Below are 55,555 nucleotides of genomic sequence, written 5' to 3'. Positions count from 1 at the left end.
GGCCAAGATGTGGCGCAAGCCGACGGCCCGCGCCGGCTTTCAGGCGACCAAGGTCAAGGTCCGGACCTACCTCGGCCCAGTTCGCTCGCCCTGCGGCAACAGCAACGCGCCCGCCTTCTACTGCTCCGCGAACCAGCAGATCTACGTGGCGCGCGGGCTGGGTCACGGCCGTCGCGGGTACGGACTCCAGTGGTCGCACTACTTCGACATGATGGGTCACGAGTACGGACACCACCTCCAGGCCCGGACCGGCATCCTCCTCGCGGCCAGCTGGCACGAGTCGTCCACGTCCGGGTCCGAGTCGCTGCAGATCAGGCGGCGGATCGAGCTCCAGGCGACCTGCTTCAGCGGCATGGCCATGAAGCAGACCGGCAAGGTGAGCCGCTCCTACCATCGAGAGGTGATCAGTCGCTACTACGGCGACGAGACGCACGGCTCCACGGAACACGTCGTCGCCTGGGCGATGCAGGGCTACCGCTATCGCGAGATCTTCCAGTGCAACACGTTCCGCGCCTCGGCGAAGGACGTCCGCTAGACCTCTTCCGGCTGTCCCGTCTCGATGGACCGGTGTACGGCCTCGAGCAGCGCGATCACGTCGCGGGAGGACTGTGGGTCGACCAGCGGCCGGCGATCTTCGAGGATGCAGTCGATCATGTGCAACTGGGCCGCGGTCACCGCACCGCCGCGCCGGCCGTGCAGATCGACGCCGACCGACAGCCGCGGATACTCGTGCCCGTCATCGGTGGTCAGCTGAAGTTGATCATCGACCCGGGGCAACTGGATCACACCGTGCTCGCCGACCACTTCGATGAAGGAGTCGGTCATGGTCGGGAACGTGTCCGGATAGATCCAGCAGGACTCGAAGGTGGCCACCGCGCCGCCCTCGTACGTCACTTGGGCCTGGATCGCATCCGGCGTGTCGATCCCGCGCTCCCGCAGCACACCCGTGACGGCGCTCGCGTACACCCGGACCGGGCGTGCGCCGAGGAACCAGCCGACCAGGTCCATGTCGTGACTGGACAGGAACCAGGCGCAGGTGGTCCGCTCGGACCAGGACAGCATCGTGGTCGGCACGTGGAGGCGATCGTTCTTCCGGGCGTACGCCAGCCGCGGCCGACCGATCCGGCCGGCCGCGATCTCCGCGTGCGCCTGCGCATAGGCCGGGATCCAGCGGTGGTTGAACGACACCATCAGCGACCCCGCGGACTCCCGCTCCGCGGCCAGGATCCGGTCCGCCTCGGCGAGCGACGTGGTGAGCGGCTTCTCCACCAGCACGTGTTTCCCGGCGGTCAGCGCGGCCAGGCAGATCTCGGCGTGCAGGTGGTCCGGCGTCGCGACGATCACCAGGTCGATCGACGGATCGGCCAGCAGGTCGGTGTAGTCGTCGGTCACCGTCGCGATGCCGTACGTCTCCGCCAACTCGACCGCCGTCTGCCGCGGCAGCCCGGCCACCGCCAGCAGCCGCACCCGCGGGTCGCCGGCGGCCGACGCCGCGTGACTCCGGCCCATGATCCCGGCCCCGATGATGCCGACGCCGACGGTTCCCTGTCTTGAGTTCAAGATCAACTTCCTGACGTGCGCCGCCACCTTCGTGGCAACCGATTGCGTCGAGAGTACGGATCGGCGATGATCAAGGTCAAGCGCAGAACGGGGTGCCTGCATGAAGATCGCCGTCGTCGGCCTCGGCATGATGGGGCGCCTGCACGCCCAGGTGCTGCTCAGCGAACCGGCGGTGGAATCGGTGGTCGGTGTCGAGACCGATCCGGCCCGGGCCGCCGAGATCTCCGCGGAGCTCGGGCTCGAGGTCCACGAAACGCTGGACGCGGTGCTGCCGGAGGTCGACGCCGTTTCGATCACCCTCCCCGATGATCTTCACCTGGCCGCGGCGACGCTCGCGCTGACCGCCGGAAAGTACGTCCTGGTGGAGAAACCGCTGGCCGCCACCGCCGTCGACTGCGAGGCGATCCTGGCCGCCCAGCCGCTGCCGGGCCGGCTGATGGTCGGCCACCTGCTGCGGTTCGACGAGCGACTCCGCGAGCTCAAACGCCGGATCGACGCGGGCGAACTCGGCCGGCTCCGCTACCTCCGGATCCACCGGGTGAACACCCGTACGACCGCCGATCGGATCGCCGCCCGGGCCTCGGTGACGGCGTTCCTCGGCGTGCACGACCTCGACCTGCTGCTGTGGCTCACCGGCCAGGACATCGCCTCGGCGTCCGCGGCCGGCCGGCGCGTGTTCGGCAGCTATTCGGACGTCACCGTCGCAACCCTCGACCTCGCGGACGGGACACTGGCCCTGCTGGAGAACCACTGGCTGCTGCACCCGGCCTCGGCCCGCAGCTGCCTGGCCGGCGTCCAGGTGTTCGGCGACGAGGGCTCGGCGCTGGTCGACCTGTCGACCGACGAGCTGGAGTTGATCACCGAGGCGGGGGGCCGTTCGGTGCGGGTCGACACCCGCAACTGGACCCACGATCCGCAGATCTCGGGCGGATCCCTGCGCCGCGAACTCGCTTCGTTCGTCAACGCGATCGCCACCCAGACGCCGGTCGAGATCAGCGGGGAGGACGGGCTGCGCGCGGTCCGTGCGGTCGAACTGGTCGAGGCCGCGGCCACCGACCCCGAGGGCGACTGAGTCCGTCAGGGCCGGACGGGGCGCCCCTCGGCTTCCCGCCGGGCCCGCCATGCCTCGACGATCGGATCGACCTCGAGGGTCGCGATGGTGATCTTGAGTCCGTCGGTACGGCGCCGCCGGGCGTCGACGATCCGGGCGTTGAGATCGGTGACGATCTCCCGGACCACCTTCTCCGAGCGCTCATCCGCGAGCGTGTCGGAGATCTGCTCGATCTCCTTGCGCAAGGCCAGGGTCTCCGGTAGCGGCATGTCCAGCTTCTCCCGCTTGAGATAGCTCTTGAGCCACCAGTTCGGGTCGTGACGCCGCCCGAGACCGGGAATCGGCTTGCCGCTGCCAGGAAGATCGTCGAAATCTCCGCGCTCCTCGGCCTTGCGGATCTGCGCGTCGATCCAGGATTCACTCATCTTGATCACCTCCGCCGGGGATCGCCTCATTCTAGCCAGCGGGCTAAAAGGATTGACGGGTGGGTCAGGATGACAGCATGACCATCCGCGCCCTGACCTTCGGTACTGACGCAGCCGGCTACGAGCGACACCGGCCGGGCTACCCCGACTCGCTGATCGCGATGATCATCGGCTACGCCGCACTGCCGATCCGGACCGCGCTCGAGGTGGGCGCCGGGACCGGGAAGGCGACCCGGGCCGTGGCGGCGCACAAGATCACCGTCATCGCCAGCGAGCCGGACCCGCGGATGCTCGACGTGCTTCGGGAACAGACCGCCGGGCTACCCGTACGCACCATGGTCGGGACCTTCGAGCAGCTGCCCCTGGACGAGTTCGCGGGCCAGGTCCAGCTGGTCTACGCGGCCGCCGCCTGGCACTGGACCGACCCGGCGACCCGCTGGGACCGCTTGGCCGCCATCTTGCCGGCCGGCGGTACGGCCGCCTTCTTCGGCGGCGAACTCGAACTGGCCGATCCCGAGGTCCGGGCCCGGTTCCAACAGGCGATCGGCGGCGACGCCGACCCGCACGCCGGTCCGCAGCTGAACCCGGTGAACCGGGTCGGCTGGGCCTGGCCGGCGAACGAGATCGCCGAGGATGACCGGTTCGAAGCAATCGAGGAACACACCATCCCGCGCCGGCTCCAGTTCAGCCGGGATGACTTCATCGGCCACATCGGGACCCAGTCCCGCTTCCTGGTGATCGAACCGGAGCAGCGGAAGTCGATCTTCGAACGGGTCCGGTCGGCGATGCCGGACACGATCGAGTTCGTCAGCGACCTGGTGCTGCACCTGGCCCGCCGCGTCTAGGCCGCGAGGAGCAGAACCTTGCCGGAGACCTCCCGCGCCTCGATCGCCCGGTGCGCCTCGGCTACCTGGTTCAAGGGGTACGACGCGCCGATGACCGGCCGGATCGTGCCGGCGGCGGCCAACCGCTGCACGTCGGCGAAGCGGCGCGATCGCTCGGCCTGGAAAGACTCCAATTGCTCCATCCCGCGCAGCCGGACATCTCGATCAGCTGCCTCGTCGGGAGTGACGAACGACTCGGCAGCGCTGGCGTTGCCGTAGTTCGCGTACCGGCCGCCGGGCCGGATCGTGCCGAACGCCGCTCGACCAAGATCACCGCTGACGCCGTCGAAGACGACATCGACCGGTCCGATCTGATCCAGCCGGCCGGGGTCGCCGTAGTCCACGACCTCGTCGGCACCGAGTTCCTTGATCAAGGCGAGCTTCGCCGGACCGCGAGCAGCGCCGATCACCCGAGCTCCGGCGACCACCGCGAGCTGCACCAGGACGGAACCCAGCCCACCGGCGGCGGGCAGCACCAGCACGGTCTCGCCCGGCTCGACCGGCGTCTCCTCGAGCAGCGCGGCGGCCGTGCTGCCGTCGTGCAGCAGTGCCATCGCCTGGGGCAGATCGAGGTCATCGCGGACCGGGAGTATCTCGTCGACGGCGGCGACCACCCGGCTCGCGTACCCACCGCCGGTCAGGCTGGCCACGACCCGCCGCCCAAGCCATCCGGGATCCGCTCCGTCGCCGACCTCGGCGACGACACCGGCCGCCTCCAGCCCCGGAGCATAGGGCGGCGGGCCGGGCAGGAAGTCCGGCCAGGCCCCGCGGCGCAGATAGCCGTCCAGCGACTGGACGCCGGAAACGGCGACATCGATCACCAGCTGCCCCGGACCGGGCCGGGGATCAGGACCCTCCCGAACCTTCAGGACCTCGGGGCCGCCGAATTCGATCACTTCCACCTGTCTCATGCATCGAGTCTGCAACCTCAACCTTGGTTGAACTCAAGCAGCGAGCATGATCATTTCTCGGGCGTCCGGATCACCAGGCCGGCGTATGCGAAGCCGCCGCCGAAGCCGAACAGCAGGGTCGGGGTGTCGGCCGGCAGCTCGTCGGCCCGGTAGAGCTTGGAGAACGCCAGCGGGATGCTCGCCGCGGACGTGTTGCCGGAGGCGGTGATGTCGGTCGCAACGATCACGTCGGTCAGGCCGAGTTGACGGGCCAGCGGCTCGATGATCCGCAGATTGGCCTGGTGGCTGACGAAGACGCCGATCTCGGACAGCTCATAGCCGGCTCGCCGGACGCTCTCCCGGGCCAGTCCCTCGGCCGCCGAGATGCCCCACTTGAAGACCGATTTCCCTTCCTGGGCGAACTTCTCGGTGGGCGGCTCGATCCGTACCGCATCGGTGAGCTCGGGCACCGAACCCCAGGTTACGTCGCTGACGGTCGGCCGGTCGGTGCGCTGCAAGATCATCGCGCCGGCGGCGTCGGCGACCAGGACGCAGGTGGTCCGGTCGGTCCAGTCGGTGTACGCCGACAGCTTCTCGGCGCCGATCACCAGCGCCGTCGTCGCCGAACCGGCCCGGATCGCCTGATCGGCGACGGCCAGGGCATGAACGTAACCGGAGCAGGCCACGTTGACGTCGATGATCGCCGGCCCGTTCAGGCCGAGCCGCTGCGCCACCCGGCCGGCCGTGTTGGGCGAGCGCTGATCGGACGTGCAGGAGGCGACGATCACCAGGTCGATCTCGTCGGCCGTGATGTCGCCCGAAGCGAGAGCGTCGCGACCGGCGGCCTCGGCCAGGTCGACCACGGTCTCGTCGTCGCGCGCGATGCGCCGGGTGGCGATGCCGGTGCGCAGCCTGATCCATTCGTCCGAGGTCTCGACGATGGTCGCCATCTCGTCGTTGGTCAGCACCCGTTCCGGCTGGTAGTGCCCCGTGGCCACGAGCCTGGAACCGATGCGTGCCGTCTCGCTCATGATCAGACTGTAATCGAGCCGCCCCGTGGCAGGCTGAAGGGCATGGATTCCTGGATCCTCGGGCTGATCGTGGTCGCGGTGATCGGCGTCGCCGTGATCGTCTACGGCGCCGTCTCCGACCGCCGACGGCGGCAGCATGCCCTGGATCAGCTTGCGTCGCCGCCGAAACGGGACATTCCGAGGTTCTCGCCGGACTCGCCCGCGCCGCACTACCTGACCGATCTGGAGGCACACCGCCCGCCGGAGCACGCGCCGAGCACCGACCTGTCGGACGAGGAGCGGACCGAGATCGCCGCGTTGATCAAGGACCCGGCCACGGTCACGCTCCCAGTACGGCGAGCCTCGGACCACTTCGTCACCGACCAGGCGAGCGGCTGGAGTGTGCTGGACGCGCCGCGGGTCCTGCTCTGCGCCGACCCGATCCATTCGGTACGGGAACTGCTCGGCGTCCTGGAACGGACGATCGCCGCCCGCGGCTCCCTGGTGATCATGGCGCCCGAGTTCGCCGACGACGTACGCAAGACGCTGGAGGTGAACCGGATCCGCCGGATGCTCGGCGTACTCGCCGTGATCGGGGACACCGCCGCGCTGACGGCCGCTGCCGAGGCCACCGGCGCCACCGTGGTTCCGGTGGGCGATCTGCGGGCGGGGTATCTCCCGGACGACACGCTCGGCCGCTGCGCCCGCTGGGTCGCCGAGGCACGGGCGAGCCACGTCGTCGGCGCGACCGCGGACTGAGGTCCGTCGCCCCACCACTAGGATCGCCACCGTGACCGAACCGCCGTCCGGAGAGCCGGACCGCCGTTGGCCGCGCCACGTCTACGGTGCCGGCACGGAGCCCGATCCGCGGTTCACGCTGGCCAACGAGCGCACCTTCCTGGCCTGGATCCGTACCGCACTGGGGTTCCTGGCCGGCGGCGTCGGCGTGATGGCGATCGCCGGTATCGGCGGCCCGGTCCATCTCGAGGTGCGGATCGCCGCGATCGCCCTGATCGCCTGCGGACTGGCCTGCGGCGTCGGCGGGCTGACCCGGTGGATCCGCAACGAGCGCGCCCTCCGGTTGAAGCGGCCGCTGCCGTCGTCGCCGTTGCTCACCCTGATCGCCGTCGGGATCGCCGTGGTCGCCGTCGTGGCGGTCGTCGTCGTGCTCCAATAGTCGATCATGCCGACGGATCCCGGGCTGCAGAACGAACGGACCACGCTGGCCTGGCAGCGTACGACCCTGTCCGGCCTCGCCTGCGCCTTGATCATCGCCCGGCTGGTCTTCGGTGAGTCGCCGGCCGTGGCGATCTTGGTCGCCGGCGTGGCGATCATCGTCGCCGGCGCACTGGGCTGGCTGTCCGGTCTGCGCTACAAGATCAACAACGCCACCTGGCACACGAACCGGCTGGCCACCGACGGCCGTACCGTCGTCGCACTGACCCTGCTGGTCGTGATCATCGCGCTGGGTGCGACGAGCTACATCCTGCTCGGCTAGCGTCCCGGATCGATCAGACGAACAGTCAGCCAAGAGTTTGCGCAGGTCTTCCAGATGAGGTAAGGATCTGCCAGGATCGTGAGGGTGATTCCATCGAAGCTTCTGCGGGGCTCGATCGTCGCCGCCGCCACCACCGTCCTGGCCGCCCTGCTCAGCTCGCTGGGCGTCACGCCCGCGCAGGCGGTCGCTCCCCAGTTCGTCGCCCTCGGCGACTCCTACTCGGCCGGCGTCGGCACCCGGGACAAGCAGGACGGCTGCTATCGATCCCCGTACGGCTATCCGGCCCTGCTGGCCGACGCGTACGGCCTCGCGCTGAGCTACCAGGCCTGCAGCGGCGCGGTGACGGCCGACGTCGCCGGCAACCAGCTGCAGGCCCTCAGCAGCGGTACCGCGTACGTCGCGATGACGATCGGCGGCAACGACGCGGGCTTCGCCGACGTCCTCACCGAGTGCGCCCAGCCTGGCTGGCTGAGCGACTGTGAGGAGGCCATCGCGGAGGGCAACGCGATCATCGCCAACCAGCTGCCGGGCCGCTACGAATCGTTGTTCGGCGCCATCGCGGCCGCGGCGCCCAACGCGAAGGTGGCGGTCGGCGGCTACCCGTGGATCTTCAACGGCGAGGACTGCAACCTCGCCACCTTCTTCAGCCCCTCGGAGCAGTCCGCCCTGAACGACGGCTCGGACAACCTCGACGCGCTGATCGCCGCCAAGGCCGCCGGCCACGGCTTCACCTTCGTCGACCCGCGCTCCTCGTTCGACGGCCACGCGGTCTGCGACGACCCGGAATGGATCAACGGGCTGAGCAACCCGATCGAGGAGTCCTACCACCCGAACCGGGACGGCAACGTCGGCTACGCGGCCCTCTTCGGCCCGGCCCTCACCGGCTCCCCCTTCGACCCGACCAGCCTGAGCCGCCAGACCTCGGCCGCCAAGCCGCGGGAGAGCCGGGCCCTGACCCTGCGGCGCGAGGCCGACGCCGTCCTGGAGCTCGACCTCGACTCGGCAGCCCACCTGCGCGCCGCCCGCCGACACGGCATCGACCCGGCCGAGATCAAGCGGCTGGTCCGGCTGCTCGGCTCCGACGACACCGCCACCGTCGAGCGGGCCCTCGGCGACCTGCGCCGGCTGGACCGCACGACGAGCTGACGTTCCCGCGGGAACGCTCCAGCCGTACGGACCGGGAGACAACCGGTCCGTACGTGGTTGCTCGGCCTGCGATCCCGAACGGCTACGACGCGGTTGCCGATCCGGTCCAGCGCCGGATCGCCGCTCGGCGCCGCCGACCCGCCCGGATCGAGTGCCGAGAAGTCGAAGTCAGCTGACCGGCGGCGATCACGCCGGCCAAGGCTGCTGACGCCACCGAGTGGACAGTCAGGCACATCTGCCGCAACCAAAGCTGCCATGTGCGTCCGCTCGGTGGTCATCCGCTGGGAACGCTTCGGGAAGGGGCTACCGACCCGCTCTCTACTGGCCGACTCCGACCGGACCAACTCCTGACCGGCCCACCCCCGACCGGCCGAGCCCCCGACCGACCCGACTCCCGGCCGGGCCGACTCCCAACCGGAGCCATCCCCAACCCCGATTCCCGACCGGTCAGATTCCGACCAGCCCGATTCCCGACCGGGCCAAACCCCGACCGACCCGGCTCCCGACCGGGGCCGACTCCCGACCGGGCCCACTCCGACCCGACCACTCCCACCTGCCCAACTCCCGACCCTGCCCGCTCCGACCGGGCCGACGCCCAACCGGGCCGACTCCCAACCGGAGCCAACGCCGACCGGCCGACTCCCAACCGGAGCCAACGCCGACCGGCCGACTCCCAACCGGAGCCAACCCCCGACCGGGCAACCCCCGACCGAAGCCAACCCGACCGGGCAACCCCCGACCGAAGCCAACCCGACCGGGCAACCCCCGACCGAAGCCAACCCGACCGGGCAACCCCCGACCGACCCGACTCCCGACCGGGCAACCCCCACCGACCCGACTCCTGGCCGGGCCAACTCTCGACCGGGCGGAGGCCCCCGCCTTCTGTTCCGCCCGGACCCCGACCCCGACCGCCACGCCGACCAGTCACTTCCGCAGCGACACGCCGCCAAAACCGCTGCTCTTGTGACCGGTCGGCGGGTTTTTGGGGGTGGTCAGGCGTAGCCGAGGGCGTGGAGGCGGGCGTCGTCGATGCCGAAGTGGTGGGCGATCTCGTGGACGACGGTGATGTGGACCTCCTCGACGACGTCGTCGAGGGTGTCGCAGATGGCCAGGGTGGGGCGGCGGTAGATGAAGATCCGGTCCGGGAGCACGCCGGCGTAGTCGGTGCCGCGCTCGGTCAGCGGGATGCCGTCGTAGAGGCCCAGGAGGTCGGGCTCGTCGGGCGGCGGGTCGTCCTCGACCAGGATCACGCAGTTGTCGATCAGAACGGACAGCTCGGGCGGGATCTCGTCGAGGGCGAGAGCGACCAGTTCCTCGAACCGCTCGGTCGACAGGTCGATCGCCACGCCCCAACCTTTCGGGTCCCCGTACGTCTTCTCAGGCTTCTGTCGCCGGTTCGAGTTCTCCCTGAGGGTTCCGACGCGCCCGTACGGAGATCGTAGCCATCCTCCGAGCTGCGGTTCCGTCGCTGGTCAGAGCGGAATAACACCGGTGTGATTTTTGACCCGCTCACGGCGTGTCGACTTGAAATCAACCTTAGATCCCTACTCAAACACTTGCCGTGACGGATGTTACGAGATTAAAGTCCTGCGCAGCTTGGGGTTGTTGTTACTGGCGTGACTTGGGGGACGCAGGTGACAGCGTCACCAGGGGAATCCGTTCAGACGGTCCGGGAAGGCCGCCTTAGGAGGAAGAGTCCGTGAGTATCACCATCCGCGCGGTCAAGACCGTGTCGGCCCTCGCCGTGACGGCGGGCGTGGTGGTCGGCCTGCTGGGGACGCAACCGGCCGAGGCCGGCTGGCAGGCCACCGCCACCGAAGGGGTCAACATCAGGTCCGGCCCGAGCACCTCGAAATCGATCATCGGCGGCCTGTACCGGGGCGGCACGATCACCGCCCTCAGCTCCAGCAACGGCTGGACCAAGGTCCGGTTCAACGGCAGCACCGCCTACATCTCCAGCAAGTACCTGGAGAAGGAATCCGACCTGCCGGCGCCCGGTGACATCAACACCGGCAGCGTCAAGATCACCACCACGGATCTCAACGTACGCAAGGGTCCTGGCCTCTCCTACGACCGCGTCACCACCCTGCCGGAAGGCATGAAGGTGACGCTCACCGGCAAGGCATCGCGGGGCTTCGCCGAGATCGCACTGAGCCAGGGCAAGGGCTGGGTGAGCACCCAGTACCTGGCCAGCTCGAACGGCCTGCCCAAGATCACCGGCACCCGTACCGCGACCGCCGACCTCTTGATCAGGACGACGTCCGACGCCGATTTCGGGATCATCACCGAGGTCAAGAAGGGCACCAAGCTCAAGGTCACCGGGGCCACCCAGAACGGCCGCGCGCAGATCATCTACGGCGACGCCGTCCGCTGGGTCACCGCCAAGTACCTGTCCAACACCAAGGTCAACACGCCGGTCGTGCCCAAGCTGCCCAAGGTGGTCGGCACCCGGTACGCGACCACGGAACTCATGATCAGGTCGAGCAGCTCGGACGCCTTCAAGGATCTCGGCGACGTCCCGAAGGGCACCAAGCTCAAGATCACCGGCGTGACCAAGAACGGCCGCGCGCAGATCATCTACGACAACGCCGTCCGCTGGGTCACCGCCAAGTACCTGTCCAAGTCGAAGCCGAAGGCCGACGACGACTCGGACGACTCCGGCAACGACGACGGCCCGTCGATGGACTCCGGCGACTACGCCGACGAGAAGGGCCTGCAGGCGAACACGATCAAGGTCCATCGCGCGATCTTGGAGAAGTTCCCGCAGATCAAGACCTTCTACGGGGTACGGCCCGGCTCCTGGAACGCGGAGCACCGGGACGGCCGGGCGATCGACATCATGATCCCGAAGTACGGCACCTCTTCCGGCAAGGCGCTCGGTGACGAGATCGCCGCGTACCTGAAGAAGAACCACAAGAAGTTCGGGGTCAACTACCTGATCTGGCAGCAGCGGATCTGGAACATCGAGCGGGACGGCGAGGGCTGGCGCTGGATGGCCGACCGCGGCGACGACTCGGCGAACCACTACAACCACGTCCACGTCACCACCTACTCCTCCGGCCACTCGTCGGCGGGCGGCTCGGGTGAGGTGGAGAAGTCCGGCGACGACGACAAGTCGAAGGACTCCGGCAAGACCGGCACCTGCAAGGCCTCGTACTACGACGAGCCCCAGGAGACCGCGACCGGTGGCTGGTTCGATCCGTCGAAGCTCAGCACGGCGCACAAGTCGCTGCCGTTCGGCACCAAGGTCAAGGTGACCAACCTCAACAACGGCAAGACGGTGACGGTCCCGGTGACCGACCGCGGTCCGTACATCGAGGGACGTTGTCTCGATCTCTCCACCGCGGCCATGAAGGTCATCGGCGGAATCTCCGCAGGGGTCGTCCCGGTCAAGTACGAGGTGCTGTAGTCCGACCCGGACACCTCCCCCACGGACAATCCAGCCCGTAGCTCACACCGAGCTGCGGGTTGGATTCCGTTCCGGGACATAATGAACGCCGTGACCGCACGCATCCTCGACGGAACCGCCACCGCGCAAGCCCTGCTCGACGAGACCGCCGAACGCGCGGCCAAGCTGACCGAGCAGTTGGGTCGCAAGCCGTGTCTGGTGACCGTGCTGGTCGGCGAGGACCCGGCCTCCGTGACGTACGTGAAGATGAAGGGCAACCGCGCCCGGAAGTACGGCCTCGAGTCGCGCCGGATCGCGCTGCCGGAGACCAGCACCACGGCCGAGGTCGTGGCCCAGGTCGAGCAGCTCGCCGCCGACGACACCGTGGACGGCATTCTGGTCCAGCACCCGGTGCCGGATCAGGTCGACGAGCCGGCCGTCTTCGAGGCGATCGGCGCCGCCAAGGACGTGGACGGCGTCACGATGGCCTCGTTCGCCGCGATGGGGCTGGGCCGGCCCGGTTTCCAGTCCTGCACCCCGGGCGGCATCATCCGGCTGCTCGACGCGTACGAGGTGCCGCTGGCCGGGCAGCACGCCGTCGTCGTCGGCCGCAGCCCGATCCTCGGCAAGCCGGTCGGCCTGCTGCTGCTGGAGCGCAACGCCACCGTCACCTACTGCCACTCCAAGACGCGCGACCTGGCCGAGGTCGTCCGGACCGCGGACATCGTGGTCGCGGCGGTCGGCAAGCCGGAACTGATCCGGGGCGACTGGATCAAGGAGGGCGCCGTGGTCGTGGACGGCGGCTACAACCCGGGCAACGTCGGCGACGTGGAGTACGCGGCCGCCGCGGAGCGGGCCGGCTGGATCACGCCGGTGCCGGGTGGTGTCGGTCCGATGACGATCGCCACCCTGCTCGCCCAGACCGTCGACGCCGCCGCGGCGCGAGTCGGCTGAGACCTCAGGCGCTTCGCCAGGGTCAGGGCAGGGACCGGGTCAGGCCGCGAGCAGCATCGCCAGGGCGGCCGTGTCGGCGTCGGTGTTCGGGTCAAGATCACCGCGGCTGACCAGATGGGTCACCGTACCCTCGATGTCGGCCTCGACCCAGGCCGCCCGATGATCAAGGCCGAGGTACGGCAGGCCCGGCAGGAACACGCAGCCCGAGGCGACGTCATGATCACGTACGGTCGGGATGGTCTGCGCCGGCGGATGCAGCACGAACAGCCCGGGCGGTTGCTCGTCGCCGGCGAACTGGCCCGGCTGCAGGGCATCCTCACCGATCAGTGAACCCTCGGCGACGACCAGCCCGACGGCGGTCGGCGTCAGGTCCGGCTTGTCCTCCCGGACCCGGTACACCGTGGTCGTCGGCACCAGACCGGGCACCGCGGCGAGCTGAACGGCCAAGATCAGCACCTTGGACCACTCCACCATGTCCTCGGGCCAGCGGCCCGAGACCACGAAGCCGTACAGCGATCCTTGGGACTGCAGTGGAGCGATCTCGATCGAGCCGGAACGTTGATCGTCCATGATGATGACCCCCTCCCGACGAGGTGCCCGACACACAGGCCTTCTCTTTCATGATCATCCACCACGGTGTTAGCAGACAAGGGAGCCGGAGTGCCAACCATGTAACAACAATCCCGGGCGTGGCGTCGCCGGCCGGAACCGGTTTGGGTTGCGGGCGCGGTTCCGGCTACAGTTTTCCGGTCCGAGTCCCCATCGTCTAGTGGCCTAGGACACCGCCCTTTCAAGGCGGCAACGCGGGTTCGAATCCCGTTGGGGATGCCAGTTCGAAGCGGCCCTGACCAGGCAGAATGCCGGGCCGGGCCGCTTTGCCTCCGTCGGCGATCCGGCCATCGAGGTCGTGCTCAGGCGCCGAGGTCGAGGCCGAACTCGGAGGTGAGCACCCGGGAACCGGCGTCGGTGATGCGCAGCGCACGGTGGGTGGCGCGGGGTTCGAGCCAGCCGGCGGCGAGGAAACGGTCGCAGAGGCCACGACCGACCTGGCCGCCGAGGTGGTGCCGGGTCTCGGTCCAGTCGATGCAGTAGCGGACGACGGGCCGCCGGCCGCCCGACAGCCGGACTCCGAGGCGGTTGAGGAACCGCTCACCCGATTCGGTGAGCCGGTAGTCGACATCCTGGCCCGGCGCCGCGGGGCGATCCCGATCCGCCAGCCCTCGATCGAACGCGCCGTCACCGCCGACGATGCAGCCCAGGTTCAGCAGGCTGTTCATGATGCCGACGCCGAGCCGGCCGGCCAGATGGTCGTAGCAGGTGCGGGCCAACCGCAGCTGGGCCGCCCGGGTGCCGCCACGGAGCGAGGAGATCTGTTCCGCCGGGGAGAACCGGCTGATCCGTTCCAACAGGTCGGCGACCTCAGGCCCGGCCAGCCGATAGTGCCGGTGCCGGCCGTCGGCACGGGCGACGATCAGCCCGCCGTCCGTCAGCAGGCGCAGATGCGCGCTGGCGGTGGACCGGCTGATCCCGGCCTCCGTGGCCAACACACCCGCGGCCAGCTCACGCCCGGACAACAGCGCGAGCAGGATGCGGTTGCGGGCTCGATCGGCGATCAACTCACCGATCCGGGACAGATCGGCGTCGCCGGTCATGATGAACGCTCCGCTTCCTCCGGGGTCGCCCTGACCGTACCCAGCAGGGCGCAGCCGCAGACCAGCGCCGCCGCCAGGAAGGCGATCGTGCCGCCCGGCCCGAACCCACCGGCGTTCACCAGCGCGCCGAGGAGGGCCACCCCGACCGCCCCGCCGAGTTGCCGGGCCGTGTTCAGGGCGCCGCCGACCAGACCGGCGAAGCCGGCCGGAGCGGCATTCAGGGCGACCGCGGTCATCGCCGGCATGGCCACCGAACACAGCCCGGAGATGGTCAGCCCGATGATGATCATGCCCGGCGCGCCCGACCAGGCCCCGGCGGCCATCAGCGAAGTGCCGGCGCCCGCGCTGACGAACCCGACGATCATCGGGCGCCGCGGTCCCCACCGGGCGGTCAGGAAGCCGCTCCCGGTGGCCCCGATGCTCACCACGACCGCCATCGGCAGCACCGCCAGGCCGGCGGCCAGGGCCGAGTATCAGTATCCGGCTTGCAGGGTGAGCGACACGCAGAGCAGCGATCCGTACATCGCGGCGTTGAAGCAGCAACCTGTGATCAAGGCCCACCGGAACTGCGGCGATGCGACCAGGCCGGGCTGTAGCAGGGGTGCGGCGGATCCCCGTTGGGAGAGGACGAACAGCCACCCGGACCCGACCGCGAGTGCCAGCAAGCCGGTCGCGATCAGTTCGCTCGCCGGGGTGCGCTGCCCGGCCTCGATGATCGCCGCGGCCAGGGCACCGAGGGTGATCATGCCGAGCACCGTGCCGACCGGGTCGATCCGCCGCCGGCCGGGCACGTCCACCGGTCCGGTCAGCGCGACACCCGCGCCGATGAGCATTGCGGCCGGCAGATTGATCAGGAAGATCGCCGGCCATCCCTGGTGGGTGATCAACAAGCCGCCGAGGACTGGGCCGGTGGCGAAGCCCGCCGTCGCGATCCCGCCCCAGATCCCCAACGCCCGCGCCCGGGCCGCGGGTTCGGGATAGAGCCGGCCGATCATCGCCAACGAGGACGGCAGCATCGCCGCCGCGCCGACGCCCTGCAGGACGCGAGCCAAGATCAGCACCGCCCACCCACCGGCCACGGCGGCGAGCCCGGAGGCCAGGCCGAAGACCACGAAGCCGGCCAGGCAGCAGAGCCGGTGCCCGAACCGGTCGCCGATCGCCCCCGCGGTCAGCATGCCGGCCGCGAACGGCACGGCGTAGCCGGTGACGATCCACTGGGCCGCCGCGATCCCGCCGCCCAGGTCGCGCCGGATCGCGTCCAGCGCGACGTTGACGATCGTCGCGTCCAACTGAACCAGGCCGAAGGTGAGTGAGAGCGCGACGAGTGCGGTCAGCCGGCGGGCCGGTGAAGCCCCCGCTGGGCTCTGGGTACGGAGTCGGTGGATGATCACGTCGAGCATGTCCCCAGCCTCATCCCGAAACGATTCGACAGCGGACGAAGGATCCGGCGCACTCGCCGGACCGGACCGCGCGCCAGGCAGGGCGGGATCAGGAGGACTGCGCGGTCGCTCCCTTCTTCGGCGGGAGCGAGGCGGCGTAGGACACCCCGACAGCGACCCAGCGGGCCAGCTCCGCCTCGTCGGCGATGAGCGGCTCCGGGACCCGCAGCCAGCCGTCCATCTCCCGGCCACGCATCACCATCCGCTCGGCGCCGGCCGCAACCTGCCGGTCGGTCTCCGCCGGGTCGCAGCGCAGCATCAGCCCGCCCCGGCCGCTGGCGGCGGCGACCATCCGGCCGCGGAGCAGGAACGCCAGCCCGCCGAACATCCGCTGCTCGGTCACGTCCGCCGCATGCTCCGGATACTCCGCCAGCGCCGCGCCGATGCGCCGGGCCAGATCCTCGTCGTAGGCCATGGAGGTCACGCTACGCCGCAGCACTGACACCCGGACCCGATCGCCCGGCCCTTCGACAGGCTCAGGGCACGTCGGCCAGGTCAGGGCACGTCGACCGGGTCAGGGCACGTCGACTGGGTCAGGGAACGTCGACCGGGTCAGGGCCCTTCGACAGGCTCAGGGAACGTCGGTCGGGTCAGGGCTCGATCGGGCGGATCCGGCTCCCGTACGCGGCGAGCTTGACGGCGTTGGCCTGGTCGCCGTCCGGCAGGTTCATCGAGCGGTAGACCGGCGGGCTGACGCCGGCGGCGAGCATCCGGCGGGCGATGCCCTCGGTGAGCAGCTGGACGATGACGACGCCGACCAGGTTCGAGAGGGCGCCGATCCGGGTGCCGTCGGGCAGTTCCAGGGCGGCGTCGCCGGCCGGGGCGCCGGTGTCGATCACGACGTCGGCCAGGTCGGGCAGCCGGAGCCCGCTCGGGTGGCGGCTGGCGACCGACCGGCTGTGCGCGAGCGAGCAGACGGCGACGACGGGATGACCGCCCTCACGGACCAGCCGGGCCAACTCGACGACGGAGCCGTTGATGCCGGAGTTGGACGCGATCAGCCACGGATCGCCCGGTCCCGGTGCGGCCAGCTCCAGGACCTCGGCGGCCAAGCCGGGATCGCGCTCGAGGGTGGGATCGAGGAGGCTGGCCGGGGCCCGGTCGCCGAAGAAGACGAGGTCCTGCAGCCGGACCAGGTTGATCGGCATCAGCCCGCCGGCCCGGCCGGCCATCTCGTGCACGATCAGTCGCGCGTGGCCGGTGCCGAACGCCTGCAGCACGGCGTCCTTGAGCAGGGCCTCGGTGATCAGGTCGGCGGCGGCGTCGATCCGGTCGGTCTGCTCGGCCAGCAGCCGGTCGATGGCCGTCCTGGCGAGGTCGGGATAGTCGTAGGTCATGGTTGCGCCTGTCGGTGGAGGGTGGACAGCAGGGTAAGGGCACCGGCCACGACGGCTTCGGCGCCGGCCTCGTCGAACAGGCTGCTCAGCGCCTCGTAACTGCCGTGCGCGATGGCCTCCGCGTCGGCCAGATAGCCGAAGTAGCCGTCCGAGTAGCCGATCACCCTGGTCTGCCGGTACGGGCTCGCGCGCTTGATCCGCAGACCCAGCGAGGCGAACGGTTCGACCGGGAGGTGGATCCAGGCCACGTCGCCGAGTGCGACGGCCGTGATCGGCAGCGTCCAGTGGTCCGGGAGATCGGCCGCGGCCAGTTCGGCCAGCACCCGGGCGCCGTCGAGTCTGGTCTGGACGATCCGCCTCGGACCATGATCGACTCCGGCCGGCAGCGCGGCCAGCGCGGACTCCGCGTCGACCACCGCGGCCCGGGCCTGATCATGGTCGGGAACGGCCCGCCCGGGCACCAGCAGACCGCTCCGGATGATCAGCGGCGGTCCGTCGACCGACCGCGCAGCCGCGCCGGCATCGAGGACCTGGTCGGCCAGCCGACCGCCGATCCGGTCCGCCTCCGCGAAGGTCTGGCCGGACCGGACGAAGCGGGTGCTGATGTCACCGGCGGCGCCCTGCAGGAACAGCACCGGCGGGCCACCCGGCAGGCCGGCCGCGATCCGGCGCCGGCAGGCCCCGGGCCAGTCCGCCGTATGCTCCAGATTGGCGGCCGGCAACACGGTGGGGTGACAGCCGTGGTCGACGATCATCGCCACCGGAGATCCGTCCGAGATCCGTTGCAGGGTGAGGATCCCGGCCGTCGCGTCGTACGGGCCGGCCAGGTCCAGCCGGTTGCTGCCGATCCCGCTGACCGGCCGTTCGGCGAACGTCGGCCGTACCGCGGCGGCGGGTTGATCATGAACGGCACGGAACAACCCGGTCAGCCGGTCCCCCAGCTCCGCCACCGCGTCCGGATCGACGGCGGCCGGGTGCCCGGGATGGATCGATCCGACCCAGCCGGACGGTGCCGCATGCGTGTGCGAGGCGGTGATGATCAACTCCGGGGCCGTACCGAACACCGTCGCCAGCCGGCGCCGGCACGCCTGCCGCAGTGCCGGCGTCACGCCGATCAGGTCGAGGGCGAGCCAGACCAGACCGGCGTCGTCCGGCCCGGACCGGAGCCACACCGCGCCCGCCTCGAGGTCGTCATGGGTCCCCGTGCTCACCGCGCCGGCCCGCGCCGCGTACCCGGCCAGCGGACCCGGCCGGCTCGGCGTGATCACGGTCGTGGCCGCACTCGCCAGCAGCACGGCGGTCACCGGATCCCCGCCGTCATCGCGATGCCGCTGACGAAGCGCCGTTGCAGCACCAGGAACAGCAGCACCGTCGGCAACAGGGCCAGCAGGGCCGCCATGACGATCACCGGGACGCCGGTGTCCCCGAGGTTGTTGGCCTGCATCGCGGCCAGGCCGACCGGCAGCGTCCGGTGCTCGTCGTCGGAGGCCACCAGCAGCGGCCAGAGATGGCTGTCCCAGTTGGACATGAAGATGAACAGGGCCAGCGCGCTCATCGGCGCCGCGACGCCGGGGACCACGATCGAGACCAGGGTCCGGAGCTCGCCGGCGCCGTCCAGCCGGGCCGCCTCCAGCAGCTCGTCCGGCACCGAGTCGATCGACTGCTTCATCAGGAAGATGCCGAACGCGCTCGTCGCCGCCGGAATGATCAAGCCGGCGAAGCTGTCCACCCAGCCGAGCCGGTAGACCAGGTGGTAGAGCGGCACGTACAGCACCTCCAGCGGCACCATCAGGGTGGCCAGGACGACGACGAACGCAGCGGTCCGGCCCGGATAGCCGAACTTGGAGAAGCTGTAGCCCGCCGCGGTGCAGGTGATCACGTTCAGCACGGTCACGGCGACCCCGACGACGATGCTGTTCCGGAAGTAGGTGGCGAACGGCGCGATCTCGAACGGTGCAACGAGATTGCCCCACTGGAATCGCTCCGGCCACCACGGACTGCCCGCACCGAAGCCCTCCCCCGGCGACTTGAAGGCGATCAGCACCGCGTACAGCAGCACCGAGACGACGAGCAGGCCGCCGAGCAGGCAGCAGGTCAGCACGATGATCTTGGCCGGCAGGCGCAGCGGCATGATCAGTCCTTCCGCCGCAGGGTACGCAACTGGACCAGCGCCAGCGTCAGCAGCAGGAAGAACATCAGGACCGCGACCGCCGAGGCGCGGCCCATCCGGGCGCTCTCGAAGGCGGTCTTGTAGACGAACAGGTTGATCACCTCGGTGCCGAACGAGCCGCCGGTCAGCACCACCTGCGGACTGAACGACTGGAAGCCGCGGAGCACGGCCATGATCGCGCAGACCACCGTGATCGGCCGGAGCAGCGGCAGCGTGAGGTGCCAGAAACGCTGCCAGGCCGAGGTTCCGTCCAGTCGCGCCGCCTCGTACACGTCGCGCGGGACCGACTGCAGCCCGGCCAGGAACAAGATCAGGAAGAAGCCGGTCTCCTTCCAGACGCTCATGATCACCAGGCCCCAGCGGGCGGTGCCGGAGCTGGTCAGCCAGTTCACGTCCAGGCCGAGCACGGTGTTGAGCAGGCCGTCGGGGTGCAGCACCACCCGCCAGATGATCGAGACCGCGACCCAGCTGGCCGCCAGTGGCAGGAAGTAGAGCAGCCGGACCAGCCCCATCCCGGGCAGCCGCAGCACCAGCCCCTGGGCCAGCACCAGGGCCAGCACCAGCGCCGGCAGGTAGGTCCCGACCGCGTAGATCACCGTCTGCAGCAGCGCCTGGCCGAACCGCGGATCGCCGGCCAGGAAGGCGAAGTTGCCGAGACCGACGAACTCGGGCGGCGAGGTCAGGCTGTAGTCGAACAGGCTGAGCACGAACACCTGCCCGATCGGGTAGATCGCGAAGACGCCGAACAGGACCAGCGCCGGCAGGGCCAGCGCGAACCCGATCAGATGCCGGCGCCGGCGAAAGCCACGGAACGAGGACCGCATCAGTTCTGCAGGATCCTGGTGACCGCGGCGGTGGCGTCGGCGGCGGCCTGATCGACCGGTACGTGATCGAAGACGGCCCCGTTGATCATCGCCGTCAGCGCGTCCTGCACCTCCGAGTAGTGCGGCGTCACCTGGTCGAACCGGCCGGTCGGGTAGGCGGCCGACCAGACGTCGATGAAGGCAATCTTGCGGGCCGCCGGCGTCTGGTCCCAGCCGATCACCGGCTGGACGAAGTTCGTTCCGGTGAGGAAGTCGTCCGATCGCCCGGCCAGGAAGTCGATGAACGCCCAGGCCGCCTGCTGCTGCTTGCTGGCCCGGTTCACCGCCCAGTAGTAGCCGTAGACCCGGTTGGCCGGCGCGGCGGTGTCCAGCTGCGGCAGCGGCACCACCTTCAGCTGCCGGTAGACCTCGGGGTTGGTCTCGGCGATCTGGTCCATCGCCCACGGGTAGACGATCGCCATCGACTGCCGGCCCGTCGCCAGGTCCTGGAACGGCACGGTCGCCTCACGGCTGGTCTTGTTCGGGTCGGCCGTGCTACGGCTGCCGCCGGCGAGATCGACCCAGGTCTGCAGGGCCCGCTTCGCCGCTGGTTGATCAAGAGCGCCATGATCACCGTCGGCGATGGCACCGCCGGTCTGGCCGAGCAGGGTCTGGAACTGCTGGGTGTACCAACCCGAGTGCAGGTAGAGAAAACTGAACGCCTGGGTGTGCCCGGCGGCGATCAACTTCCGCCCGGCGTCCGCCACGTCGTCCCAGGTTGCCGGCGGGTCGTCCGGGTCGAGCCCGGCGTCGGCGAAGTGCTCGGTGTTGATCGCCAGCGCGGTGCCGTTGAACTCGCTGGGCAGGCCGTACAGCTGACCGTCCGGGCCGGCGGCGCCGTCCAGGGTGCCGGGCACGTACCGGCTCTTCAGCTCGTCCACCGAGCCGACGCCGAAGGCCGCCGGATCGATCGGGGCGACCAGGTTCTTGGTGATGTACTCGCCACGCAGCGCGGAGTCGTCCATGTTGATCACGTCCGGGCCGGTGCCGTTGCTCAACGCGGTCAGCATCTTGGTGCCGAACTCGTTGTTGGGGATCGTCTGATAGTCGATCTTGATGCCGGGGTGCTCGGCCTCGTACTCGGTGATCAACTTCTGGTAGACCTCGATCATCGGCGGATGTGTGTGGGTCCAGAAGGTGATCGTCGTGGGGCCGCCCGGAGCGGGAGTGCCACCGGCACAGGCGGCCAGCAGGGTCAGCCCTGCGACCACGACCGCGGCGGCCGTGATCCGACGTCGTCTCATGACGCCAAGTGGACCCGATCCGGCCGCGGCTTGACCAGCGAATCTCGGCGGTCCGGCTAGACCACTGCCGCCAGGCTCCGGTACGAAATCCGTGGCTGGACGCCGATCCTGCGGACCGGCCGTGCGGACATGGTCTATTCCGAAGCCGTACGAACGACTGCGGCCCGACCGGACGCCTGCACGGAACCGCGGATCCCGGTGGCGAGGCGGCCGGATCGGTGCCTACCATCAGGCAGTGCAGCGATTCGGGGCCCGTTTGACGATCACCGACGGCGATTCGGACCGGACCGCGCCAGCCGAGGAGACGCCGCGAAGTTGACCACCCCGACCGAGGACGACACGCCCCCGGCGCGACCGGCCACCCGGCCGACCCGCGAACTGGAGGCCCCGGACCTGGACGCCCCGCACCTGGCCACCCAGAGCCCGCCCGCCGCACCGCGCCGCGGCGGCTACAAGACCTGGCTGGTCCCCCTGCTCACCCTGCTGCTCGGCCTGGCCGTCGGCGCCGGCATCGGACTCGGCTGGGGCCGCTGGTGGCAGCCGCAGCCCACGGTGATCGCCTCCACACCGCTGCTGGCGACGGCCGACTGGCCGACCGCGAGCGGCAACGTGACCGTCGAGGTGACCCCACAGGGCGAGCGGTACGTGATCGCGCAGATCTCCACGCCGCCGCCTCGGGACGGCTACCGGCAGCTCTGGCTGGTCAGCGAGGACGGCCAGGGCTACTACCCGCTCGGCGCGATGGTCGGCGACGAGCGTCGGTTCCCGCTGCCGCCGGGGGTCGATCTGAACGCCTATCCGACCGTCGAGGTCAGCTACCAACTGGTCAACGGACGCCCCGGTCCCTCCGGCGACACGATGCTCCGTGGCACACTGGCTTGAGTGCCGCGCCGGGCGTCTCAGAACGCATTTGGCGAACCCGGGTCGGCGTGCGTTATAGTTTCGCGGGCACCGAGTTTGAGGGTGCTCCTCCAGGCCCCGTGGCGCAGTTGGTTAGCGCGTCGCCCTGTCACGGCGAAGGTCGCGGGTTCGAGTCCCGTCGGGGTCGCGAGGGTGGTGCTGTCGGAAACGGCGGCACCACTAACGGCTGGCGGCCGGCATTGGCGCCGGCCATGGCCAGGTAGCTCAGTTGGTAGCAGCGTTCGCCTGAAAAGTGAAAGGTCGCCGGTTCGACCCCGGCCCTGGCCACCCGAGCCTTCGGGCTGTTCAGTTGGCCTTTGGCCTAACTTTCCCGGGTCTCGGGTTTGATTCTTTACGGGGGCCGAGCCCCCGTAGGCCCCCCGTTCCGATCGGGTTGGGATTCGTTGTGGTTGAGGCCCCGCACTGCCGGTTCGGATGCCGGTATCGTCCTTCTCGATGATCTTGGCTCCGCATTTTCGGAAACACTGGCCTGAGGCTCCTGACGACTTCTTCGCGGTGGAGGCGGCCGGGCTGCGGTGGTTGGCTGCGGCCGAGGCTGCTGCGGTGGTCTCCGTCCTCGATGTCGGGCCTGCCCAGATCACGGTGGCGCGGCTCGATCCAGCGCCAGCTACGCAGGGTGCTGCTGCGGCGTTCGGTACGGCGCTCGCGGGGACGCATCGGGCGGGGGCCGAGGCCTTCGGGGCTCCGCCGGACGGCTGGGACGGGGACGGGTACATCGGGCGGCAGCGACTCTCGCTCCGGCCGGACCGGCAGTGGGGGCGGTTCTACGCCGAGCAGCGGATGCTGCCGTACGCGCGGGCGGCCCGCGACCTCGACCACCTGACCGCGCAGCAGCTCCGGGTGATCGAACGGATCGCCGAGCGGATCGCGGCCGGGGACTTCGACGACGGGCGGCGGCCGGCACGGATCCACGGTGATCTCTGGTCGGGCAACCTGATCAGCACGGCCGACGGCATGGTGCTGATCGACCCGGCCGCGCACGGCGGGCACGGGATGACCGATCTGGCCATGCTCGCGCTGTTCGGCGCACCGCACCTGGACACCATCCTCGCCGCGTACGCGGAGGCCGCCGAGCTGCCGCTCGGCTGGCGCACGCTGATCGGACTGCACCAACTGCACCCGCTCCTGGTGCACGCCGTCTCGCACGGGCCCTCGTACGGCTCCGAGGCGGCTGCGATCGCCCTGCACTACCTCTGACCCGAACCGTGACAGCCCGGGCCCGGGCGATGTCAGGTCAGTGTCAGCCCGGTGACAGGCGGTGCCGGAAATCTAGGGGTCACGGAGGCGGAAACGCCGCCACCACCCCGAAGAGAACGGCAGACGATCATGACCACGACCATCGCAGAGTTCACCACCAAGGTCATCGGCGACAAGCGGCGCTGGCGGGCCTACAAGGCCCGGACCCGGCAGCTGCCGGAGCCGTACCGCAAGGCGATCAAGGCGCTGGAGCGCTACCTGCTCCGGTTCGGGCCGGCGGACGCCGACCAGGCGGCCACGGCGTTCGAGGACCTCGCCACCCGGTTCGAGCAGGCGGCGGCCGCGGGCACCCCGGTCCGCGAGATCGTCGGTGAGAACCCGGTCGACTTCGCCAAGGGCTACGTCCGGCAGCACACCGCCGGCGGCCTGTCCGACCAGGAGCGGGAGCGGCTGATCTCCGAGATCACCGGCGACCACCCCGAGGTGTTCGACGCCTTCCTGCAGGACTACGCCAAGGGCAGCTGGGTCGCCCGGGAGCAGCAGCGCCTGACCAAGGCCGTCGACCGCGCCGACGCACCGGCCTGCCGCTGATGAGCACGACCACCACCCGGCCGGAGGGCGGGGCGCTCGCCCCCGCCCTCCGGGTCCAGGGCATCACCAAGTCGTTCAAGGACCTGCAGGTGCTCCGGGGCGTCGATTTCGAGGTCGCGGCCGGCAGCATCTTCGCCCTGCTCGGCTCCAACGGCGCCGGCAAGACCACACTGGTCCGGATCCTGTCCACCCTGCTCAAGGCCGACGGCGGCACCGCCACGGTGTCCGGCCACGACGTCGCGACGAGTCCCGGCGACGTCCGCGAGTCGATCAGCCTGACCGGCCAGTTCGCGGCGGTCGACGAGGTGCTCACCGGACGGGAGAACCTCGTCCTGATCGCCAAGCTGCGCCATCTGAAGAACCCGGGCGCGGTCGCCGACGAACTGCTCGCGCGGTTCTCCCTGACCGAGGCGGGCCAGCGCAGGGCGGCCACCTACTCGGGCGGCATGCGCCGCCGGCTCGACATCGCGATGAGCCTGATCGGCGACCCGCCGATCATCTTCCTCGATGAGCCGACCACCGGGCTGGACCCGCAGGGCCGGATCGAGGTCTGGCAGACCGTCAAGCAGCTCGCCGAGAACGGCACCACCGTGCTGCTGACCACCCAGTACCTCGACGAGGCGGAGCAGCTCGCCGACCGGATCGCCATCCTGCACGAGGGAACGATCATCCAGAACGGCGCCCTCGCCGAACTCAAGCAACTTCTGCCGCCCGCCAAGGTCGAGTACGTCGAGAAGCAGCCCTCGCTCGAGGACGTCTTCCTGGCTCTGGTCGGCACCTCAGCGAAGGAATCCTGATGACCACCCACGTCCTCGCCGACACCGGCGTCCTGACCAGCCGCTCGCTGCGCCACATCCTCCGCAGCCCGGACACGATCATCACCACGGCGGTCACCCCGATCGCGATGATGCTGCTCTTCGTGTTCGTGCTCGGCGGCGCGATCAACACCGGGACCGACACGTCCTACGTCAACTACCTGCTGCCCGGGATCTTGTTGATCACGATCTCGTCCGGCATCGCCTACACCGCCTACCGGCTGTTCCTGGACCTGCAGGGCGGCATCTTCGAACGCTTCCAGTCGATGCCGATCGCCCGGTCCAGTGCACTCTGGGCCCACGTGCTCACCTCGCTGGCCGCGAACCTGGTCTCGGTCGCGCTGGTGATCGGGGTGGCGTTGATCATGGGCTTCCGTACCGGAGCCTCACCGCTGGCCTGGCTCGCCGTCGCCGGCATCCTGATCCTGTTCACCCTGGCCCTGACCTGGATCGCGGTGATCGCCGGACTGTCGGCGAAGTCGGTCGACGGGGCGAGCGCGTTCAGCTACCCGCTGATCTTCCTGCCGTTCATCAGCTCGGCCTTCGTCCCCACCACGTCGATGCCCGGACCGGTCGCCTGGTTCGCCGAGCATCAGCCGGTGACGTCGATCGTCAACACCATCCGGGCCCTGTTCGAGCAGCAGCCCGTCGGTGGCGAGATCTGGGTCGCGCTGGCCTGGCTGGTCGGCATCCTCGCCGTCGCGTACGGCTTCGCGGTCGTCATCTACCGACGCAAGATCAATTGATCTCGACCACCGCCGGCTCGGCGGGAGCCCGGTCCGCCGAGCGGCTCCCCCGCCGAGCCCGGCCGGCCACCCGCGCGGGGGATGCCGGGCACCGGGCCGCCGACCAGGCTGAACCCATGTCCACGACCACCGCCCTCGGCCAGACGCCGGGCGGCCGGGCGCCGACCGCCCCCGGCCGACGACGTCGGATCGTCCTCACCCTGATCACGGTCGGCTGGCTGCTCGGGTACGCGGTGCTCCGCGCCGCGTGGACGGTGCTCGGCCCACCGGCCGAGCTCTCCGCCGTCGGCGTCGACCTGGTGCTGCTGACCGGATGGCCCGGCGTCGGCACCCTGCTGGCGGCGGCCGTGATCGTCACCGCGCAGGCCGTGGCCGCCGGCCGCCACGACTCGCCGGCACCACGCACCACCGCGGGCACCGTGGCCCTCACGCTCGCCGGCCTGGTCCTCGCGGCAGCGCTGATCCTCGCCGGCGCGTTGATCCTGCTCGACCTCGTCGGCGGCGTCCTGCCCGGCCTCGGCGTCGCCTTCTTCCCGCTCGGCGCGGCGAGCCGGGCCGCCTGCATCGGGGCGGCCGTGTTGATCATGATCCACACCCGCCGGTTCTGGCTCGGCCGCCGCGCCACCCGGCCGGCCGCCGCGCCACGCACGGCGGCACCCGGCTGGGTGATCGGCGCCGGCTATCTCGCGGTCACCGGCTGCCTGGTCCGGCTCGGCGCACAGCTGGTCGTCGGCCTGGAGGCCAACCCGTTCGCCGGCGGACCCAGCATGATCGTCTTCGAGGTCGGCTTCCTCCTCGCCGGACTGTTGCTGCCGCTGGCACTGGTCCACCGGTGGGGTCGGATCTGGCCGTTCTGGGTGCCCGGACTGGCCGGCCGACGGATCCCGCGGTGGCTGTTGATCATCCCCGGCGTCGGACTCGGGGGCGGGATGACCTCGTACTTCGGCCTGATGACCGCGCAGATGATCGCCGAACGGATCCAGGGCCGGAACCCGTTCCCGCCCGCGGGCGGCCTCGACCTGCCCGAGCCGTTCTTCTGGGTGTCGGTCCCGGCCTATCTGGTCTGGGGCGTCGGGCTGTTGATCGGCGCGATCAGCTACACCCGGCTGACCCGCCGCGGTCGACGCCCTCCTAGTGGAAGAGGCGGCTCAACAGTCCCGGCCGACGGGAGCCCGCCGGGTCGGTGCCCGGCAGCCGCTTCGTCCACTCCAGCGGCGAGATCTCGATCTTGCTCTGCTGGTCCCCGTTCCAGCTGGCCGGCAGATCCTCCGCGATCAGCCGGCTGAGCACCTTCGGCATCATCCGGGCGATGCCCGCGTCACAGGCGGCCGCGTCCGGCCCGACGGCGAAGTAGCCGAGTCGCAGCACCCGGGTGTCCAGCGCGGTCTCGAGGTCCTGCTCGGTGTAGTACACGCCGCCGAGGATGCCGCCCCGGGAGCCGCCCCGTTCCTTGCACTCGGCCGCCACCCGCTCCATCGCCGCGTCGCGGGTGTAGCCGGCGTTGTGCACGGCCACCACCTGGTCGGTCCGGTTCAGCCGGGCGAAGGCACGGTCGAGCCGCTCGAACGCCGTCGGCCCGGTCCAGTCCCGCTGCCGGCGCTCCGCCTCGGCCACCCGGCGGTCGATCTCGGCGCCGAGGGTGACCCGTTCCGCGTCGGTGACGTTGCCGTCCAGGTATTCGTCGAACAGCGCCGTCCTGATCTCGCTCGGGGTCAGGAATCCACCGTCGATCAGATGATCGAGAACCCGATCATCATCGTCGTCCAGCGGCGCCATGCGGGCAGCCTACCCGGCGACCGGTCACCTGAAATCAGGGAAATCCCGGGGCTCAGGAGCCCTCGATCGCCTTCTTCCGGGCGGGGGTGTCGAGCACGTCGCCGACGATCGCCCCGGACCGCTTGGGGCCGCCGTACCGGGAGATCAAATTGATCATGGTCTGGACCCGGTTCCGGTTGCCCAGCAGGGAAACGATGTGGACGGCGATCCAGACCAGCCAGGCGATCAGGCCACGGCCCTTGACGCCGATCGGCAGCTGCATCACCGCATCGGCCCGGCCGATCGTGGCCATCGTGCCCTTGTCCCGGTACGCGAACGGCTCCGGCAGCTCATGGCGGTGCAGCCGCGCGATCTGGCGGGCGGCGTGCTTGCCCTCCTGGATCGCCGGCTGGGCCAGCTGGGCCTGCGGGTCCCGCACGATCAGCGCGATGTCGCCGGCGGCGAAGATCCGCTCCTGGCCGATCACGCGGAGATCCGGCTCGACCTCGATCCGGCCGCCCTTGCCGAGCGGCAGCCCCCAGTCGGCCAGCCCCTTGTCGCCGGCCACCCCGGCCGCCCAGATCACCAGATCGACCGGCATCGAGGTGTCGTCGGCGAAGTCGACCCGGTCCGCGTGCACCCGGGTGATCGCCGTCTTCAGCCGTACGTCGACGCCGCGCTTGATCAACTCGCGCAGGGCGTACCGCCGCAGCGAGTCGTCGAACGGCGGCAGCACCGCGTCGCCCATCTCGACCAGCACCACGTGCACCATGGCCGGATCCAGCTCCGGATAGACGGACCGGACCGCGTTGTCGCGCAGCTCGGCGAGTGCCCCGGCCATCTCGACGCCGGTCGCGCCGCCGCCGACCACGACCACGGTGAACCGGCCCGGGCCGGTCGCGGGATCGGTGTGGCTGGCGATCGTCTCCAGACCGCCGAAGATCGTGTCCCGGACCCGGAGTGCCTCGGCACGGGTGTACATCGACATCGAGTAGTCGGCGGCACCCGGGATGCCGAAGTGGTTCGTGGTCACCCCGGTCGCGATGATCAGGTAGTCGTACGGGATCCGCAGGTCGTCCGCGCAGAGCAAGGCCCGATGATCATGATCGATCCCGGTCACGGTGGTGCGCCGGAACCGTACCCCGCGACGGCGGGCCGCGAAGAAGCGCAGCGAGTAGGTGACGTCGCCCGGGTTCAGCCCACCGGTGGCCACCTGGTAGAGCAACGGCTGGAACGTGTTGTACGGGTGGTGGTCGACGAGGGTCACCCGGAATCCCGACTTCGCCAGCTCGGCGGTCGCCGATATCCCTGCGAATCCTGCCCCCAGCACCACGACATGAGGCATCTCGGTCACGTTCATAGTCAACCAGTCCGGGTCGGGCCGGATTCCTGGGCCACCCTGTGGCGTCGGTCTCGCGGCGTGGCGGTGGCCGGCCCGTACGCCTGCAGCCAGTGGCCGAGCTCGTCCAGCACCGTGGTCCGGACCGGCTCGGCGGACAGCAGCAGGTCGTGGATCCCGCCGTCGAACCGCAGCACCGTCACCTGCCGGCCGAGCTTCGGCGCCCGGGCGACGATCTGGTCGACGTCGAGCACGATGTCGGCCTCCAGGAACGTCTCCTTCCAGCGCAGCCCGAAGTCGCTCCGCCCGGCCGCCATCACCAGCACCGGCTGCCGCAGCGAGAGCCCGGCCGCGATCCGCTGGTGACCGCGGAGGACCGCGCGCAGCCAGCCGACCCGGACCGGCGGCGACGGCGACTGCTTCCAGGCCTGGTCGTAGTCCCATTCGCCGCCGAGGCCGCGGTGCAGCGTCCGGGCGTAGTAGCCGCGGTCGGGCAGCGGCAGCGTCGCGGTGGGCCGCCGGCCGCCGATCGCGTCGATCACCGGCGAGCCGAGCGCCCGGACCACCCAGGAGCCCTGCAGGTCCAGCCAGGGCGAGTTCAGCACCAGCGCGGACAGCCGCTTGGGGTGCCGGTCGGCCCACAGGCTCGCCACCAGCCCGCCGGTCGAGTGCCCCATCAGCACCAGGTGGTCGTGCTCGGCCAGCACCTCGGCGCTGGCGGCGTCCAGCTCGGCGTCGTAGTGGTCGAGATCGGAGACGAAGCCGGCCAGCTGGCCGGGTCGCAGGCTGCGGCCGTACCGCCGCAGCTCGACGGCGTAGAAGTCGTAGCCGAGGGCGATCAGCGCCTCGGCCAGGTGGGTCTGGAAGAAGTAGTCGTTCCAGCCGTGGACATAGAGCACGGCGACCCGGGTCCGCGGGCCGGGTCGCAGCCGGCGCACGAGAGTGCCGACCAGCTCTGTGTCCGGGTCCTCGCCGATCGCCAACTCGGCGTCCGGCAGCTCGAGGTCCCGTCGCTGGTAGCCGGCCAGGACGTCCTGACGCCAGCCCGTCATGGCCGGCGTCCCATCACCGCACGATCCGCAGATTCACCGGATAACGGTACTGCTCACCGCGCTGCGCGGCCATCGTCGCCAGGATGCACGCGATCACCGCCGCCAACCCGACCAGCGGCACCAGCACCACGCCGAGCAGGATCACGACCAGCAGCGCACAGACGACCTGGGTGATCGTGTACAGGATCGAGAAGTTCAACGCCTCCACCACCGACTCGCGCAACCACGCGCTGCGGTGGGCGAAACCGAACCACACCATCGTCGGACCGACGAACCCGAAGAACGGGATCGAGAGGTGCGCAACCGTCGCCCACAACCGTTCGTCACCCGGAGAGAGTGACGGCGTCGGCGCCGCCACGAACGGGTCGGTGCCGGGTTGGCCGGGTCCGTGCGGACCTTGGCGGTACGGGTCAGGGCCGCCCGGGCCGGGCCGAGGGTCGTGACTCATGGGCTCAACGTAGACCGGGCGAACCGGTCGTCCGGGGGATCATCCGGACTTGCGGAGATCCCCGTAGCCGTCCGAATTGGAGTCGGAGTCCTGGTCGTACTCTGAAGCCAGGTCCTCGTAGCCCGGAGGTACGTGCCCCCCAGGATCGCTACGAAGCTCTTGCTCGAGCGAAGAAATATCCATATCCACCGGACGATATTTCAGCTCGCGGGCTACCTTCGTCTGCTTCGCCTTCGCACGGCCGCGCCCCATATCGGGTCGACCCCCTCGCATGTGTCTGCCGGCGGACTAAGCCGCGGGCTCAAGTCGGTCATGTCGTGACAGACAGGCTACCCAATGGTCGGGACACCGCCAACCTGAGGGCGGTTGTCCCGCGCGCCGGAATCGGAGTCCGGACACCGCTTACTTCCGCGGGTGATTCCCGGTCAGTGAGACACGTTCTCCGGTGCTGGCCGGGTCGGCGGCCACGGCTTCCCCGCAAACCCAGGCCTGGACGCCCCGATCGGCGAGTACGGCGAGCGAAGCGTCGGCCGCCTCGGCGGGAACGACGGCGATCATGCCGACCCCGAGATTGAGCGTCGCCTCGAGATCCGGCACCGAAATGTCGCCGATCTCACGGATGAGATCGAAGACCGGCTGCGGCATCCAGCTGGACCGGTCGACGGTGACCCGGACCTGGTCCGGGATCACCCGGGCCAGGTTGGCCGCCAGGCCGCCGCCGGTCACGTGGGCGAAGGTGTGCACCTCGACCGCGTCCAGCAGGGCCAGGCAGTCGAGGGCGTACACCTTGGTCGGGGTCAGCAGTTCCTCGCCCAGGGTCCGGCCGAGCTCCGGCACGTCGCGGTCCAGCGCCCAGCCGGCGTCGGTGAGCAGCACCTTGCGGGCCAGCGAGTAGCCGTTGGAGTGCAGGCCGGAGGACGCCATCGCGATCACCGCGTCGCCCGCGCGGACCCGGTCCGGGCCGAGGATCTCGGCCCGCTCGACGACGCCGGTGGAGGCGCCCGCGACGTCGTAGGCGTCCGGCTCGAGCAGACCCGGATGTTCGGCGATCTCGCCGCCGACCAGGGCACAGCCGGCCGCGACACAGGCCTCGGCGATGCCCTTGACGATCGCCTCGATCCGTTCCGGGACGACCTTGCCGCAGGCGATGTAGTCGGTCATGAACAGCGGTTCGGCGCCGCACGCGACGAGGTCGTCGACCACCATGCCGACCAGGTCGAAGCCGATCGTGTGGTGCACGTCCATCGCCTGCGCGATCGCCACCTTGGTGCCGACGCCGTCGGTCGAGGTGGCCAGCACCGGGTGGTCGTACCGCTTCAGGGCGGAGGCGTCGAACAGCCCGGCGAACCCGCCCAGGCCGCCGATCACCTCGGACCGAGCCGTCTTGCCGACCCATTCCTTGATCAGGTCGATCGACTTGTCGGCGGCGTCGATGTCCACGCCTGCGGCGGCGTAGGCCGACTGCTTCTCTTCGGTGCTCATGGGCGCCCCGTTCATGGTCGAGACAGGGCGTCGGCGGCGCCGAGGCCGGCGGTCAAGGTGGGGACACCGTCGAGGTCGGTCCGGCGCTCGGTGTCGAGGACCTGCTTGCCGAGGCGCTCGGCCAGCGGCAGCTCGACCGGGTAGACGCCGTCGAAACAGGCCCGGCAGAGATCGTCCTTCGGCACCGTGGTGGCCTCGATCAGACCGTCCAGGCTGACGTAGCCGAGCGAGTCGGCGCCGATCGACCGGCAGATCTCGTCGGTGCTGAGGCCGTTGGCGATCAGTTCGGCGCGGGTGGCGAAGTCGATGCCGTAGAAGCACGGCCATTTCACGGGCGGTGACGAGATCCGTACGTGCACCTCGGCGGCGCCCGCTTCGCGGAGCATCCGGACCAGCGCGCGCTGGGTGTTGCCGCGGACGATCGTGTCGTCGACGACCACCAGCCGCTTGCCCTCGATCACGTCGCGGAGCGGGTTCAGCTTGAGCCGGATGCCGAGCTGGCGGATGGTCTGGCTCGGCTGGATGAAGGTCCGGCCGACGTAGGAGTTCTTGACCAGGCCGACGCCGTACGCGATGCCGGACTGCTCCGCGTACCCGATCGCGGCGGGGGTGCCGGACTCGGGCACCGGGATGACCAGGTCGGCGGTGGCCGGATGCTGCCGGGCCAGGATCCGGCCGATCTCGACCCGGGTCGAGTGCACCCGGCGGCCGGAGATCGTCGTGTCCGGCCGGGCCAGGTAGATGTGCTCGAACAGGCAGCCCTTCGGCTCGGCCGGGGCGAAGCGCCGGGACCGCAGGCCGCCGGCGTCGATGGTGATCAACTCGCCCGGCTCGACCTCGCGGATGAACGAGGCGCCGACGATGTCCAGCGCCGCGGTCTCGCTGGCGACCACCCAGCCGGACTCGAGCCGGCCCAGCACCAGCGGGTGGATGCCCTGCGGGTCGCGGGCCGCGTAGAGGGCTTCCTCGTCCATGAAGACCAGGCAGTACGCGCCGCGCAGCCGGGGCAGCACCTCGGCCGCGGCGTCCTCGGTGTTGAGATCGGGGTAGGTGGCGATCAGGGCCGTCACCAGCGAGGTGTCGTTGACCGCCTCACCGCTCAGCGCGCCCGGCACCAGCGAGCCGCCGGAGCGGTCCCGCTCGGCCAGCCAGTCGGCCAGCTCGACGGTGTTGGTCAGGTTGCCGTTGTGGCCCAGCGCGATGCCGCCGGTGGCGGTCGGCCGGAACGTCGGCTGGGCGTTGGCCCAGACACTGGCACCGGTCGTGGAGTAGCGGGTGTGCCCGACCGCGACGTGGCCGCGGAGCGACTCCAGCGAGCGCTCGTCGAACACCTGCGAGACCAGCCCCATGTCCTTGAAGACCATGATCTGGGACCCGTTGCTGACCGCGATGCCGGCCGACTCCTGGCCGCGGTGCTGCAGCGCGTAGAGGCCGAAATAGCTCAGCTTGGCGACTTCCTCGCCGGGCGCCCAGACACCGAACACACCACAGGCATCGCGCGGTGCGTCGGCGGCGTTGGGGGTGTTTGAGGAGTCGCAGGAGTGGGCCGGTCGATGATCAGCACGTACCACCGCTTCATCGTAGCGTGACCTGCTGTTCTGGCCGCATTTCCGCGTCCGTCCCGGCCGGTTGCGGGCTTTCGGGGGTACGGGCGAGCCGGCGCCAGCCGGCCACGGCGACGGCGGCCAGGACGACCGCGCCCAGCACGGCGACCACGACCAGGCCCTGGGTGAACGCCTGCCGGGCCGAGGCGGCCAGCAGTTCACCCTGGCCGGGCGGGAGTTCGGCGGCTACGGCGAGCGCCCTGGAGATGCCCTCGGCGGCACCGGGGTCGGCCTGGTGGCCGAGGGCGGTCCGGTAGACCAGCGTGCCGACGCTGCCGAGCAGCGCGATGCCGAGCCCGATGCCCAGCTCGTTGCCGGTCTCCGAGATCGCGGACGCGGCACCGGCCTGGTCGGGCGGCGCCGAGCCGACCACCAGGTCGGTGGCCAGCGCGGTGGCGCCGCCGATCCCGCCGCACGCGATCGTGAACCCGAGGACCGGGATCAGCGGGCCACCGGTCGCCGAGGTCAGGGCCAGGACGGCGAAGCCGATCATGGTGATCACGATCCCGGCGAAGATCAACACACCGCGGCGCACCCAGCGCAGCAACACCGGCGCCGCCAGACTGGAGATGATCATGACGACCATCTGCGGCAGCAGCCAGAGCCCGGCCTGAATCGGGATCAGCTGGGCCACCGTCTGCAGGTAGAGCGACACCAGCAGGAACGTGCCGCCCATCAGTGAGGCAGACACCACCATGATCACGATCACGGTACGGAAGGTGGGCTCGGCGAACAGCCGGAGCTGGAGCAGCGGGTCGTCCAGCCGGCGTTGACGCCGAACGAAGATCACCGCGCAGACGACGCCGACCGCCGCCGGCAGCAGGCTCAGCCAGAGCGGGGCTCCGCGGGCGAACTCCTTGACGCCGAAGACGAACGGGAGGATCGCGGCCAGCGACAGCGCCACGCTGGGCAGGTCGAGCCGGCCCGCCTTCGGTGCCCGGAACTCCGGCAGCAAGAACGGGCCGGCGATCAGCAGGATGATCATCACCGGTACCGCGATCAGGAACACCGAGCCCCACCAGAAGTGCTCCAGCAGCAACCCGCCGACCAGCGGCCCGACCGCGTTGCCGCCCATGAAGCAGCACATCCAGGCCCCGATCGCGATCGCCCGCTGCCGCTCGTCGGTGAAGAGGTTGCTGATCAACGCCAACGTCGACGGCGCGACCGTCGCGCCCGCGATGCCGAGCAGCGCCCTGGCCGCGATCAGGACCTCGATCGTCGGAGCGAACGCGGCGATCACGGACGCGATCCCGAAGATCACGGCACCGATCAGGAGCAGTTTGCGGCGACCGATGCGGTCACCGAGGTTGCCCATGGTGATCAGCAGGCCGGCCACCACGAAGCCGTACACGTCGGTCACCCACAACTGCTCCGTCTGCCCGGCCCCGAGATCCGCGCTCAGCCGGGGCAACGCCAGGTAGAGCACGCTCATGTCGAGCGACAGCAGGACGGTCGGCAGACCGAGCACCACCAGCCCCAACCAGCTCTTCAACGATCCCTTGCTTCCCATGAGCAGCACCGTAGACCATTCTGATTGCATTATGCAAGCAGTCTTGATCTGGAGATCTGGCGCAGTCGGTGGGGGCGAGGGCCGGAGGGGTGAGTGCCGTGGACCGAGTGCCATGGACCGAGTGCCGTAGGCCCGGGTCGGGGGCCCGGCTGGGCCGGTGCAGCCAGGCCTGCACGAATGCGGATGCCCGGGATGTCTCGATCAGCGTGCGTCGCGGCGCGGGCCGAGATCGGCGCCGATCCAAGTGACACAAATCTGACCCACGACGATAGAGAAAACGGTTTCCGAGGCGCCGGGACACCCGCAAGAGCCAGATTTGTGTCACATGCATCCAGCAGTCGGGTTCTGGCCCTTGCCGGCCCAGAACGGGCTGCCGTACGACGCGCCGCCGCGGCTGCGACACGCCGCAATCCAACGGAAGGGGCATGGTGGCTGCTCCGCGGGCCTCCCGCGAGATGCTCCCCTGCTCCCGCTTGACAGGATCGACAGGCTCAGGGCACGTACAGAGGATCAGGCGGGTGGGCCGGACTGGATTCGAGTGAGGAGGTGGTCGGGAGTGACTTCGGAGCCGTCCTCCAGCCACCAGGTGACGCCGGCCGTCTCGTACTCGGCGGCGCGGGCCGCGTCGGGCGCCCAGGTCGGGTTGGGCGACCAGATGACGACGTCGGCACCGGCAGTCCCTCCAGAACGTTCGAAGTCGGCTCGGATGGTCGCCAATTCGTCCGGGGTCGGGAGGCGGAAGTCGTCCGCCTCGTCGCGGATCTGCGGGAACAGACCGTCCGCGCCCCGGGCGCCTCGGACCGGGGCGCGCCGGGGCCAGAAGCCGCTGGTCCAGAGCGGTACGTCGGCGGGCGGGAAGCGGACGGCCGAGACCTGGAAATGATCACCGGCGTGGTCGACGGTCTCGCCGGCCAGCAGCCGCCGCAGCACCGGTACGCCCTCGTCGAGGCGGGCGGCCAGTTCGGAGCGCTTGGCGGACTCCCCCCAGCGGCTGTAGTCCCAGCCGACGCCGGTGCCGAGCCCGAGGATCAGCCGGCCGCCGGACAGGGACTGCAGGGTGCTCGCCTGCAGGGCCAGGGTGCCGAGCCGGCGACGCGGCAGTGGGGTGACCATCGGGCCGATCATGATCGACTCGGTGGCCTGGGCGATCGCGGCCAGGGTCACCCACGGGTCCGCGAAGGGCGGTTCGTAGGCGTCCGGCGTGATCAGGTCCCACATGAAGAAGCCGTCCCAGCCGGCCTGCTCCGCCGCGACCGCAAGATCACGAAGGGCGGCCGGGTCACCGTACGGTCCGTAGGAAGGTACATACACTCCGTAGCGCATGATCGACACAGCGCCGCCGAGCGGCCGGATTATTCCGGCGTCAGCCGCCGGTGATCACGCCGACGGCGATGCCGAGGGTCGCAGTGTTGTACAGGAAGGACAGCACGGCGTGGGCCAGCAGCTGGGCCCGGATCTGGGTCGTCCGCGTCTCGACGTCGGAGACCGCGAAGGACACCCCGACGGTGAAGGCGAAGTAGGCGAACTCGACCAGCGTCGGTTCCGGCTGGTCGGGGAAGTTCAGGATCCGCTGCGGCAGCGCGTCGTGATAGAGGTGCGCGTACCGCTCGGCGTACCCGAAATGGAGGATCGCCCAGGACATGATCACGGCCGGCACCGCGAACAGCTTCGACGCGTCGGCCGGCAGGTCGCCGAGCATCGCCTCGCCGAACCGGTCGGCGACCACGATCGACAGGCCGGCGCCGATTCCGGTCAGGCTGATCAACAACGTGAACAGGTAGCCGAGCCGGCGCGGCATCAGTGCGTCCCGCCAGTCCGGATCCCGGCCGAGCCGCACCCGCCGGAGCCGCCGGCCCCGGATCAGCAGATAGCCGATCGCCGCCAGGGTCCAGGACAGCAGCACCAGGAAGTCGTCGCTGATCACCAGGGCCAGGCTCAGCGCGATCAGGGTGAGGTCGAGCACCCGAGCCGGCAGGTACTTGAGCTTTCCCATGCCTCCCCTTCCGCAGCCGCTGCGCTGACGCTAGCAGCGTGGGCGGCCCGGCCCCCGTAGACCGACGGGGGACGGTACGGGAGCCGGGCCTGTGGCGGGTTGGTGGGGGGCCTTGGTCAGAGACGACCCGCCTTCATCTCGGTGACCAAGTAATCGGCCTGACGGATCGCCAGCGCGACGATCGTCAGGGTCGGGTTGGCGGCGGCCCCGGTGGTCATCACCGACCCGTCGCTGATGAAGAGGTTCGGCACCGTGTGCGCCCGGCCCCAACGATCCACCACACCGTCCTCGGCGCGCTCCGACATCCGGCAGGTGCCGAGGTTGTGCGTCGACGGGTACGGCGGCGTGTGGTGCACGCTGAGCGCACCGACTGCACCGTAGATCGCGTCGGCCGCCGCGTAGGCGTGCTCGCGCATCGCCACGTCGTTCGGATGATCATCGAAGTGGACGTTCGCGACCGGGATCCCGTGTTGATCGTGAACGTCCGGGTTGAGCGTGATCCGGTTGGTGGGCTGCGGCAGGTCCTCGCCGACGATCCACAGCCCCGCCGTACGGACGTAGGCCTCCAGCTTCTCGGTGAACGGCCGGCCCCACTCGCCGGGCTCGATGAAGCTGGCCAGGAAGGCCGGCCCGAGCGACAGGGTCTCCAGGTAGTAGCCGCCGGCGAAGCCGCGGCCGGGATCATGTTTGGCCTCGTCGGCGATCACGCCGGCCATCGTCTCGCCGCGATACATCCGGACCGGCCGGTCGAAGATCGCGTACGCCGAGCCGGTGGTGTGCCGCAGGTAGTTCCGGCCGACCTGGCCGGACGCGTTGGCCAGCCCGTCCGGATGCAGCGAGCTCGCACTGAGCAGCAGCAGCCGCGGCGTCTCGATCGAATTCCCTGCCACACAGACGATCCGGGCCGCCTGCCGGTGCAGCCGGCCGGCCGCGTCGACGTACTCCACCGCGTCGACCTTGCCGGCCGCATCGTGGCTGATCTTGGTCGCCTGGCACTCCGGGCGTAGGTCGAGCTTGCCGGTCGCGAGCGCACGCGGGATCTCCCGGACCAGGGTCGACCACTTCGAGGTGTTCTTGTCGCCCTGGAAGTTGAACCCGTCCTGGATCGACGCGGGGCGGCCGTCGTACGGCTCGGCGTTCGTCGCGTACGGCCCCGTCGCGTAGAACCTGTAGCCGACCCGCTCGGCCCCTCCTGCGAAGACGATGTAGTTGTTGTTGGCCGGCAGCGGCGGCCGGCCGTGGCGATGGGTCGACCCCATCGCGATCTCCGCCCGGTCGTACCAGGGCGCCAGCTCCTCGAGGCTGATCGGCCAGTCCAGCAGGGCGGCACCGTCGATGTCACCGTACGTGCTCCGGGCGCGGAACTCGTGCGCCATGAACCGAGGCGTCGCACCGGACCAGTGGGTGGTCGAACCGCCGACCGCCTTGACGATCCAGGCGGGCAGATTCGGGAAGTCCTGCGCGATCCGCCAGGAACCGCTGGTGGTCCGCGGGTCCAGCCAGGCCATCTGCTGGAACGCCCGCCACTCGTCGTTCTCGTAGTCGTCGTTGGTCAGGTGCGGTCCGGCCTCCAGCAGGACACAGGGCACGCCCGCCCCGGTGAGTTCGTACGCCAGCGTGCCGCCCCCGGCACCGGACCCGATGATCACGACCGCCGGCTCGGCGGCGTCGATGGCGGCCATCAGTGATCACCGCCGACCAGCTCGACCCGCTGCTCCGCCGTGTACTCCTCGACGCGCGGCCGGGGCAGCCAGTCAAGATCATCGAAGCCGCGGTCCAGGTAGCCGCCCTTGTCGAACGACGGGCCCTCGTAGCCGAGCAGCTCCCAGACTTCATGATCATCGTAGAGCGCGACGATCACCGTCCCGTGCACCAGGCCGAAGAAGTCTGAGTCGGCGATCCGTTCCACCACGGCGGTTGCCTCCTCGTCGCCGAGCGCGGTGAAGGATCCGCCGGCATCGGCGTCGAGTTGATCAAGGCCCTCGGCCAGCGGCCCGCCGGCCTCCTGGACCGCCTCCGCGGCCCGCCGGTACGGCCCGTCCGGGAAGTCCGGGTGCGGATAGGCGACCCGGATCAGCCGGACCAAGGTGTCACGTTGCGCCTCGGTCAGCGACCCGGGTTCATGATCAGGTTCGGACGTGGTGTCCTGTCGCAGTCCGACCGGCTCGAGTTGATCTTCGTCCGAGGATGAGTCCGGCATCAGTGCCCCCTTGTCCCGCGCCGCAGCGGGATAGCAGGACGCTAACCCCGCCGAACGCCCTTGACCACAACGATTCTCACTCGCTGAGGTACGGCCCTCCGACAGGCTCAGGGCCCAGCGGTCAGGTTTCGGAACCGCGCAGACAGGCACCGACGCGCGACGCGACCTGTCGCAGCCGGGCCGCCAGTCGCTGCTCGACCCCGGCCAGCCGTTCCGGCTGCGCGGACACCGCGACCGCTCCGAGCAGGGCCGAGTCGCCGCCCCGGACCGGCACGGCCGCGCACGCCCAACCCGGCAGGAACTCCTCGTGCTCCCAGGAGATCCCGCGCCGCGCGACCTCGTCCAGTTCGGCGTCCAGCGTGACCCGCTCGGTGATCGTGTTCGCGGTCAGGGCTCGCAGCGGATGTCTGGCCAGGAACAGATCCCGGCCGGGCTGGTCCAGGTCGGCCAGCAGGATCTTGCCGAACGCGGTGCTGTGCGGCACCTCATGGAAGCCGAACCGCAGCGGCTTCAGCCGTGGGCAGTCCGGCGAGTCGACGACGTGCACCAGGACCAGCTCGCCGCCGCGGTAGAGCGCCAGATAGGAGGCGAACCCGGTCGACTCGTGCAGCGCGGCGATCTCCCGGGCGACCGGCCGGGACAGCCCGAGCTGGCGGTGCAGGGCCAGGCCGAGCCGGTGCAGCTTGTAGCCGAGCTCGTACCGGCCCTCGCTGCGGATGTGCACCAGGTAGTCGCTGTCCACCAGGTCCTTGGTCAGCCGGTAGACGGTCGGCAACGGGAGTCCGAGGGCAGTGGCGACCTCGCGCGCGCCCGCTCCTCCCCGCTCGGCGACGAGTTCGAGGATCGCGAGGGTGCGCTCCACCGGACCGGATCGGCCTTGATCAGGCGACCGCGCCTGCTCAACCATGGGTCCATCGTGCCCTACCGGGCCCGGCCGCGTGGGCGATTCGGTGCCATGATGGCGGCAACCCGTACCCCTGAGAGCGGAGGCGCCGATGCACTTCATCGTGGTCAAGTTCACCACCAAGCCGGACTGGTCGGAGCGCTGGATGGACCTCGTCGCCGGCTTCACCGCGGCGACCCGCGCGGAGCCCGGCAATCTCTGGTTCGACTGGTCCCGCAGCGTCGAGAACCCCGCCGAGTTCGTCCTGGTGGAGGCGTTCACCGACGACGGCGCCGGGCCGCACGTCAACAGTGATCACTTCAAGCAGGCGATGCAGGACATGCCGCAGGCGCTGGCCTCGACGCCCAAGATCATCAGCCGCTCGGTCGACGGCGACGACTGGGACGCCATGGGGGAACTCACCGTCGAGTGACGCGACGGCCCCGGGTGAGGTCGCGCACGTAGTCCGCCACCGCCTCGGCCGACTCGGAGCCGTGGAACGGTCCGAGGTAGTGGCTCCGGTGTGCGGCCCGCGACTCGGCCAGCGGATCGGCGCCGAGCAGGTCGTCCAGCACCCGGTCCAGTTCGGCCAGGTCGCGGTCGATGACGTAGGCGGAGCGGCTGATCGGGTACGCGTCCCGGAACGCGTCGGGGTCCGGCTCGGACATCGCGGTCATCGCGTACGGGCGGCCGGCGGCGAGGAAGTCGGTCACCACGGCCGACACGTCGGAGATCAGCGCGTCGGCGGCGTTGATGCACTCGGCCAGGGAGCGGTCCAGTTCGGCCGCCGCACCCCAGAGGTGTTTTCGGCCGCTCTGCTCACGGTCCTCGGCGAGCATCATGTGCGCCTCGGCGATCGTCGTCCGGTCGCCGGCGTGGCGGCCGCTGAACGGGTGGCTCCGGAAGATCACGGTCAGTTCGCGGTCCAGCAGGGCCTCGATCAGCCGCGGCGCCAAGGGCAGCGAGGTGTGGTCGTCACTCGCGTCGACACCGCGCCAGGTCGGGGCGTAGAGGACGGTCGTCGGTTGGCCGGCCGGCCGCGGGCCGTCGGTGACGTCGCCGACCTGGGGCCGGCCCAGCACGTCGAATCGATCCCGCGGGATCTCGATGCCGTGCGCCGCGTACCGCTCGATGCCGGCCTCCCCGCTGGTGACGATCCGGTCGTACTCGGCGTGCCGCTGGTTGACGTTGCCGGGCTTGTCGGAGTCGCCGTGGTTGAGCCAGACATGCGTCAGCCGGTCGAGTTCCAGGAAGGTACGGTTCCGCTTGCTGTTCTGGACGTAGAACGCGGCCCGGACGCTCTTCGGCAGCACCAGGTCGAGGTCCTCCGGCGTCGGGTCGGCGACCAGCAGCAGCGGCGCCCGGGTGATCTGGCGGATCAGGTCGGCGGCGCCGGCGTCACTGGTCAGGATGAGGTACGGCTCGCCGGAGGCGGCCAGATACGGCTCCCACATCTGGCACTGGTAGCGGGCCCCGCCGTGTCCCGCGTACGGCATCGCGAACGTCGGCCGCAGCGTGCGCAGGGCCCGCGCCAGCCGGGCCCGGTCGGCCCGCCCGGCCCGCGGATCCGCCGAGGTGGCCGCCGGTGCTCCGGGCAGATTCCAGGTCGTGATCACCGGCAGCGGTTCGCCGCTCGCCGCGCCGTCGCCCCGCCGCCGCGGCAGCAGCCGGTCGATCGCCGCTCGCACGTCACGCTCCATCTGCCCCGCCGTCCCCTGGAAAGTGCTTGCCTCCTCGCCGAGGTTCCACCGTACTGGGCGCGGATGCCGACCGCGCCGGGGTGCGACGGACTACGCTGACCCGATGATCGCTCTCCGGGCGCGACTCGGGAAGCTCCGTCGCCTCCCCACCGACCCCTTCCGGCAGGGCCTGATCAATGTCGGCGCGATCGCGGCCGTCTGCCTGCTGCTGGCCGGCGGTGGGCCCGTGCCGGTGATCATCGGCATCGGCTGCGGCCTGATCAGCCTGGTCCTGTTGGTCCGGCGGCTACGCCGTCCGCTGCGCCGGCCCGCGGGCGCCCGCGCCGAGGTCGCGACGGCCGGGGCACGGGCGCTGCTGGCCCTGGCGGTCGCCGCCGGCGGCGTGCTGCGCCGCCCCGACGACGCCGGCTGGTGGTACCTCGCCGCCGGTATCGCGATGCTCGTGGTGCTCACCGAGGCTTCGGTCCGGACCCTGCTGACGGTCCGCGGGCAGCGGACCGTGCACCTGCCGGGAGCTCCGACGATCCCCGAGCCGCGGCTGCCGTCCGGGATCCAGGTGCAGGCCTGGCTGGCGGTGCTCCTGATCGGCGTGGTCCTCGCGGCGGTCGGTGCGCCCGGCTGGCTCTGGGTGGTGGTCGCGCTGCTCGCCGTACCGCTGCAGGCCGTGGTCGCCTACGACGCGCTCCGGGCCCGGCTGGCCGAGCGCCGGGCCGTCGACGGCGTGCCGGCCGCGCTGGCCCGCTACCGGCCCGAGTTCGCCGTCTACTACGCGGCCAGCTCGGGGGTGAACTACCAGTTGGGCATGTGGCTGCCGTACCTGGAGCGGCTGGGCCGGCCGTACTTCGTGATCACCCGCGAGACGTCGACGATCCCCGCGATCGCCGAGCTCACCGACGCGCCGATCCTGGTCCCGGACCCGGCCGACGTCTCGCGCAGCCTGGACCGGATGGTGGTGCCGACCCTGCGGGCCGCGTTCTACGTCCAGGGCAGCCCGGCCAACCAGACCTTCCAGCGGTTCCGCAACCTCACCCACATCTGGCTGAACCACGGCGAGTCCGACAAGCCGGCCAACTTCCATCCTCGGCACGCCAGCTACGACAAGCTGTTCGTCGCCGGCCGGCTCGCGATCGACCGGTACGCCGACCACGGGATCACCGTGCCGGAGCAGAAGTTCGTCCTGGTCGGCCGGCCCCAGATCGAGCGGATCGCGGTGGCCGACGAGATACGCCCGGCGGACCCGCGGACCGTGCTCTACGCGCCGACCTGGCGCGGCGGCCGGGAGAGCACGAACTACTGCTCGCTGGCCTGGGGCGTCGACCTGGTCCGCGCATTGCTGGACCGCGGGGCGGTCGTGATCTTCCGGCCGCACCCGCTGAGCCACCGGGACCCGACCGACGCCGGCCGGATCGCCGAGATCCACCTGATCCTGGCCGATGATCGGGAACGGACCGGCCGGCCGCACCGGTGGGGCGCGGCCGCCGAGGTGGACGCCGCGGTGGCCGACTGCTGCAACGCCGCGGACGCGTTGATCACCGACGTCTCCTCGGTCGCGTCCGACTTCCTGGCTTCCGGCAAGCCGTTCGCCATGATCTCCACGAAGCTCGCCGCCGACGCGTTCCGAGCTGAGTTCAAGGTCGCCGGCGCCGGCTACGTGATCGGGCCGGAACTGGCCGGGCTGGACCAGGTCCTTGATCAACTTCTTGGGGCCGACGAACTGCGGCCGGACCGGCTGGCCTTCCGTACCTACTGTCTGGGTGATCGGCTCGGGCCGGACGCTGCGGAGCCGTTCCGGGAGGCGGTCATCGCGATTCTGGACCGGACCACCGATACTCCACCTCCGGCCGCCCCGGACCACCGTAGCGAGAGTCCCGCTCGGCCAGCCTAGCCACGGCCAGGTGCTCGAGATAGCGCCGTGCGGTGACGCGCGAGACGCCCACCGCCGCCGCCACTTCGGTCGCCGACGCGGGCCTCTGCCGGAGCAGCCTCGTGACCCGGTCCAGAGTCTCCGGGCTGAGGCCCTTGGGCAGTTCCTCGTGGCCGGGCGGCGGCCGGAGCAGCCCGATCATCGCGTCGAGGCCGGACTGGTTCACCACCTCCGGGCCCGCGGCCAACTGCTCCCGGTAGGCGGCATAGGACTCGAGCTTGGCCCGGAAGCCGGCGAACGTGAACGGTTTCAGCAGGTACGAAACCACGCCCTGGGCCACCGCCTGCCGGATCAGCGCGACCTCCCGGGCCGACGTCACGGCGATCACGTCGCAGGCACGGCCGGTGCCGCGGACCAGCCGGAGCAGCTCCAGGCCGTGGGTGTCCGGCAGGTTCATGTCCAGCAGGATCAGATCGACCGCCGGGTCGGCGTTCAGCGCCCGGACCGCCTCGGCGGCCGAGTGGGCCACCCCGGCCACCCCGAACCCGGCCAGCCGGCGCAGGTACTCCGCCGCCGCCTCGGCCGCGATCGGCTCGTCCTCGACGACCAACACCCGGTACGTCATCGCCCGCCTCCGTCCCCTGAGCGCGTCGAAGGGTCCGGAGCGGCCGGCGCGACCATGATCACGAACTCGGCGCCGCCCAGGTCGCTCCGGCCGACGCCGAGCCGGCCGGACAGCCGGCGCACGGTCTGCACCACGAGGGCCAGGCCGATGCCGCGACCGTGAGCGCCGGCCGGCTTGCTGGACCAGCCGCGGTCGAACGCATGCAGCCGGGCGGTGGCGCTGAGCCCCGGGCCGCTGTCCCCCACCACGATCCGCAGCGACTCGCCGCGCAGCGTGATCTCGATCCTGACCTGGCGGAGCCCGTCCGGGCGCGCCGCCGCGGCGTCGACCGCGTTGTCGATCAGGTTGCCGATCATGGTGATCAGGTCGCGGGACTGGAAGCGGTGATCACCGACGACGTCCGCCGCCTCGATGATCAACTCGACGCCACGCTCGCCGGCCTGTTCGGCCTTGCCGAGCAGCAGGGCCGCGACCACCGGGTCGTCCACCTGGCCGACCACCCGGTCGGTCAGCCGCTGGGCCAGTTCCAGTTCGGCGGTGGCGAAGGCGATCGCCTCGTCGGACCGGCCCATCTCGATCAACGACACCACGGTGTGCAGCCGGTTCGCCGCCTCGTGGCTCTGCGCCCGCAGCGAATCGGCCATCCCGCGCACCGCGTCCAGTTCGGTCGCGATCGCCTGCAGCTCCGTGTGATCACGGACCGTGACGACGAAGCCGAGGCTCCGGCCCTCGACACTCGTCGGCCGGCGGTTCAGCACCAGCAGCCGGTCGCCGACCAGTTGCACCTCGTCGCGGACCTGATCGTCGCCGGTCAGCGACTCGGTCAGCGTCTCGGGCAGGCCCAGCTCGCCGAGCGGGCGGCCGGTCATGTCGCCGGACAGCCCGAACAGCCGGAGCGCCTCGTCGTTGGCCAGCCGGACCCGGCCGGTCCCGTCGAGCAGGATCAGGCCCTCCCGGATCGAGTGCAGCACGGCGTCGTAGTACTCGTACATCCGGCTCAGCTCGGCCGGCCCGAGCCCGTGCGTCTGGCGGCGCAGCCTGCGGCCGATCGCGGCCGCGCCGATCACGCCGATCAGCAGCGCGATGCCGATCGCACCGGCCAGCGCGGGCAGGCTGCGCAGCACCGCGGCGTCGATCCGCGTGATGGTGATCCCGACCGAGACCAGCGCGACCACCCGGCCGCCGTCGGTCACCGGGACGACCGCCCGCATCGACGGCCCGAGCGTGCCGGCGTATTCCTCGACGTGGCTGCGACCCTGCCGGGCCGGCTCGATCGTGCCGATGAACCGCTGACCGATGTTGGCCGGATTCGGATGCGTGTAACGGATCCCGTCCGGGCTCATGATCACGACGAAGTCGGTCTCGGTGTCCAGGCGGACCCGTTCCGCGTACGGCTGCAAGGTGGCCGGCGGGTCGGCCGAGTCCAGCGCCCGGACGATCTCCGGCGAGTCGGCGACGCTGCGGGCGATCGCGAGCGCACGGTCACCGGCCGACTGCTCGGCGTCCAGCCGGGCGTCGGCGTACCCGAAGCCGGCCGCCAGCCCGATCACCACCAGCGCCGCCGCGAGCTGCAGCACCATGATCTGGCCGGCGACGGTCGGACCTCGTGACCTCGTTGCCACCAGCTCTCCCTCCGACCCGAACGGACCAACCCCCATCCCTCTCCAGCGAACTCTATGTACGAAAGCCCTGCCGGGACATGACCCTGCCGCACCGTAAGAGCACCGTCCGGATCCAGAACAGCGTCGTCCGAGGAGTCACCATGTCATCCACCGGCACCGAAATCGCAGCCCCGCCGCCCCTGCCGGGCCGCAAACGGAAGCGCGACAAGACCCACTTCCTCTATCTCGCGGTGATCGTCGCCGTGCTGCTGGGCATCATGGTCGGCCTGGTCGCCCCGGACGTCGGCAAGGCGATGAAGCCGCTCGGCACCGGCTTCGTCGATCTGATCCGGATGATGATCACGCCGGTGATCTTCTGCACCCTGGTGCTCGGCATCGGTTCGGTCCGCAGCGCGGCCCAGGTCGGCCGGGTCGGCAGCATCGCCTTGGTCTACTTCATCGGGATGTCCACGGTCGCGCTGGCGATCGGACTGCTGGTCGGCAACGTGCTGCACCCCGGCGAAGGACTGCGGCTGTCCGACGAACTCGCCGAGCAGGGCCAGAAACAGGCCGCCGGCGGCGAGGAGACCACCGTCGACTTCATCCTCAACATCATCCCGGACACCCTCTTCTCGGCCCTCACCACCGAGACGGTGCTGCAGACGCTGCTGGTCGCCCTGCTCGTCGGCTTCGCCCTGCAGGCCATGGGCAAGACGGGCGAGCCGATCCTGCGCGGTATCGGCCACCTGCAGAAGCTGGTCTTCCGGGTGCTGGCGATGATCATGTGGGTGGCCCCGGTGGGAGCGTTCGGTGCCATCGCGGCGGTGGTCGGCGCGACCGGGGTGGACGCCCTGCGCAGCATGGCGGTGATCATGGTCGGCTTCTACGCGACCTGCATCGTCTTCGTCTTCGGCGTGCTCGGCCTGCTGCTGAAGATCTTCACCGGGCTCAACATCTTCCGGGTGCTGCGCTATCTGGCCCGCGAGTTCCTGCTGATCGTCTCCACCTCGTCGTCGGAGTCGGCGCTGCCCCGGCTGATCGCGAAGATGGAGCACCTCGGCGTGTCCCGGTCCACCGTCGGCGTGGTGGTGCCGACCGGCTACTCGTTCAACCTCGACGGTACGGCGATCTACCTGACCATGGCCTCGCTCTTCATCGCCTCGGCGATGGGCGACCCGCTCCAGTTGCCGGAGCAGATCTCGCTGTTGATCTTCATGATGATCGCCTCCAAGGGCGCGGCCGGGGTCACCGGAGCAGGCCTGGCCACCCTGGCCGGCGGCCTCAACTCGCACCGGCCGGACCTGGTCGACGGCGTCGGCCTGATCGTCGGCATCGACCGGTTCATGTCGGAGGCGCGGGCCCTGACCAACTTCGCCGGCAACTCGGTGGCCACCCTGCTGGTCGGCACCTGGACCAGGACGATCGACCGGGACCAGGTGAACCGGGTGCTCTCCGGCCAGGACCCGTTCGACGAGACGACCATGGTCGATGATGATCATGAACCGGCCCCGGACCGGGCCAAGGAGCCGGTGAACGCCTGACCACGTGGCTGGTGCCGAGAACGTTCCCTGAGCCTGTCGAAGGGCAAGGCCGGTCGGCCTGGCACTTCGACAGGCTCAGTGCGCGTGGAGACCGACCAGCAATGATCGCAATCGGTTGCATTCGGCCGCGGTGCACGACAAGCTTGTCCGCAAACCTGTAGCGGACAAGGACTCTCCATGAGCACAGCGCCTGCCCCCGCCCGCACCGGACTGCGCGGCCGGCTCGGCCCGGCGTTCATCACCGCCGCCCTGGTCTTCGGACCCGGCAGCATCACCACGGCGAGTTCGATGGGCGCCGGGTTCTCGTACCAGCTGGTCTGGGTGCCGGTGATCGCCACGCTGCTGATGCTCTGCTTCGTCGACCTCGCGGTCCGGATCGGGCTCAGCACCGACACCGGCCCGGTGGCCACGATCGAACGCCGGCTCGGCCGGGTGATCGCGGCCGGCGTCGGGATCGGCGGCTTCCTGGTGACCGCGTCCTTCCAGGCCGGCAACTCGGCCGGCACCGGGGCCGCCGGCTCGGTGCTGTTCGGCGGCGGCACCGCGATCTTCGCGGCGGTGTTCACACTGGTCGGGATCGGCTTCCTCTGGCTGCCGTCCTTCTACAAATACCTCGAACGCACCATGGTCGTGATCATCCTGGCCATGCTGTTGATCTTCGTGATCACGGCCGTGGTGTCCCGGCCCGACCCGCTGGCCGTGCTCGGCGGCCTGGTGCCGTCGCTGCCGACCGGGTCCTCGGCCCTGGTGGTCGGGGCGACCGCCACCACGTTCTCGGTCGTCGGTGCCCTCTACCAGATCCAGCTGGTCCGGGAGAAGGGCTGGGGTCCGGGCGACTATCGCACCGCCCGGCGGGACGCCGTCGTCGGCAGCCTCATCCTCGGCGCGCTCTCGCTGGTGATCATGGTCGCCGCGGCCGCCGTCCTGCACCCGGCCGGGGTCAAGGTGACCGCCCCGACCGACATGGCGACGATCCTGACCCCGACGGTCGGCCGGTGGGCCACCGTCCTGTTCGCCCTGGGCCTGTGGGCCGCCGCCTTCTCGTCACTGGTCGGCAACAGCACGATCGGCGGCGGCCTGCTCGCGGGCACGTTCAAGCTCGACCGCGGCGGGCTGCAGTCGGTGCCGGTCAAGGTGTGCATCACCGCGGTGATGGTCCTCGGCGGCGTGGTCGCGATCGCGTTCGGCCGGGTGCCGCTGCAGTTGATCATCACGGCCCAGGCCGTCACGATCCTGGTCGCCCCGCTGATCGGGATCGTCATGCTCGTCCTGGCCCGGCACCGGGATCGCGGCGCGCTGCGGATCGGGGTCCCGCAACTCGTGCTGGCGCTGGTCGGGCTCGCCTTCCTGTTCCTGCTCGCCGCGAACTACGTCCGCGGCCTCCTGGCCTGAGCCCGGCCCGGCCCTGCGCCGGTCAGGCGGTCGCCAGCCGCTCCAGGAACAGCGCCTCGGCCAGGCAGGCGGCCCGGAAGTCGCCGAGGTGCAGGGATTCGTCGATCCCGTGCGCCCGGCACTTGGGGTCGCCGACGGCGGTGAGGAAGATCGCCGCCTCCGGGTACGCCGTCGCGAACTCGGCCGCCATCGGGATCGACCCGCCCTGGCCCATCAGCACCGGCTCGACGCCCCACGCCTCCGTGATCGCCCCGCCGAGTGCTTCCGCGAACGGGCCCTCGAACGGGATCCGGGACGGTCCGCCGAGATCTCCGGGGGTGACCGTCACCTGGGCGCCCCACGGTGCATGAGCGGTCAGGTGCTCGGTCAGACTGTGCAGGGCCGTGGGCGCGTCGTCGCCGGGCGCCAACCGCATGCTGATCTTGGCCCGGGCGGTCGCGTGCAGGGTGTTGGACGCCTTGGCCACCGGCGTCGCGTCCAGCGCGATCACCGCGATCGCCGGCTTGTCCCACAACCGCTGCCCGATCGTTCCCTCGCCGAGCGTCCGTACCGAATCGAGCATGCCCGACTCCGCCCGGAACCGGTCCTCGGGATAGTCGAGATCGGGCCCGGGGCCGGAGACCAGGCCCGGCACGACGACGTTGCCTTGATCATCGTGCAGTGTGGCCAGCAGCCGGCAGAGGGCGGTCAGCGCGTCCGGGGCGGCGCCGCCGAACGAGCCCGAGTGGATCGCATGATCCAGGGTGCGCACCTCGACGACGCAGTCGGCCAGGCCGCGCAGCGTCGTGGTCAGCGCCGGCCGGCCGGCCTCCCAGTTGCTCGAGTCGGCGATCACGAACGCGTCGGAGGCCAGTGCCGCGCGGTGTGCCGACAGCAGCTTGCCGAGCCCCGGCGAGCCGATCTCCTCCTCGCCCTCGATGAACAGCTTCACCCCGACCGGCGGCCGGCCGTCGAAGGCCCGCAGCGCCGCCAGGTGGACGGCCAGTCCGCCCTTGTCGTCCGCCGTGCCGCGGCCGTACAGCCGGCCGTCGCGTTCGGTGGCCTGGAACGGCGGGGCGGTCCACTGCGCCGGGTCGCCCTCGGGTTGCACATCGTGGTGCGCGTACAGGCAGACAGTCGGGGTCCCGGGCGGCGCCGGGAACGAGGCGATCACGGCGGGCTGGCTGGCCTCGGTGACGATCTCGACCGACGCGGCGCCGGCCTCGCGGATCAGGCTCGCCGTCAGCTCCGCGCTGGCCAGCACCTGGTCGGCGCGGGCCGGGTCGGCGCTGACCGACTCCACCGCGACCAGCCGCTTGAGATCATCCAGGGCTCCGGGCAGCACTCGCTGCACCGCTTCACGTACGCTCATGACGCACACCCTACGAAATGCGAGCAGCCATGCGTCCGATCATCCAGAGCCGCAAGCTTCGCGGAGTCCGCTACGACGTCCGCGGCCCGATCCTGACCGAGGCGGAGCGGCTGGAGGCCGAGGGCCACAAGATCCTCAAGCTCAACATCGGCAACCTGGCCCTGTTCGGCTTCGACGCCCCGGAGGCCATCGTCGCCGACATGGTGCACCACCTGCCGAACTCGCAGGGGTACGGCGACTCCCGCGGCCTCTACTCGGCCCGGACCGCGGTCGCCCACCACTACCAGGCCCGCGGCCTCACCGAGACCACGGTCGGCGACGTGTTCATCGGCAACGGGGTGTCGGAGTTGATCACGATGGTGCTGCAGGCCTTCGTCGACGACGGCAACGAGATCCTGGTGCCGGCCCCGGACTATCCGCTCTGGACCGGCGCGGTGACCCTGGCCGGCGGCACCCCGGTGCACTACCGCTGCGACGAGGAGAACGACTGGGACCCGGACCTGGCCGACATCGAGTCCAAGATCACCGAGAACACGCATGCGATCGTGATCATCAACCCGAACAACCCGACCGGCGCGGTCTACACCGAGGAGACCGTACGCAAGCTGGTGGACATCGCCCGCCGGCACGACCTGGTGATCTTCTCCGACGAGATCTACGAGAAGATCATCTTCGACGACGCGGTGCACCACCACACGGCGGCGTACTCCGGCGACGACGTGCTCTGCCTGACCTTCTCCGGCCTCTCCAAGGCCTACCGGGTCTGCGGCTACCGGGCCGGCTGGGTGATGATCTCCGGCCCGCGCCACCTGGCCGGCGACTTCCTGGAGGGGCTCACCCTGCTGGCCAACATGCGGATGTGCCCGAACGTCCCGGCCCAGCACGCGATCCAGACCGCACTCGGCGGCTACCAGTCGATCAACGAGTTCATCGAGCCCGGCGGCCGGTTCTACGAGCAGAGCAAGCTCGCCTGGCGACTGCTGAACGAGATCGACGGCGTCAGCTGCGTCGAACCGCGCGGCGCGCTCTACTGCTTCCCGAAGCTGGACACCGAGCTGTTCGGGATCGACGACGACGAGAAGTTCGTCCTCGACCTGCTCCGTGCCAAGAAGCTGCTGGTCACCCACGGCACCGGCTTCAACTGGCCCACCCCGGACCACTTCCGCCTGGTCACGCTGCCCGACACCGAGGTGCTCACCGAGGCCGTCGAGCGGATCGCCGACTTCCTGGACTCGATCCGCCGCTGACCCCGTCCCGGGGAGGCCGGTCGCCCGAGCGTGAGGTCCGGACCGCGGTACGTCGAGAGTCCGGTGGCCGGGGCCGGCCCTCCCCTCGCCGGACGACCGTCCTGCGCGTCTGGAGTCTGGTGCGCGATGGCGAATCAAGGGCGAGTCCGACCGCAGGATCCTCCCGGTGTCGGAGCTCGCCGTGTGAGCCCGATCCGCCCACGACCGGCCACCGCCGGTGATTCCGGAGCCTTCGCCTGCGGCCGGATCTGTCGCTGTGGCTCGGTTCCGTAGGCGTGTCGCGATTTCTCTGCGGATCAGGCGTTGCCGCGTGGCAGTCGCCCGGAGCGGCCCATGCGCAGAGCAATCGTGACACGCACCGAGTTGAGCGCCGCCCGTCGAGCCGCGCGGTCAGGCGACCCCGAGCGTCTCCGGTACGGGAGCGGTCCAGGTCGCCCGGATCCGGTCCAGCGGCAGCGTGAACTGGTCCTTGACCGCCAGCTCGGCCGCCTCGGTGACCTCGCCGAGCTTGGTCCGCGGGACGCCATGGGTGGCGCACAGGCCGAGGAACTCGGCCCGCGACTCCGGCCGGACCGAGACCAGCACCCGGCCGGAGCTCTCCGAGAACAGGGACACGAACGGGGTCAGGCCCTTGGGCAGTTCGATCTCGGCCCCGAGGCCGTGCCGCAGCGTCGTCTCCACCAGCGCCTGGGCCAGGCCGCCGTCGGACAGGTCGTGCGCGCTGGCCAGGATGCCGCGCCGCGACCCGGTGATCAACAACTCGGCCAGCCGGCGCTCATGATCGAGATCGAGCTCCGGCGGCCTGCCGCCGAGATGATCATGAACCACGCCGGCCCAGACGGAGCCCGCCAGTTCGTCGGCGGTCCGGCCGAGCAGGAAGATCATGTCGCCGGCCTGCTGGAACCCGGACGGGGTCCGCTTGGTCACGTCGTCGATCACGCCGAGCACGCCGACCACCGGCGTCGGCAGGATCGCCACGTCGCCGGTCTGGTTGTAGAAGCTCACGTTGCCGCCGGTGACCGGGGTGCCGAGCTCGCCGCAGGCCTCGACGAGGCCCCGGATCGCCTCGGAGAACTGCCACATCACGGCGGGTTCCTCGGGCGAGCCGAAGTTGAGGCAGTCGCTCACCGCGACCGGGCGGGCGCCCGACACGGCGACGTTCCGGTACGCCTCGGCGAGTGCCAGTTGCGCGCCCTGGTAGGGATCCAGGTAGCAGAACCGGCCGTTGCAGTCGGTCGCCAGCGCGACGCCGAGCCCGCTCCCTTCGTCGATCCTGATCATGCCGGCGTTCTCGGGCTGGGCCAGCACCGAGTTGCCGCGCACGTAGCGGTCGTACTGATCGGTCACCCAGGACCGGTCGCACAGGGCGGACGACCCGGCCAGCCGGAGCAGCGTGTCGGCGAGTTCCTCGCCGGTCTCCGGCCGGGCAAGATCATCGACGGTGCGGGCCTGCACCTCGTCCTGCCAGTCCGGGCGGGCCAGCGGGCGCTCGTACACCGGACCCTCGTGCGCCACCGTGCGCGGGTCGACGTCGACGATCGTCTCGCCGTGCCAGTCGATCACCAGCCGCTTGTCGGCGGTCACCTCGCCGACCACGGTCGCCTGCACATCCCACTTGGCGCAGATCTCCATGAACTTCTCGACATCGGCCGGCGCGACGACCGCCATCATCCGTTCCTGGGACTCGCTCATCAGGATCTCTTCGGGCGCCAGTGTCGGGTCCCGGAGCGGGACCAGGTCGAGCTCGACGTGCATGCCGCCGTCGCCGGCCGCCGCCAGCTCCGAGGTGGCGCAGGAGATCCCGGCCGCACCGAAGTCCTGGATGCCGTTGATCACACCCGCCGCGAAGAGCTCCAGCGTGCACTCGATCAGCAGCTTCTCCATGAACGGGTCGCCGACCTGGACGCTGGGCCGCTTCGCCGTGCTGCCGTCCTCGAAGGACTCCGAGGCCAGGATCGAGGCGCCGCCGATGCCGTCACCACCCGTCGCGGCGCCGTACAAGATCACCTTGTTGCCGGTGCCGGTGGCGTGCGCCAGGTGCAGGTCCTCGTGCCGCAGCACGCCGACGCAGAGCGCGTTGACCAGCGGATTTCCCAGATAGGTCGGATCGAAGCCGACCTCGCCGCCGACGTTGGGCAGGCCGAGACAGTTGCCGTACTGCCCGACACCGGCGACCACGCCCGGCAGCACCCGCGCGGTGTCCGGCGCGTCCAGCGGGCCGAACCGGAGCGAGTCCATCACGCCGATCGGCCGTGCGCCCATGGCCAGGATGTCCCGGACGATGCCGCCGACGCCGGTGGCCGCGCCCTGGAACGGCTCGACGTAGCTCGGGTGGTTGTGCGATTCGATCTTGAACGTGACCGCGTAGCCCTGGCCGACGTCGATCACGCCGGCGTTCTCGCCGATCCCGGCCAGCATCTTGCCGACCGGCGTCTCCTGAGTCAGCTCGCCGAACCGGCGCAGGTGCACCTTCGACGACTTGTACGAGCAGTGCTCGGACCACATCACCGAATACATGGCCAGCTCGGCCGAGGTCGGCCGGCGGTCGAGTATGGTCCGGATCCGCTCGTACTCGTCGGCCTTCAGGCCGAGATCGGCCCAGGGCTGCTCCTGATCAGGCGTCTTGGTCGCGTTCTCAACGGTGTCGGCCACGTGAACCATTCCTAGGTACGGGGCCGTCAGGCCCGGGCGGCGAGAAAACTCAGGACGCTCTCGAAGAACGGCCGTCCGTCGGTGGTCGGTCCGGTGAGGGTCTCGACGTTGTGCTCCGGGTGCGGCATCAGGCCGACCACGTTGCCGCGCTCGTTGCAGATGCCGGCGATGTCGCGGTACGAACCGTTCGGGTTGCCGTTGAGGTAGCGGAACACGACCTGACCCTCGCCCTCGAGCCGGTCCAGGGTCGGCTCGTCGGCGACGTACCCGCCCTCACCGTTCTTGAGCACGATGGTGATCTCCTGGCCCAGCTCGAACGCCGACGTCCAGGTGGTGTCGGTCGACTCGACCCGCAGCCGCTGGTCCCGGCAGACGAAGGTCCGGACGTCGTTGCGGACCAGCGCACCGGGCAGCAGATGCGCCTCGCAGAGGATCTGGAAACCGTTGCAGATGCCGAGCACCGGCATCCCGGCCTCGGCCGCGCTGATCACCTCGGTCATGATCGGGGCGAACCGGGCGATCGCACCGCAGCGCAGGTAGTCGCCGTACGAGAAGCCGCCGGGCAGGATCACCGCGTCGACGCCGTCCAGCGAGTCGCTGCCGTGCCACAGCGGGACCGGCTCCGCGCCGGTCAGCCGGACCGCCCGCAGCGCGTCCTGGTCGTCGAGCGAGCCGGGGAAGGTGACGACACCGATGCGAGGCATCAGGCCGTGACCTCGGCCGCCGCTTCGCCGGACTCGGCCTCCACCCGGACCGTGAACGTCTCGATCACGGTGTTCGCCAGCAGCGTCTCCGCCGCCTTCTCCACCTCGGCGAGCCGCTCCGGGGTCGCCTCGCCGTCCAGTTCCAGTTCGAACCGCTTGCCCTGCCGGACCGAGATCCCCGAGAAGCCGAGTCGACCGAGTGCGCCGGTGACGGCCTTGCCCTGCGGATCGAGAATTTCCGGCTTCGGCATCACATCCACCACTACGCGCGCCATGCCCGGAATCCTATCGGCAGCTCGCTGGTCACTCGACATCGCGGCGGATGGTGAGCAGGGTCCCGATGACGCCGGGAACCAGACACCAGCCGATCAGCACCATCATCGCCAGTCCGGGCGGGAACGGGCTGGCGCTGAGCATCATCAGCGGACTGTGGCTCTGCACCATCGCGGCGGTGGCGCCGCTGGGCAGCAGGTTCTGCACCAGGGTCCAGCCCTGCTGGGCGAAGATGGCGGCGAGCGTCGGGTCGACCAGGAAGCAGAACCCGAGCACCACGGCGAGGGTGATCACGACGTCGCGGATCAGCACGCCGGCGGCACAGCCGATCAGCGACCAGATCGCGATCGACAGCACCCCGAGCAGCAGCGCGCCCCAGGTGGCGCCCTGGTCCAGGAACAACGAGCCGCCGCAGGCGATCACGAAGCCGATCGCGACCACCACGCCGATGACGACGCTGATCAGGCCGATGATGAGGCCGACCAGGAGCTGGGCCCCGGCCTTGGCGCCGATCACGCTGTAGCGGTTGGGCGTCGAGAGGTACGTCTGCGCCAGCGT

55 protein-coding genes and 3 tRNA genes (2 of these 58 running past the window's edge) are annotated in these 55,555 nt (G+C 70.4%); 22 read left to right on the top strand and 36 right to left on the bottom strand.

The window, feature by feature from the left end:
- A protein-coding gene (locus AC6CCG_RS32200; RefSeq protein ID WP_496658940.1) for a neutral zinc metallopeptidase crosses the window boundary here: on the top strand, nt 1-535 show its 3' portion. Its footprint begins 224 nt before the window's first position; 535 of the gene's 759 nt are visible here — the last part of the coding sequence; its start codon lies beyond the left edge, outside the window; its stop codon occupies nt 533-535.
- Here AC6CCG_RS32200 and AC6CCG_RS32195 read toward each other — a convergent pair.
- On the bottom strand, nt 532-1,560 hold the full coding sequence (locus AC6CCG_RS32195) for a Gfo/Idh/MocA family protein (protein WP_496658939.1): 1,029 nt from the start codon (nt 1,558-1,560) through the stop codon (nt 532-534). The genes AC6CCG_RS32200 and AC6CCG_RS32195 overlap by 4 nt on opposite strands.
- Before the next feature lie 100 nt (nt 1,561-1,660).
- On the opposite strand from AC6CCG_RS32195, the gene AC6CCG_RS32190 reads away from it, so the two are divergent.
- The gene (locus AC6CCG_RS32190) at nt 1,661-2,632 is read left to right on the top strand and encodes a Gfo/Idh/MocA family protein (RefSeq protein ID WP_496658938.1); all 972 of its coding nucleotides are present in this window, start codon (nt 1,661-1,663) and stop codon (nt 2,630-2,632) included.
- A gap of 5 nt (nt 2,633-2,637) precedes the next feature.
- Here the strand turns inward: AC6CCG_RS32190 and AC6CCG_RS32185 are convergent, their stop codons facing one another.
- Nucleotides 2,638-3,036 (bottom strand): DnaJ family domain-containing protein, encoded by a 399-nt coding sequence (locus tag AC6CCG_RS32185; RefSeq protein ID WP_496658937.1) that lies wholly within the window; start codon nt 3,034-3,036, stop codon nt 2,638-2,640.
- Nucleotides 3,037-3,113: 77 nt separating this feature from the next.
- Between AC6CCG_RS32185 and AC6CCG_RS32180 the strand changes: the two genes are divergently transcribed.
- The gene (locus tag AC6CCG_RS32180; RefSeq protein WP_496658936.1) at nt 3,114-3,881 is read left to right on the top strand and encodes a class I SAM-dependent methyltransferase; all 768 of its coding nucleotides are present in this window, start codon (nt 3,114-3,116) and stop codon (nt 3,879-3,881) included.
- On the opposite strand, the gene AC6CCG_RS32175 is transcribed toward AC6CCG_RS32180, so the two are convergent.
- Nucleotides 3,878-4,831: a zinc-binding dehydrogenase gene (locus AC6CCG_RS32175; protein ID WP_496658935.1), complete on the bottom strand. Its 954-nt coding sequence runs from the start codon at nt 4,829-4,831 to the stop codon at nt 3,878-3,880. The genes AC6CCG_RS32180 and AC6CCG_RS32175 overlap by 4 nt on opposite strands.
- A gap of 50 nt (nt 4,832-4,881) precedes the next feature.
- Nucleotides 4,882-5,841, bottom strand: a complete 960-nt coding sequence (locus AC6CCG_RS32170; protein ID WP_496658934.1) for a beta-ketoacyl-ACP synthase 3 — start codon at nt 5,839-5,841, stop codon at nt 4,882-4,884.
- A gap of 42 nt (nt 5,842-5,883) precedes the next feature.
- Here AC6CCG_RS32170 and AC6CCG_RS32165 point away from each other — a divergent pair, with 42 nt between their 5' ends.
- The 4 genes from AC6CCG_RS32165 to AC6CCG_RS32150 all read left to right on the top strand — a co-directional run bounded on the left by AC6CCG_RS32165 (nt 5,884) and on the right by AC6CCG_RS32150 (nt 8,464).
- Nucleotides 5,884-6,579, top strand: coding sequence for a hypothetical protein (locus AC6CCG_RS32165; RefSeq protein WP_496658933.1), 696 nt, complete (start codon nt 5,884-5,886; stop codon nt 6,577-6,579).
- A gap of 31 nt (nt 6,580-6,610) precedes the next feature.
- Nucleotides 6,611-6,997: a YidH family protein gene (locus AC6CCG_RS32160; protein ID WP_496658932.1), complete on the top strand. Its 387-nt coding sequence runs from the start codon at nt 6,611-6,613 to the stop codon at nt 6,995-6,997.
- Between the two features lie 6 nt (nt 6,998-7,003).
- Nucleotides 7,004-7,318: a DUF202 domain-containing protein gene (locus tag AC6CCG_RS32155; protein ID WP_496658931.1), complete on the top strand. Its 315-nt coding sequence runs from the start codon at nt 7,004-7,006 to the stop codon at nt 7,316-7,318.
- Nucleotides 7,319-7,402: 84 nt separating this feature from the next.
- Nucleotides 7,403-8,464, top strand: coding sequence for an SGNH/GDSL hydrolase family protein (locus AC6CCG_RS32150; RefSeq protein ID WP_496658930.1), 1,062 nt, complete (start codon nt 7,403-7,405; stop codon nt 8,462-8,464).
- Between the two features lie 992 nt (nt 8,465-9,456).
- On the opposite strand, the gene AC6CCG_RS32145 is transcribed toward AC6CCG_RS32150, so the two are convergent.
- Entirely contained in the window at nt 9,457-9,810 is a 354-nt protein-coding gene (locus AC6CCG_RS32145) for a metallopeptidase family protein (RefSeq protein WP_496658929.1), read from the bottom strand.
- A 353-nt stretch (nt 9,811-10,163) separates the two neighbouring features.
- On the opposite strand from AC6CCG_RS32145, the gene AC6CCG_RS32140 reads away from it, so the two are divergent.
- Both AC6CCG_RS32140 and AC6CCG_RS32135 read left to right on the top strand, forming a co-directional pair.
- The gene (locus AC6CCG_RS32140) at nt 10,164-11,873 is read left to right on the top strand and encodes a septal ring lytic transglycosylase RlpA family protein (protein WP_496658928.1); all 1,710 of its coding nucleotides are present in this window, start codon (nt 10,164-10,166) and stop codon (nt 11,871-11,873) included.
- An 81-nt stretch (nt 11,874-11,954) separates the two neighbouring features.
- On the top strand, nt 11,955-12,806 hold the full coding sequence (locus AC6CCG_RS32135) for a bifunctional 5,10-methylenetetrahydrofolate dehydrogenase/5,10-methenyltetrahydrofolate cyclohydrolase (protein ID WP_496658927.1): 852 nt from the start codon (nt 11,955-11,957) through the stop codon (nt 12,804-12,806).
- Between the two features lie 39 nt (nt 12,807-12,845).
- Here the strand turns inward: AC6CCG_RS32135 and AC6CCG_RS32130 are convergent, their stop codons facing one another.
- A complete protein-coding gene (locus AC6CCG_RS32130; RefSeq protein ID WP_496658926.1) occupies nt 12,846-13,376 on the bottom strand; it encodes a peptidase in 531 nt (176 codons plus the stop codon).
- A 185-nt stretch (nt 13,377-13,561) separates the two neighbouring features.
- Here AC6CCG_RS32130 and AC6CCG_RS32125 point away from each other — a divergent pair.
- Nucleotides 13,562-13,637 (top strand) — tRNA-Glu (locus AC6CCG_RS32125).
- A gap of 80 nt (nt 13,638-13,717) precedes the next feature.
- Here AC6CCG_RS32125 and AC6CCG_RS32120 read toward each other — a convergent pair.
- From AC6CCG_RS32120 to AC6CCG_RS32080, 9 genes are all read right to left on the bottom strand, one after another.
- Nucleotides 13,718-14,458, bottom strand: coding sequence for an ArsR/SmtB family transcription factor (locus AC6CCG_RS32120; protein WP_496658925.1), 741 nt, complete (start codon nt 14,456-14,458; stop codon nt 13,718-13,720).
- Complete coding sequence (locus AC6CCG_RS32115) at nt 14,455-14,922, bottom strand: MFS transporter (protein ID WP_496658960.1); 468 nt, start codon at nt 14,920-14,922, stop codon at nt 14,455-14,457. Before AC6CCG_RS32115 ends, AC6CCG_RS32120 begins: the two co-directional genes overlap by 4 nt.
- Nucleotides 14,923-14,931: 9 nt before the next feature.
- Nucleotides 14,932-15,858: an MFS transporter gene (locus tag AC6CCG_RS32110; RefSeq protein WP_496658924.1), complete on the bottom strand. Its 927-nt coding sequence runs from the start codon at nt 15,856-15,858 to the stop codon at nt 14,932-14,934.
- Nucleotides 15,859-15,946: 88 nt separating this feature from the next.
- Nucleotides 15,947-16,312, bottom strand: coding sequence for a TfoX/Sxy family protein (locus tag AC6CCG_RS32105; protein ID WP_496658923.1), 366 nt, complete (start codon nt 16,310-16,312; stop codon nt 15,947-15,949).
- Between the two features lie 175 nt (nt 16,313-16,487).
- Nucleotides 16,488-17,234, bottom strand: a complete 747-nt coding sequence (locus tag AC6CCG_RS32100; RefSeq protein ID WP_496658922.1) for a sugar isomerase domain-containing protein — start codon at nt 17,232-17,234, stop codon at nt 16,488-16,490.
- Entirely contained in the window at nt 17,231-18,538 is a 1,308-nt protein-coding gene (locus AC6CCG_RS32095) for a hypothetical protein (RefSeq protein WP_496658921.1), read from the bottom strand. The genes AC6CCG_RS32100 and AC6CCG_RS32095 overlap by 4 nt, the downstream gene beginning before the upstream one ends.
- Entirely contained in the window at nt 18,535-19,365 is an 831-nt protein-coding gene (locus AC6CCG_RS32090) for a carbohydrate ABC transporter permease (protein ID WP_496658920.1), read from the bottom strand. Before AC6CCG_RS32090 ends, AC6CCG_RS32095 begins: the two co-directional genes overlap by 4 nt.
- A 2-nt stretch (nt 19,366-19,367) precedes the next feature.
- Nucleotides 19,368-20,228, bottom strand: a complete 861-nt coding sequence (locus AC6CCG_RS32085) for a carbohydrate ABC transporter permease (RefSeq protein ID WP_496658919.1) — start codon at nt 20,226-20,228, stop codon at nt 19,368-19,370.
- Entirely contained in the window at nt 20,228-21,511 is a 1,284-nt protein-coding gene (locus AC6CCG_RS32080; RefSeq protein ID WP_496658918.1) for an ABC transporter substrate-binding protein, read from the bottom strand. The genes AC6CCG_RS32085 and AC6CCG_RS32080 overlap by 1 nt, the downstream gene beginning before the upstream one ends.
- Nucleotides 21,512-21,826: 315 nt before the next feature.
- Between AC6CCG_RS32080 and AC6CCG_RS32075 the strand changes: the two genes are divergently transcribed.
- The 7 genes from AC6CCG_RS32075 (at nt 21,827) to AC6CCG_RS32045 (ending at nt 25,781) form a co-directional block, all read left to right on the top strand.
- Nucleotides 21,827-22,393, top strand: coding sequence for an anti-sigma factor (locus tag AC6CCG_RS32075; protein ID WP_496658917.1), 567 nt, complete (start codon nt 21,827-21,829; stop codon nt 22,391-22,393).
- 92 nt (nt 22,394-22,485) lie between these two features.
- Nucleotides 22,486-22,559: transfer RNA gene (locus AC6CCG_RS32070), tRNA-Asp, on the top strand.
- Nucleotides 22,560-22,625: 66 nt separating this feature from the next.
- Nucleotides 22,626-22,699: transfer RNA gene (locus AC6CCG_RS32065), tRNA-Phe, on the top strand.
- A gap of 168 nt (nt 22,700-22,867) precedes the next feature.
- Nucleotides 22,868-23,629 (top strand): fructosamine kinase family protein, encoded by a 762-nt coding sequence (locus AC6CCG_RS32060; protein ID WP_496658916.1) that lies wholly within the window; start codon nt 22,868-22,870, stop codon nt 23,627-23,629.
- Between the two features lie 129 nt (nt 23,630-23,758).
- Nucleotides 23,759-24,220, top strand: coding sequence for a DUF1048 domain-containing protein (locus tag AC6CCG_RS32055; RefSeq protein ID WP_496658915.1), 462 nt, complete (start codon nt 23,759-23,761; stop codon nt 24,218-24,220).
- Complete coding sequence (locus AC6CCG_RS32050) at nt 24,220-25,017, top strand: ABC transporter ATP-binding protein (protein ID WP_496658914.1); 798 nt, start codon at nt 24,220-24,222, stop codon at nt 25,015-25,017. Before AC6CCG_RS32055 ends, AC6CCG_RS32050 begins: the two co-directional genes overlap by 1 nt.
- Complete coding sequence (locus tag AC6CCG_RS32045; RefSeq protein WP_496658913.1) at nt 25,017-25,781, top strand: ABC transporter permease; 765 nt, start codon at nt 25,017-25,019, stop codon at nt 25,779-25,781. Before AC6CCG_RS32050 ends, AC6CCG_RS32045 begins: the two co-directional genes overlap by 1 nt.
- Nucleotides 25,782-26,912: 1,131 nt before the next feature.
- Here AC6CCG_RS32045 and AC6CCG_RS32040 read toward each other — a convergent pair.
- The 13 genes from AC6CCG_RS32040 to AC6CCG_RS31980 all read right to left on the bottom strand — a co-directional run bounded on the left by AC6CCG_RS32040 (nt 26,913) and on the right by AC6CCG_RS31980 (nt 40,071).
- Nucleotides 26,913-27,557: a DUF6891 domain-containing protein gene (locus tag AC6CCG_RS32040; protein ID WP_496658912.1), complete on the bottom strand. Its 645-nt coding sequence runs from the start codon at nt 27,555-27,557 to the stop codon at nt 26,913-26,915.
- A gap of 52 nt (nt 27,558-27,609) precedes the next feature.
- The gene (locus AC6CCG_RS32035) at nt 27,610-28,881 is read right to left on the bottom strand and encodes an NAD(P)/FAD-dependent oxidoreductase (RefSeq protein ID WP_496658959.1); all 1,272 of its coding nucleotides are present in this window, start codon (nt 28,879-28,881) and stop codon (nt 27,610-27,612) included.
- A gap of 17 nt (nt 28,882-28,898) precedes the next feature.
- Complete coding sequence (locus tag AC6CCG_RS32030) at nt 28,899-29,927, bottom strand: alpha/beta hydrolase (RefSeq protein ID WP_496658911.1); 1,029 nt, start codon at nt 29,925-29,927, stop codon at nt 28,899-28,901.
- Between the two features lie 13 nt (nt 29,928-29,940).
- Nucleotides 29,941-30,375 carry a DUF4870 domain-containing protein gene (locus AC6CCG_RS32025; protein ID WP_496658910.1) on the bottom strand — a complete coding sequence of 145 codons (435 nt, stop codon included), beginning with the start codon at nt 30,373-30,375 and terminating at the stop codon, nt 29,941-29,943.
- Nucleotides 30,376-30,414: 39 nt separating this feature from the next.
- Nucleotides 30,415-30,627 carry a DUF3073 domain-containing protein gene (locus AC6CCG_RS32020; protein WP_496658909.1) on the bottom strand — a complete coding sequence of 71 codons (213 nt, stop codon included), beginning with the start codon at nt 30,625-30,627 and terminating at the stop codon, nt 30,415-30,417.
- 150 nt (nt 30,628-30,777) lie between these two features.
- The gene (gene purM, locus AC6CCG_RS32015) at nt 30,778-31,857 is read right to left on the bottom strand and encodes a phosphoribosylformylglycinamidine cyclo-ligase (RefSeq protein WP_496658908.1); all 1,080 of its coding nucleotides are present in this window, start codon (nt 31,855-31,857) and stop codon (nt 30,778-30,780) included.
- 11 nt (nt 31,858-31,868) lie between these two features.
- Nucleotides 31,869-33,428 (bottom strand): amidophosphoribosyltransferase, encoded by a 1,560-nt coding sequence (purF, locus tag AC6CCG_RS32010; RefSeq protein ID WP_496658907.1) that lies wholly within the window; start codon nt 33,426-33,428, stop codon nt 31,869-31,871.
- Nucleotides 33,429-33,432: 4 nt separating this feature from the next.
- Nucleotides 33,433-34,971, bottom strand: a complete 1,539-nt coding sequence (locus AC6CCG_RS32005; protein ID WP_496658906.1) for an MFS transporter — start codon at nt 34,969-34,971, stop codon at nt 33,433-33,435.
- 510 nt (nt 34,972-35,481) lie between these two features.
- Nucleotides 35,482-36,282, bottom strand: coding sequence for an LLM class flavin-dependent oxidoreductase (locus AC6CCG_RS32000; RefSeq protein ID WP_496658905.1), 801 nt, complete (start codon nt 36,280-36,282; stop codon nt 35,482-35,484).
- Between the two features lie 52 nt (nt 36,283-36,334).
- Nucleotides 36,335-36,964 (bottom strand): DUF1345 domain-containing protein, encoded by a 630-nt coding sequence (locus AC6CCG_RS31995; RefSeq protein WP_496658904.1) that lies wholly within the window; start codon nt 36,962-36,964, stop codon nt 36,335-36,337.
- A gap of 116 nt (nt 36,965-37,080) precedes the next feature.
- Nucleotides 37,081-38,646, bottom strand: coding sequence for a GMC family oxidoreductase (locus AC6CCG_RS31990; protein ID WP_496658903.1), 1,566 nt, complete (start codon nt 38,644-38,646; stop codon nt 37,081-37,083).
- The gene (locus tag AC6CCG_RS31985) at nt 38,646-39,164 is read right to left on the bottom strand and encodes a hypothetical protein (RefSeq protein ID WP_496658902.1); all 519 of its coding nucleotides are present in this window, start codon (nt 39,162-39,164) and stop codon (nt 38,646-38,648) included. The genes AC6CCG_RS31990 and AC6CCG_RS31985 overlap by 1 nt, the downstream gene beginning before the upstream one ends.
- 121 nt (nt 39,165-39,285) lie before the next feature.
- A complete protein-coding gene (locus tag AC6CCG_RS31980) occupies nt 39,286-40,071 on the bottom strand; it encodes an IclR family transcriptional regulator (protein ID WP_496658901.1) in 786 nt (261 codons plus the stop codon).
- Between the two features lie 88 nt (nt 40,072-40,159).
- Here AC6CCG_RS31980 and AC6CCG_RS31975 point away from each other — a divergent pair, with 88 nt between their 5' ends.
- Entirely contained in the window at nt 40,160-40,480 is a 321-nt protein-coding gene (locus tag AC6CCG_RS31975; protein WP_496658900.1) for a putative quinol monooxygenase, read from the top strand.
- Here the strand turns inward: AC6CCG_RS31975 and AC6CCG_RS31970 are convergent.
- Nucleotides 40,467-41,735 carry a CDP-glycerol glycerophosphotransferase family protein gene (locus AC6CCG_RS31970; protein ID WP_496658899.1) on the bottom strand — a complete coding sequence of 423 codons (1,269 nt, stop codon included), beginning with the start codon at nt 41,733-41,735 and terminating at the stop codon, nt 40,467-40,469. The two genes, AC6CCG_RS31975 and AC6CCG_RS31970, sit on opposite strands and share 14 nt — an antisense overlap.
- 115 nt (nt 41,736-41,850) lie before the next feature.
- Between AC6CCG_RS31970 and AC6CCG_RS31965 the strand changes: the two genes are divergently transcribed.
- Entirely contained in the window at nt 41,851-43,632 is a 1,782-nt protein-coding gene (locus tag AC6CCG_RS31965) for a CDP-glycerol glycerophosphotransferase family protein (RefSeq protein ID WP_496658898.1), read from the top strand.
- Here the strand turns inward: AC6CCG_RS31965 and AC6CCG_RS31960 are convergent.
- Together AC6CCG_RS31960 and AC6CCG_RS31955 are read right to left on the bottom strand one after the other, a co-directional pair.
- The gene (locus AC6CCG_RS31960) at nt 43,547-44,236 is read right to left on the bottom strand and encodes a response regulator (RefSeq protein ID WP_496658897.1); all 690 of its coding nucleotides are present in this window, start codon (nt 44,234-44,236) and stop codon (nt 43,547-43,549) included. The two genes, AC6CCG_RS31965 and AC6CCG_RS31960, sit on opposite strands and share 86 nt — an antisense overlap.
- A complete protein-coding gene (locus AC6CCG_RS31955) occupies nt 44,233-45,858 on the bottom strand; it encodes an ATP-binding protein (RefSeq protein WP_496658896.1) in 1,626 nt (541 codons plus the stop codon). Before AC6CCG_RS31955 ends, AC6CCG_RS31960 begins: the two co-directional genes overlap by 4 nt.
- 140 nt (nt 45,859-45,998) lie before the next feature.
- Between AC6CCG_RS31955 and AC6CCG_RS31950 the strand changes: the two genes are divergently transcribed.
- Nucleotides 45,999-47,378 carry a cation:dicarboxylate symporter family transporter gene (locus AC6CCG_RS31950; protein WP_496658895.1) on the top strand — a complete coding sequence of 460 codons (1,380 nt, stop codon included), beginning with the start codon at nt 45,999-46,001 and terminating at the stop codon, nt 47,376-47,378.
- A gap of 177 nt (nt 47,379-47,555) precedes the next feature.
- Nucleotides 47,556-48,770, top strand: coding sequence for an Nramp family divalent metal transporter (locus tag AC6CCG_RS31945; RefSeq protein ID WP_496658894.1), 1,215 nt, complete (start codon nt 47,556-47,558; stop codon nt 48,768-48,770).
- A gap of 22 nt (nt 48,771-48,792) precedes the next feature.
- Here AC6CCG_RS31945 and AC6CCG_RS31940 read toward each other — a convergent pair whose 3' ends face one another.
- Nucleotides 48,793-50,121: a dipeptidase gene (locus tag AC6CCG_RS31940; RefSeq protein WP_496658893.1), complete on the bottom strand. Its 1,329-nt coding sequence runs from the start codon at nt 50,119-50,121 to the stop codon at nt 48,793-48,795.
- A 29-nt stretch (nt 50,122-50,150) separates the two neighbouring features.
- Between AC6CCG_RS31940 and AC6CCG_RS31935 the strand changes: the two genes are divergently transcribed.
- Complete coding sequence (locus AC6CCG_RS31935) at nt 50,151-51,368, top strand: pyridoxal phosphate-dependent aminotransferase (protein WP_496658892.1); 1,218 nt, start codon at nt 50,151-50,153, stop codon at nt 51,366-51,368.
- A gap of 390 nt (nt 51,369-51,758) precedes the next feature.
- On the opposite strand, the gene purL is transcribed toward AC6CCG_RS31935, so the two are convergent.
- The 4 genes in view from purL to AC6CCG_RS31915 are tightly spaced (at most 28 nt apart) and all read right to left on the bottom strand, a layout consistent with a single transcriptional unit that may run on beyond the window.
- A complete protein-coding gene (purL, locus tag AC6CCG_RS31930) occupies nt 51,759-54,020 on the bottom strand; it encodes a phosphoribosylformylglycinamidine synthase subunit PurL (RefSeq protein WP_496658891.1) in 2,262 nt (753 codons plus the stop codon).
- Nucleotides 54,021-54,046: 26 nt separating this feature from the next.
- The gene (purQ, locus tag AC6CCG_RS31925; RefSeq protein ID WP_496658890.1) at nt 54,047-54,724 is read right to left on the bottom strand and encodes a phosphoribosylformylglycinamidine synthase subunit PurQ; all 678 of its coding nucleotides are present in this window, start codon (nt 54,722-54,724) and stop codon (nt 54,047-54,049) included.
- Nucleotides 54,724-54,999 (bottom strand): phosphoribosylformylglycinamidine synthase subunit PurS, encoded by a 276-nt coding sequence (gene purS / locus AC6CCG_RS31920; protein ID WP_496658889.1) that lies wholly within the window; start codon nt 54,997-54,999, stop codon nt 54,724-54,726. The genes purQ and purS overlap by 1 nt, the downstream gene beginning before the upstream one ends.
- 28 nt (nt 55,000-55,027) lie before the next feature.
- Nucleotides 55,028-55,555, bottom strand: the 3' portion of a protein-coding gene (locus AC6CCG_RS31915; RefSeq protein ID WP_496658888.1) for an ABC transporter permease. Its footprint extends 273 nt past the window's final position; only the last 528 of its 801 coding nucleotides appear in the window; its start codon lies off the right edge, out of view — the gene reads right to left on this strand; it ends in the stop codon at nt 55,028-55,030.

It is taken from the genome of Microlunatus sp. YIM B11417, from assembly GCF_059617205.1.
This window is presented reverse-complemented; position numbering and strand designations above follow the sequence as displayed.

Coding starts and splice junctions, on each gene's coding strand:
- AC6CCG_RS31950 (WP_496658895.1), top strand. CDS start 45,999: ATGTCATCCACCGGCACCGAAATCGCAGCCCCGCCGCCCCTGCCGGGC.
- purS (WP_496658889.1), bottom strand. CDS start 54,999: ATGGCGCGCGTAGTGGTGGATGTGATGCCGAAGCCGGAAATTCTCGAT.
- AC6CCG_RS31990 (WP_496658903.1), bottom strand. CDS start 38,646: ATGGCCGCCATCGACGCCGCCGAGCCGGCGGTCGTGATCATCGGGTCC.
- AC6CCG_RS32100 (WP_496658922.1), bottom strand. CDS start 17,234: ATGACCTACGACTATCCCGACCTCGCCAGGACGGCCATCGACCGGCTG.
- AC6CCG_RS32085 (WP_496658919.1), bottom strand. CDS start 20,228: ATGCGGTCCTCGTTCCGTGGCTTTCGCCGGCGCCGGCATCTGATCGGG.
- AC6CCG_RS31960 (WP_496658897.1), bottom strand. CDS start 44,236: ATGACGTACCGGGTGTTGGTCGTCGAGGACGAGCCGATCGCGGCCGAG.
- AC6CCG_RS32055 (WP_496658915.1), top strand. CDS start 23,759: ATGACCACGACCATCGCAGAGTTCACCACCAAGGTCATCGGCGACAAG.
- AC6CCG_RS31975 (WP_496658900.1), top strand. CDS start 40,160: ATGCACTTCATCGTGGTCAAGTTCACCACCAAGCCGGACTGGTCGGAG.
- AC6CCG_RS32175 (WP_496658935.1), bottom strand. CDS start 4,831: ATGAGACAGGTGGAAGTGATCGAATTCGGCGGCCCCGAGGTCCTGAAG.
- AC6CCG_RS31980 (WP_496658901.1), bottom strand. CDS start 40,071: ATGGTTGAGCAGGCGCGGTCGCCTGATCAAGGCCGATCCGGTCCGGTG.
- AC6CCG_RS32130 (WP_496658926.1), bottom strand. CDS start 13,376: ATGGACGATCAACGTTCCGGCTCGATCGAGATCGCTCCACTGCAGTCC.
- AC6CCG_RS32120 (WP_496658925.1), bottom strand. CDS start 14,458: ATGACCGGCGACGCCGATCTGTCCCGGATCGGTGAGTTGATCGCCGAT.
- AC6CCG_RS32020 (WP_496658909.1), bottom strand. CDS start 30,627: ATGGGGCGCGGCCGTGCGAAGGCGAAGCAGACGAAGGTAGCCCGCGAG.
- AC6CCG_RS31995 (WP_496658904.1), bottom strand. CDS start 36,964: ATGGGAAAGCTCAAGTACCTGCCGGCTCGGGTGCTCGACCTCACCCTG.
- AC6CCG_RS32165 (WP_496658933.1), top strand. CDS start 5,884: ATGGATTCCTGGATCCTCGGGCTGATCGTGGTCGCGGTGATCGGCGTC.
- AC6CCG_RS32110 (WP_496658924.1), bottom strand. CDS start 15,858: ATGCTCGACGTGATCATCCACCGACTCCGTACCCAGAGCCCAGCGGGG.
- AC6CCG_RS32050 (WP_496658914.1), top strand. CDS start 24,220: ATGAGCACGACCACCACCCGGCCGGAGGGCGGGGCGCTCGCCCCCGCC.
- AC6CCG_RS32155 (WP_496658931.1), top strand. CDS start 7,004: ATGCCGACGGATCCCGGGCTGCAGAACGAACGGACCACGCTGGCCTGG.
- AC6CCG_RS31985 (WP_496658902.1), bottom strand. CDS start 39,164: ATGCCGGACTCATCCTCGGACGAAGATCAACTCGAGCCGGTCGGACTG.
- AC6CCG_RS31935 (WP_496658892.1), top strand. CDS start 50,151: ATGCGTCCGATCATCCAGAGCCGCAAGCTTCGCGGAGTCCGCTACGAC.
- AC6CCG_RS32060 (WP_496658916.1), top strand. CDS start 22,868: ATGATCTTGGCTCCGCATTTTCGGAAACACTGGCCTGAGGCTCCTGAC.
- AC6CCG_RS31945 (WP_496658894.1), top strand. CDS start 47,556: ATGAGCACAGCGCCTGCCCCCGCCCGCACCGGACTGCGCGGCCGGCTC.
- AC6CCG_RS32005 (WP_496658906.1), bottom strand. CDS start 34,971: ATGGGAAGCAAGGGATCGTTGAAGAGCTGGTTGGGGCTGGTGGTGCTC.
- AC6CCG_RS31965 (WP_496658898.1), top strand. CDS start 41,851: ATGATCGCTCTCCGGGCGCGACTCGGGAAGCTCCGTCGCCTCCCCACC.
- AC6CCG_RS32045 (WP_496658913.1), top strand. CDS start 25,017: ATGACCACCCACGTCCTCGCCGACACCGGCGTCCTGACCAGCCGCTCG.
- AC6CCG_RS32025 (WP_496658910.1), bottom strand. CDS start 30,375: ATGAGTCACGACCCTCGGCCCGGCCCGGGCGGCCCTGACCCGTACCGC.
- AC6CCG_RS32090 (WP_496658920.1), bottom strand. CDS start 19,365: ATGCCGCTGCGCCTGCCGGCCAAGATCATCGTGCTGACCTGCTGCCTG.
- AC6CCG_RS32180 (WP_496658936.1), top strand. CDS start 3,114: ATGACCATCCGCGCCCTGACCTTCGGTACTGACGCAGCCGGCTACGAG.
- purM (WP_496658908.1), bottom strand. CDS start 31,857: ATGAGCACCGAAGAGAAGCAGTCGGCCTACGCCGCCGCAGGCGTGGAC.
- AC6CCG_RS32080 (WP_496658918.1), bottom strand. CDS start 21,511: ATGAGACGACGTCGGATCACGGCCGCCGCGGTCGTGGTCGCAGGGCTG.
- AC6CCG_RS32190 (WP_496658938.1), top strand. CDS start 1,661: ATGAAGATCGCCGTCGTCGGCCTCGGCATGATGGGGCGCCTGCACGCC.
- AC6CCG_RS32185 (WP_496658937.1), bottom strand. CDS start 3,036: ATGAGTGAATCCTGGATCGACGCGCAGATCCGCAAGGCCGAGGAGCGC.
- purQ (WP_496658890.1), bottom strand. CDS start 54,724: ATGCCTCGCATCGGTGTCGTCACCTTCCCCGGCTCGCTCGACGACCAG.
- AC6CCG_RS32135 (WP_496658927.1), top strand. CDS start 11,955: ATGAACGCCGTGACCGCACGCATCCTCGACGGAACCGCCACCGCGCAA.
- AC6CCG_RS32170 (WP_496658934.1), bottom strand. CDS start 5,841: ATGAGCGAGACGGCACGCATCGGTTCCAGGCTCGTGGCCACGGGGCAC.
- AC6CCG_RS32035 (WP_496658959.1), bottom strand. CDS start 28,881: ATGCCTCATGTCGTGGTGCTGGGGGCAGGATTCGCAGGGATATCGGCG.
- AC6CCG_RS32105 (WP_496658923.1), bottom strand. CDS start 16,312: ATGGCCTACGACGAGGATCTGGCCCGGCGCATCGGCGCGGCGCTGGCG.
- AC6CCG_RS31940 (WP_496658893.1), bottom strand. CDS start 50,121: ATGAGCGTACGTGAAGCGGTGCAGCGAGTGCTGCCCGGAGCCCTGGAT.
- AC6CCG_RS32040 (WP_496658912.1), bottom strand. CDS start 27,557: ATGGCGCCGCTGGACGACGATGATGATCGGGTTCTCGATCATCTGATC.
- AC6CCG_RS32030 (WP_496658911.1), bottom strand. CDS start 29,927: ATGACGGGCTGGCGTCAGGACGTCCTGGCCGGCTACCAGCGACGGGAC.